Annotated in this window: 57 protein-coding genes, 13 pseudogenes and 1 riboswitch; of the genes and pseudogenes, 40 read left to right on the plus strand and 30 right to left on the minus strand. The window is 68.6% G+C overall.

What is annotated here, in order from left to right; all coding sequences use genetic code 11:
• Positions 1–107: 107 nt before the first annotated feature.
• From GNX96_RS58875 to GNX96_RS58885, 3 genes are read right to left on the minus strand one after another with little or no spacing between them, the layout of a single operon-like run.
• Positions 108–686, minus strand: a complete 579-nt coding sequence (locus GNX96_RS58875) for a BBE domain-containing protein (RefSeq protein WP_279582748.1) — start codon at positions 684–686, stop codon at positions 108–110.
• 7 nt (positions 687–693) lie between these two features.
• Positions 694–849: a hypothetical protein gene (locus tag GNX96_RS58880; protein ID WP_279582749.1), complete on the minus strand. Its 156-nt coding sequence runs from the start codon at positions 847–849 to the stop codon at positions 694–696.
• Positions 850–854: 5 nt separating this feature from the next.
• Positions 855–1,418, minus strand: coding sequence for an FAD-binding oxidoreductase (locus GNX96_RS58885; RefSeq protein WP_279582750.1), 564 nt, complete (start codon positions 1,416–1,418; stop codon positions 855–857).
• A 96-nt stretch (positions 1,419–1,514) separates the two neighbouring features.
• Here GNX96_RS58885 and GNX96_RS40055 point away from each other — a divergent pair, with 96 nt between their 5' ends.
• Complete coding sequence (locus GNX96_RS40055) at positions 1,515–2,438, plus strand: LysR family transcriptional regulator (RefSeq protein WP_163572868.1); 924 nt, start codon at positions 1,515–1,517, stop codon at positions 2,436–2,438.
• Here the strand turns inward: GNX96_RS40055 and GNX96_RS40060 are convergent.
• Positions 2,390–3,099 (minus strand): annotated as a pseudogene (locus GNX96_RS40060) (FadR/GntR family transcriptional regulator). The gene GNX96_RS40055 and the pseudogene GNX96_RS40060 overlap by 49 nt on opposite strands.
• A gap of 239 nt (positions 3,100–3,338) precedes the next feature.
• Between GNX96_RS40060 and GNX96_RS58890 the strand changes: the two are divergent.
• From GNX96_RS58890 to mshC, 6 genes and pseudogenes are all read left to right on the plus strand, one after another.
• A complete protein-coding gene (locus GNX96_RS58890; protein ID WP_279582751.1) occupies positions 3,339–4,232 on the plus strand; it encodes an amidohydrolase family protein in 894 nt (297 codons plus the stop codon).
• 2 nt (positions 4,233–4,234) lie between these two features.
• A pseudogene (locus GNX96_RS58895) lies at positions 4,235–4,982 on the plus strand (amidohydrolase).
• Between the two features lie 67 nt (positions 4,983–5,049).
• Positions 5,050–5,592: a uroporphyrinogen-III synthase gene (locus GNX96_RS40070; protein WP_279582753.1), complete on the plus strand. Its 543-nt coding sequence runs from the start codon at positions 5,050–5,052 to the stop codon at positions 5,590–5,592.
• A complete protein-coding gene (locus tag GNX96_RS58900; protein WP_279582773.1) occupies positions 5,522–5,818 on the plus strand; it encodes a uroporphyrinogen-III synthase in 297 nt (98 codons plus the stop codon). Before GNX96_RS40070 ends, GNX96_RS58900 begins: the two co-directional genes overlap by 71 nt.
• Positions 5,815–6,483 (plus strand): sirohydrochlorin chelatase, encoded by a 669-nt coding sequence (locus GNX96_RS40075; RefSeq protein WP_163572869.1) that lies wholly within the window; start codon positions 5,815–5,817, stop codon positions 6,481–6,483. Before GNX96_RS58900 ends, GNX96_RS40075 begins: the two co-directional genes overlap by 4 nt.
• Positions 6,462–7,741, plus strand: a pseudogene (gene mshC, locus GNX96_RS40080) (cysteine--1-D-myo-inosityl 2-amino-2-deoxy-alpha-D-glucopyranoside ligase). The gene GNX96_RS40075 and the pseudogene mshC overlap by 22 nt, the downstream one beginning before the upstream one ends.
• Positions 7,742–7,744: 3 nt before the next feature.
• Here the strand turns inward: mshC and GNX96_RS40085 are convergent.
• Complete coding sequence (locus GNX96_RS40085) at positions 7,745–8,206, minus strand: T6SS immunity protein Tdi1 domain-containing protein (protein ID WP_163572870.1); 462 nt, start codon at positions 8,204–8,206, stop codon at positions 7,745–7,747.
• 81 nt (positions 8,207–8,287) lie between these two features.
• Positions 8,288–10,024 (minus strand): CDGSH iron-sulfur domain-containing protein, encoded by a 1,737-nt coding sequence (locus GNX96_RS40090; RefSeq protein WP_279582754.1) that lies wholly within the window; start codon positions 10,022–10,024, stop codon positions 8,288–8,290.
• Positions 10,025–10,074: 50 nt separating this feature from the next.
• Between GNX96_RS40090 and GNX96_RS40095 the strand changes: the two genes are divergently transcribed.
• Positions 10,075–10,632, plus strand: coding sequence for a MarR family winged helix-turn-helix transcriptional regulator (locus tag GNX96_RS40095; protein ID WP_163572871.1), 558 nt, complete (start codon positions 10,075–10,077; stop codon positions 10,630–10,632).
• 2 nt (positions 10,633–10,634) lie between these two features.
• On the opposite strand, the gene GNX96_RS40100 is transcribed toward GNX96_RS40095, so the two are convergent.
• Entirely contained in the window at positions 10,635–11,279 is a 645-nt protein-coding gene (locus tag GNX96_RS40100; protein WP_163572872.1) for a class I SAM-dependent methyltransferase, read from the minus strand.
• A 37-nt stretch (positions 11,280–11,316) separates the two neighbouring features.
• Between GNX96_RS40100 and GNX96_RS58905 the strand changes: the two are divergent.
• Both GNX96_RS58905 and GNX96_RS58910 read left to right on the plus strand, forming a co-directional pair.
• Positions 11,317–11,430 (plus strand): annotated as a pseudogene (locus GNX96_RS58905) (MerR family transcriptional regulator); the annotation flags it as partial.
• Positions 11,431–11,503: 73 nt separating this feature from the next.
• Entirely contained in the window at positions 11,504–11,755 is a 252-nt protein-coding gene (locus GNX96_RS58910) for a MerR family transcriptional regulator (RefSeq protein ID WP_279582755.1), read from the plus strand.
• Positions 11,756–11,807: 52 nt separating this feature from the next.
• Here the strand turns inward: GNX96_RS58910 and GNX96_RS40110 are convergent, their stop codons facing one another.
• The 9 genes and pseudogenes from GNX96_RS40110 to GNX96_RS40155 form a co-directional block, all read right to left on the minus strand.
• Positions 11,808–12,371 (minus strand): dihydrofolate reductase family protein, encoded by a 564-nt coding sequence (locus tag GNX96_RS40110; RefSeq protein WP_163572874.1) that lies wholly within the window; start codon positions 12,369–12,371, stop codon positions 11,808–11,810.
• A 4-nt stretch (positions 12,372–12,375) separates the two neighbouring features.
• The gene (locus tag GNX96_RS66115; protein ID WP_390624271.1) at positions 12,376–13,221 is read right to left on the minus strand and encodes a metalloregulator ArsR/SmtB family transcription factor; all 846 of its coding nucleotides are present in this window, start codon (positions 13,219–13,221) and stop codon (positions 12,376–12,378) included.
• Positions 13,222–13,444: 223 nt separating this feature from the next.
• Entirely contained in the window at positions 13,445–13,930 is a 486-nt protein-coding gene (locus GNX96_RS40125; protein WP_279582756.1) for an urease accessory protein UreD, read from the minus strand.
• Positions 13,931–14,149: 219 nt separating this feature from the next.
• Positions 14,150–14,839 carry an urease accessory protein UreG gene (ureG, locus tag GNX96_RS40130; protein WP_163572876.1) on the minus strand — a complete coding sequence of 230 codons (690 nt, stop codon included), beginning with the start codon at positions 14,837–14,839 and terminating at the stop codon, positions 14,150–14,152.
• Entirely contained in the window at positions 14,722–15,492 is a 771-nt protein-coding gene (locus GNX96_RS40135; protein ID WP_279582758.1) for an urease accessory protein UreF, read from the minus strand. Before GNX96_RS40135 ends, ureG begins: the two co-directional genes overlap by 118 nt.
• A 29-nt stretch (positions 15,493–15,521) precedes the next feature.
• Positions 15,522–17,250, minus strand: a pseudogene (locus GNX96_RS40140) (urease subunit alpha).
• Positions 17,247–17,567, minus strand: a complete 321-nt coding sequence (locus GNX96_RS40145) for an urease subunit beta (protein ID WP_163572877.1) — start codon at positions 17,565–17,567, stop codon at positions 17,247–17,249. The pseudogene GNX96_RS40140 and the gene GNX96_RS40145 overlap by 4 nt, the downstream one beginning before the upstream one ends.
• A pseudogene (locus GNX96_RS40150) lies at positions 17,564–17,867 on the minus strand (urease subunit gamma). Before GNX96_RS40150 ends, GNX96_RS40145 begins: the two are co-directional and overlap by 4 nt.
• Positions 17,868–17,910: 43 nt before the next feature.
• Positions 17,911–18,331, minus strand: a pseudogene (locus GNX96_RS40155) (TIGR03668 family PPOX class F420-dependent oxidoreductase).
• Between the two features lie 166 nt (positions 18,332–18,497).
• Between GNX96_RS40155 and GNX96_RS40160 the strand changes: the two are divergent.
• The 11 genes and pseudogenes from GNX96_RS40160 (at position 18,498) to gcvP (ending at position 28,328) form a co-directional block, all read left to right on the plus strand.
• The gene (locus GNX96_RS40160) at positions 18,498–18,980 is read left to right on the plus strand and encodes a CDP-alcohol phosphatidyltransferase family protein (protein WP_390624272.1); all 483 of its coding nucleotides are present in this window, start codon (positions 18,498–18,500) and stop codon (positions 18,978–18,980) included.
• Positions 18,981–19,137: 157 nt separating this feature from the next.
• The gene (locus tag GNX96_RS40165; protein WP_163572878.1) at positions 19,138–19,992 is read left to right on the plus strand and encodes a DUF881 domain-containing protein; all 855 of its coding nucleotides are present in this window, start codon (positions 19,138–19,140) and stop codon (positions 19,990–19,992) included.
• Positions 19,989–20,321 (plus strand): small basic family protein, encoded by a 333-nt coding sequence (locus tag GNX96_RS40170; protein WP_163572879.1) that lies wholly within the window; start codon positions 19,989–19,991, stop codon positions 20,319–20,321. The genes GNX96_RS40165 and GNX96_RS40170 overlap by 4 nt, the downstream gene beginning before the upstream one ends.
• Before the next feature lie 13 nt (positions 20,322–20,334).
• Positions 20,335–21,573, plus strand: coding sequence for a DUF881 domain-containing protein (locus tag GNX96_RS40175; protein WP_163572880.1), 1,239 nt, complete (start codon positions 20,335–20,337; stop codon positions 21,571–21,573).
• A gap of 30 nt (positions 21,574–21,603) precedes the next feature.
• Entirely contained in the window at positions 21,604–21,996 is a 393-nt protein-coding gene (gcvH, locus tag GNX96_RS40180; RefSeq protein WP_163572881.1) for a glycine cleavage system protein GcvH, read from the plus strand.
• A 312-nt stretch (positions 21,997–22,308) separates the two neighbouring features.
• The gene (locus GNX96_RS61790) at positions 22,309–22,764 is read left to right on the plus strand and encodes an FHA domain-containing protein (RefSeq protein ID WP_163572899.1); all 456 of its coding nucleotides are present in this window, start codon (positions 22,309–22,311) and stop codon (positions 22,762–22,764) included.
• A pseudogene (gene ftsR, locus GNX96_RS67475) lies at positions 22,764–23,066 on the plus strand (transcriptional regulator FtsR); the annotation flags it as partial. The gene GNX96_RS61790 and the pseudogene ftsR, both read left to right, overlap by 1 nt.
• Before the next feature lie 197 nt (positions 23,067–23,263).
• The gene (locus GNX96_RS58920) at positions 23,264–23,578 is read left to right on the plus strand and encodes a hypothetical protein (RefSeq protein ID WP_279582760.1); all 315 of its coding nucleotides are present in this window, start codon (positions 23,264–23,266) and stop codon (positions 23,576–23,578) included.
• A 216-nt stretch (positions 23,579–23,794) separates the two neighbouring features.
• Positions 23,795–24,262, plus strand: a complete 468-nt coding sequence (locus tag GNX96_RS40195; protein WP_163572882.1) for a bifunctional nuclease family protein — start codon at positions 23,795–23,797, stop codon at positions 24,260–24,262.
• A 281-nt stretch (positions 24,263–24,543) separates the two neighbouring features.
• Positions 24,544–25,134 (plus strand): MerR family transcriptional regulator, encoded by a 591-nt coding sequence (locus GNX96_RS40200; protein WP_163572883.1) that lies wholly within the window; start codon positions 24,544–24,546, stop codon positions 25,132–25,134.
• A gap of 80 nt (positions 25,135–25,214) precedes the next feature.
• A riboswitch (glycine riboswitch) is annotated at positions 25,215–25,310 on the plus strand.
• Between the two features lie 152 nt (positions 25,311–25,462).
• A pseudogene (gene gcvP, locus GNX96_RS40205) lies at positions 25,463–28,328 on the plus strand (aminomethyl-transferring glycine dehydrogenase).
• A gap of 87 nt (positions 28,329–28,415) precedes the next feature.
• On the opposite strand, the gene GNX96_RS40210 reads toward gcvP, so the two are convergent.
• Together GNX96_RS40210 and GNX96_RS40215 are read right to left on the minus strand one after the other, a co-directional pair.
• A complete protein-coding gene (locus GNX96_RS40210) occupies positions 28,416–28,616 on the minus strand; it encodes a DUF5999 family protein (RefSeq protein WP_163572884.1) in 201 nt (66 codons plus the stop codon).
• Between the two features lie 227 nt (positions 28,617–28,843).
• Positions 28,844–29,437 carry a TetR/AcrR family transcriptional regulator gene (locus GNX96_RS40215; RefSeq protein WP_163572885.1) on the minus strand — a complete coding sequence of 198 codons (594 nt, stop codon included), beginning with the start codon at positions 29,435–29,437 and terminating at the stop codon, positions 28,844–28,846.
• 120 nt (positions 29,438–29,557) lie between these two features.
• Here GNX96_RS40215 and GNX96_RS58925 point away from each other — a divergent pair, with 120 nt between their 5' ends.
• Genes GNX96_RS58925 through GNX96_RS58935 form a run of 3 tightly spaced genes read left to right on the plus strand, consistent with a single transcriptional unit; the run spans position 29,558 to position 30,747 of the window.
• On the plus strand, positions 29,558–30,121 hold the full coding sequence (locus GNX96_RS58925) for an FAD-dependent monooxygenase (protein ID WP_279582761.1): 564 nt from the start codon (positions 29,558–29,560) through the stop codon (positions 30,119–30,121).
• Complete coding sequence (locus tag GNX96_RS58930; protein ID WP_279582775.1) at positions 30,036–30,506, plus strand: Rossmann-fold NAD(P)-binding domain-containing protein; 471 nt, start codon at positions 30,036–30,038, stop codon at positions 30,504–30,506. The genes GNX96_RS58925 and GNX96_RS58930 overlap by 86 nt, the downstream gene beginning before the upstream one ends.
• A 34-nt stretch (positions 30,507–30,540) precedes the next feature.
• A complete protein-coding gene (locus tag GNX96_RS58935) occupies positions 30,541–30,747 on the plus strand; it encodes a hypothetical protein (protein ID WP_279582762.1) in 207 nt (68 codons plus the stop codon).
• A gap of 74 nt (positions 30,748–30,821) precedes the next feature.
• Here the strand turns inward: GNX96_RS58935 and GNX96_RS40225 are convergent, their stop codons facing one another.
• Both GNX96_RS40225 and GNX96_RS40230 read right to left on the minus strand, forming a co-directional pair.
• On the minus strand, positions 30,822–32,036 hold the full coding sequence (locus GNX96_RS40225; protein ID WP_163572886.1) for a VWA domain-containing protein: 1,215 nt from the start codon (positions 32,034–32,036) through the stop codon (positions 30,822–30,824).
• Positions 31,919–32,602: a substrate-binding domain-containing protein gene (locus GNX96_RS40230; protein WP_163572887.1), complete on the minus strand. Its 684-nt coding sequence runs from the start codon at positions 32,600–32,602 to the stop codon at positions 31,919–31,921. Before GNX96_RS40230 ends, GNX96_RS40225 begins: the two co-directional genes overlap by 118 nt.
• 210 nt (positions 32,603–32,812) lie before the next feature.
• On the opposite strand from GNX96_RS40230, the gene GNX96_RS40235 reads away from it, so the two are divergent.
• The 5 genes and pseudogenes from GNX96_RS40235 (at position 32,813) to GNX96_RS40255 (ending at position 36,308) form a co-directional block, all read left to right on the plus strand.
• Complete coding sequence (locus GNX96_RS40235) at positions 32,813–33,373, plus strand: flavin reductase (RefSeq protein ID WP_163572888.1); 561 nt, start codon at positions 32,813–32,815, stop codon at positions 33,371–33,373.
• Positions 33,374–33,518: 145 nt separating this feature from the next.
• A complete protein-coding gene (locus GNX96_RS40240) occupies positions 33,519–33,884 on the plus strand; it encodes a peptide deformylase (protein ID WP_279582763.1) in 366 nt (121 codons plus the stop codon).
• A 346-nt stretch (positions 33,885–34,230) separates the two neighbouring features.
• Positions 34,231–34,813 (plus strand): annotated as a pseudogene (locus GNX96_RS40245) (TerD family protein).
• Between the two features lie 101 nt (positions 34,814–34,914).
• Positions 34,915–35,575, plus strand: a pseudogene (locus GNX96_RS40250) (response regulator).
• Entirely contained in the window at positions 35,556–36,308 is a 753-nt protein-coding gene (locus tag GNX96_RS40255) for a hypothetical protein (RefSeq protein ID WP_163572889.1), read from the plus strand. Before GNX96_RS40250 ends, GNX96_RS40255 begins: the two are co-directional and overlap by 20 nt.
• On the opposite strand, the gene GNX96_RS40260 is transcribed toward GNX96_RS40255, so the two are convergent.
• Positions 36,289–36,813 carry a hypothetical protein gene (locus GNX96_RS40260; protein ID WP_279582764.1) on the minus strand — a complete coding sequence of 175 codons (525 nt, stop codon included), beginning with the start codon at positions 36,811–36,813 and terminating at the stop codon, positions 36,289–36,291. The genes GNX96_RS40255 and GNX96_RS40260 overlap by 20 nt on opposite strands.
• On the opposite strand from GNX96_RS40260, the gene GNX96_RS40265 reads away from it, so the two are divergent.
• The 3 genes from GNX96_RS40265 to GNX96_RS40275 all read left to right on the plus strand — a co-directional run bounded on the left by GNX96_RS40265 (position 36,785) and on the right by GNX96_RS40275 (position 38,476).
• Positions 36,785–37,060: a histidine kinase gene (locus GNX96_RS40265; protein WP_163572891.1), complete on the plus strand. Its 276-nt coding sequence runs from the start codon at positions 36,785–36,787 to the stop codon at positions 37,058–37,060. The genes GNX96_RS40260 and GNX96_RS40265 overlap by 29 nt on opposite strands.
• A gap of 41 nt (positions 37,061–37,101) precedes the next feature.
• Positions 37,102–37,500, plus strand: coding sequence for a sensor histidine kinase (locus tag GNX96_RS40270; RefSeq protein WP_313885912.1), 399 nt, complete (start codon positions 37,102–37,104; stop codon positions 37,498–37,500).
• A gap of 136 nt (positions 37,501–37,636) precedes the next feature.
• On the plus strand, positions 37,637–38,476 hold the full coding sequence (locus GNX96_RS40275; RefSeq protein WP_163572893.1) for a PrsW family intramembrane metalloprotease: 840 nt from the start codon (positions 37,637–37,639) through the stop codon (positions 38,474–38,476).
• Positions 38,477–38,533: 57 nt separating this feature from the next.
• On the opposite strand, the gene GNX96_RS40280 is transcribed toward GNX96_RS40275, so the two are convergent.
• A complete protein-coding gene (locus GNX96_RS40280; protein ID WP_163572894.1) occupies positions 38,534–39,343 on the minus strand; it encodes a cytochrome P450 in 810 nt (269 codons plus the stop codon).
• Between the two features lie 99 nt (positions 39,344–39,442).
• Between GNX96_RS40280 and GNX96_RS58940 the strand changes: the two genes are divergently transcribed.
• Positions 39,443–40,231 carry a MarR family winged helix-turn-helix transcriptional regulator gene (locus tag GNX96_RS58940; protein ID WP_279582765.1) on the plus strand — a complete coding sequence of 263 codons (789 nt, stop codon included), beginning with the start codon at positions 39,443–39,445 and terminating at the stop codon, positions 40,229–40,231.
• On the opposite strand, the gene GNX96_RS58945 is transcribed toward GNX96_RS58940, so the two are convergent.
• From GNX96_RS58945 to GNX96_RS40310, 8 genes and pseudogenes are all read right to left on the minus strand, one after another.
• Positions 40,220–40,555, minus strand: coding sequence for a hypothetical protein (locus GNX96_RS58945; RefSeq protein ID WP_279582776.1), 336 nt, complete (start codon positions 40,553–40,555; stop codon positions 40,220–40,222). The genes GNX96_RS58940 and GNX96_RS58945 overlap by 12 nt on opposite strands.
• A gap of 188 nt (positions 40,556–40,743) precedes the next feature.
• Positions 40,744–41,016 (minus strand): annotated as a pseudogene (locus tag GNX96_RS58950) (aminotransferase class V-fold PLP-dependent enzyme); the annotation flags it as partial.
• Positions 41,017–41,053: 37 nt separating this feature from the next.
• On the minus strand, positions 41,054–41,512 hold the full coding sequence (locus GNX96_RS58955; RefSeq protein ID WP_279582766.1) for an aminotransferase class V-fold PLP-dependent enzyme: 459 nt from the start codon (positions 41,510–41,512) through the stop codon (positions 41,054–41,056).
• Entirely contained in the window at positions 41,433–41,969 is a 537-nt protein-coding gene (locus GNX96_RS58960; RefSeq protein ID WP_279582767.1) for an aminotransferase class V-fold PLP-dependent enzyme, read from the minus strand. The genes GNX96_RS58955 and GNX96_RS58960 overlap by 80 nt, the downstream gene beginning before the upstream one ends.
• A gap of 57 nt (positions 41,970–42,026) precedes the next feature.
• Positions 42,027–43,487 carry a hypothetical protein gene (locus GNX96_RS67480; protein ID WP_163572895.1) on the minus strand — a complete coding sequence of 487 codons (1,461 nt, stop codon included), beginning with the start codon at positions 43,485–43,487 and terminating at the stop codon, positions 42,027–42,029.
• Positions 43,388–44,095: a GTP-binding protein gene (locus GNX96_RS40300; protein ID WP_163572896.1), complete on the minus strand. Its 708-nt coding sequence runs from the start codon at positions 44,093–44,095 to the stop codon at positions 43,388–43,390. Before GNX96_RS40300 ends, GNX96_RS67480 begins: the two co-directional genes overlap by 100 nt.
• 133 nt (positions 44,096–44,228) lie before the next feature.
• Entirely contained in the window at positions 44,229–45,167 is a 939-nt protein-coding gene (locus tag GNX96_RS40305; RefSeq protein WP_163572897.1) for an SDR family oxidoreductase, read from the minus strand.
• 30 nt (positions 45,168–45,197) lie between these two features.
• On the minus strand, positions 45,198–45,836 hold the full coding sequence (locus GNX96_RS40310; protein ID WP_279582768.1) for a TetR/AcrR family transcriptional regulator: 639 nt from the start codon (positions 45,834–45,836) through the stop codon (positions 45,198–45,200).
• A 77-nt stretch (positions 45,837–45,913) separates the two neighbouring features.
• Between GNX96_RS40310 and GNX96_RS40315 the strand changes: the two genes are divergently transcribed.
• The 7 genes and pseudogenes from GNX96_RS40315 to GNX96_RS40335 all read left to right on the plus strand — a co-directional run.
• Positions 45,914–47,437 carry a flavin-containing monooxygenase gene (locus GNX96_RS40315; protein ID WP_279582769.1) on the plus strand — a complete coding sequence of 508 codons (1,524 nt, stop codon included), beginning with the start codon at positions 45,914–45,916 and terminating at the stop codon, positions 47,435–47,437.
• Positions 47,438–47,522: 85 nt separating this feature from the next.
• Positions 47,523–48,611 (plus strand): APC family permease, encoded by a 1,089-nt coding sequence (locus GNX96_RS40320; RefSeq protein ID WP_279582770.1) that lies wholly within the window; start codon positions 47,523–47,525, stop codon positions 48,609–48,611.
• Positions 48,566–48,883, plus strand: a complete 318-nt coding sequence (locus tag GNX96_RS58965) for an APC family permease (protein ID WP_279582771.1) — start codon at positions 48,566–48,568, stop codon at positions 48,881–48,883. The genes GNX96_RS40320 and GNX96_RS58965 overlap by 46 nt, the downstream gene beginning before the upstream one ends.
• A 65-nt stretch (positions 48,884–48,948) precedes the next feature.
• Complete coding sequence (locus tag GNX96_RS58970) at positions 48,949–49,605, plus strand: alpha/beta hydrolase family protein (RefSeq protein ID WP_279582772.1); 657 nt, start codon at positions 48,949–48,951, stop codon at positions 49,603–49,605.
• An 86-nt stretch (positions 49,606–49,691) separates the two neighbouring features.
• Positions 49,692–50,117, plus strand: a complete 426-nt coding sequence (locus GNX96_RS61795; RefSeq protein ID WP_313885910.1) for a carboxylesterase family protein — start codon at positions 49,692–49,694, stop codon at positions 50,115–50,117.
• Positions 50,042–51,193 (plus strand): carboxylesterase/lipase family protein, encoded by a 1,152-nt coding sequence (locus GNX96_RS40330; protein WP_313885911.1) that lies wholly within the window; start codon positions 50,042–50,044, stop codon positions 51,191–51,193. Before GNX96_RS61795 ends, GNX96_RS40330 begins: the two co-directional genes overlap by 76 nt.
• A 4-nt stretch (positions 51,194–51,197) precedes the next feature.
• A pseudogene (locus GNX96_RS40335) lies at positions 51,198–52,216 on the plus strand (APC family permease); the annotation flags it as partial.
• Positions 52,217–52,509: the final 293 nt, after the last annotated feature.

Raw genomic sequence — 52,509 nt, forward strand, 5'->3', positions numbered from 1 at the left:
GGGCAGACTGCGGCTACCGCACGGACCAGAATCGGCGAAAAGCGAGCTAAAACTAAAGGCCAGGTGAGGCCAGATGGCCGCGGTAGCGGGGAAAATCACACTGTGTTTTACGGGATAATGTTGTTGTTGAACCGGAAGAGATTGGCTGGGTCGTAAGTTGCCTTGAGTGCGCTCAATCTTTTGTACGTGTCGGCCGCGAAAGCGGACCGCACCTGGTCCGCGCCGGTCGGGCCGAACATGAAGTTCATCGCATGACCGCTGGCAAACGGTGCCAGAGCAGCGAAAACACCGTCGAGCAGGGCGCGGCTGCCGGGATCGGACACGAGCCGCAGGAAGTACCTGGCGTCGCGGTGACCAATGGCGTTGGGCGCGGAGCCGGCGATCGCGCCACCGAGATGGTTCAGCTGCACGACGGCCGACGCCTTGCCAGCCAGCTCCAGGAGTGCCTGCATCGCTGACTTGTTCAGGCCATTGAGGAAAATCCCGGTGCCGTAATATTCGTGAGGTTGTGGCGGGTCGGTGAAAATGCTGCTGGCCTGGGTAAAGGGCAGGGCGTCGAGGGTGTCCATCAGCATCGGCCCGATCTCCCGCAGCGGAGCGACCAGCCGCTCGGTGGTGGCCTTGTCCGCGATCGAGGCAATCCGGATCTGGGCCACCTCGCGACCACGGACCGGCTCGGGAATCATCGGCAGGTCAGGAAAAAGGCACCACTGCGGCCGACGACGTGATCTCGTTGGGGACGGTGCTCGTCCATTGGTCGTACGCCTGGAAGACCTCGGTCGCGATGCTGGCGTCGAACGAGAGCGTGCCACCGAAAAGGTGACTGACCGGCACCAGCTCGATCTCCATCCCCGTCACACCACACCGAAATTGTTGCCGCCACCGAGCAGCGCCCAGAAGAGGTCGCTCCCGGCGCTGACCTGACGCATCTCGCCATCGGCCGTGACCACCTCGAGGGTGCGTACGTGATCGGCGGCGAGACCGTACGAGCGGACCAGCACGCCAATGCCGCCGCCCAGCGTGTACGACACCGCACCGACGCTCGGCGAACTGCCGGACAGCGGGGCCAGCCCGTGCTCGGCGGCCGCGTCCACCACGGCCTTCCACCGCACCCCGGCCTCGATCCACGCGGTCCCGGCCGCCGGGTCGATCCGGAAGCCGGACATCCGGTGGGTGGTGATGAGAAGCGCGTCCTGGGCGGGGGCGGTCAGGCCGTGCCCGGTCGCTTGGACGGCGATCGGCAGGTCTCTCGCGGCGGCGAAACGAATGGCGGTGCGTACGTCCGAGGCGCTGGTCGCTCCCACGATCACGGCCGGCCGGTGCTGGCCGGCGAGCTGGAAACCGGAACGCTCGGTGTCGTAGCCGGCGTCGCCGGGGACGAAGACCGGGCCTTCGACCAGCACTGACAAGGTATTCACGAGACTGTCCTTTCGGATCGGTTACGTGTTCCAGCCTGGCGCCACTCCAGTCATACGTCCAAGAGCTAGTTCGTCTGCCAACTATCATGTTTGGTTATGGAACTCCGGCAGCTGGAATATCTCGTGGCAGTGGTCGAGGAGGCGAACTTCACCCGAGCGGCGGCCCGCCTGCATGTGGCCCAACCGGGGGTGAGCGCACAGATCAAGCAGCTCGAACGAGAACTCGGCGAGCCGCTGCTGGACCGGTCCGGTCGCCAGGTGCGACCGACCGCGGTCGGCGCCGCGGTGCTGCCGTACGCACGTGCCGCCCTGGCCGCGGTCGCCGGCGTACGGCTGGCCGTCGATGAGCTGACCGGGCTGGTACGCGGCCGGGTGACCGTCGGCACGGTCGCGCCGCTGGTGGCGCCGGTGCTGGATCTGCCAGGGCTGCTGGCCGGGTTTTATCGGCAGCATCCGGACGTGGAGATCAGCCTGTCCGAAGCGAACGCGGTCCAGCTGATCGATGAGCTGCGAACCGGGCAGATCGACCTGGCCTTCATCGCGATGGGCGACGCGACTCCGCCCGGACTCGCGGCCCACGACGTGGTGGACGAGGAGATTGTCGCGGCGGTCCGGCACGGCGACCCGCTGGCCGGCCGGGCCAGCGTGCCGCTGGCCGGTCTGCGGGACCGGGCGCTGATCTGCCTTCCGCGCGGCACGGGCGTACGTACGATCATCGAGGAGGCGTGCGCGACCGCCGGGTTCCGCCCACATGTCGCCTTCGAGGCCAGCATTCCGCCGGTGCTTGCGCAGTTGGCCGCGCACGGGCTCGGGGTGGCCCTGCTGCCGGCGTCCGCGGCCGTTTCCCGGCCGGACGAGTTGCACACCCTGAAAGTGACGCGGCCGACGATGCGCGGCCGGATCGTGCTGGCGTGGACGGCCGACGGTCCGACCAGTCCAGCTGCCCGCGCCCTGCTGGCGTACGCGCGCAGCTATCTCCCGGCGCCGGCCGAGGTCTCAGCGTCGTCAGGATCCAGCTGAACGCGGTGCAGCATGTCGTCGAGAATCTCGTTGGACTCCAGCACCGCGAGGTCGGGGTCGCGTCCTTGATGGCGGCGACGAGCGCCGCATGGTGCACATACTCGATGTCGAGATTCGACTCCAGGGCGGTCGCCACGCTCGCGCGGATGACGTCGGTGAGGCCTAGGTGCAGCTCGGAGAGCAGCGAGTTGTGCGAGCAGCGGACGACCGCGAGGTGGAACTGGGTGTCCGACTCGGTGGCGTCCTCCCAGCGTCGATCGCTCATCGCCGCGTCCCGGCTGTCCAGCAGGGTCGCCAGCTCGGTCGCCTCGGCGTCAGTACGCTGCGTCGCGGCCAGTCGAGCGCCCTCCACCTCCAGGATCCGACGGACCTGGACGACCTCTCGCAGTTGCGTGCCGTAGAGGCGGCGCAGCGCCCCGGAGATCTCGCTGGTGGCGCGTACGAACGTGCCGTTGCCCTGGCGCACGTCCAGCAGGCCGGCATGGGAGAGCGCGCGGACGGCCTCCCGGATGGTGTTGCGGCCGACTCCGAGCGCGGCGACCAGCTCCGGCTCCGGCGGGATCCGCTCGTCCACCGGCCAGCCGCCGGAGACGATCGCCTGCCGCATCTGCTCGATGACCTGGTCCACCAAGCCGGTCCGGCGGGTAGTGGCCAAAGGCACAGTCGCATCCTCTCCCGCCAAACATCCCATGTTTGGCACCTTTGCGGCGGTGACAGACACCCCGGTATGCACCGCGTTGCCCATTGTGGGCTTCACGTTCGCCGCTGCCAACCTCCGGTCTCCCGTCCCCAGCCGGATGCTCGACAGGGGCGAGCAAGCCGGACTGGCCCAAGTGCCTCCTAGCAGGGCTGATGCGACGCGGTCTGGCCGGGTGCGCGCTCACCGTGTAAGGAGACAGGGTGCGCATCGACACGCTCTTCACGAACGGCAGATTCCGTACGCTCGACCCGTCCCGCCCGACGGCGACCAGGCTGGGGGTGGTCGCGGGCCGGGTCCTCGGGTTCGACGAAGAGCTGGACGGCGTCGTACCGGCCACCGTCGTCGACTTGGCCGGCGCGCCGCCGGTGGTGCCCGGCTTCAACGACGCCCATCAGCACCTGTCGATGCGCGGCGCGCGGCTCACCGAGCTGGACCTTCGGGACACCGTGACCGGCAGTCTGGACGCGCTCTACGCGAAGGTGGCCGAGCGGGCCGCCACGCTGCCCGCCGGCGCCTGGATCCGCGGCTCCGGCTACGACCAGAACAAGATCGGCGCGCACCCGACCCGGTCCGCCCTGGACGCGGTGGCCGCCGGGCATCCGGTCTGGCTGGCGCACACCTCCGCGCACATGGGCGTGGTGAACACCGCCGGTTTGGCCGCGATGGGCTTCGAGCCGGGATCGGTGCCCGATGTCGCTGGCGGCACTGTCGTACGCGATGACCAGGGGCTTTCCACTGGACTCCTGACCGAGCAGGCCCAGGGGCTGGTCTACGCGGTGCTCCGGCCAGCTCCCTTCGAGGATTTCGTGGCGGCGATCGGCGCCGGCAGCAGGGTAGCCGCCGCGGAGGGCGTCACCAGCTTCACCGAGCCCGGCGTCGGTTTGGGCCGGGTGGCCGGCAACGGTACGGCCGACGTGGCAGCCTTCCAGGTGGCCCGCCAGCGGGGGCTGCTGCGCCAGCGCGCCACCCTGATGCCGGTCTCCGGTGTGCGCTGCACCCGGCCGGCGCCTTCGAGCCAGGCCACGACTGGTTCGGCCTCGATCTCGGTCTGCGGTCCGGCTTCGGCGACGAGTGGCTCCGGCTGGGACCGGTGAAGGTGTTCTCGGACGGCTCGCTGCTTGGCCGTACGGCCGCGATGCACGAGCCGTTCGAGAGCGAACCCGGCAATGTTGGATTCTTCCAGGATGCACAGGACGACCTGCGGGAATTCATTCTCGCAGCGCACTCGTACGGCTGGCAGGTCGCTACCCACGCGATCGGCGACCGGGCGGTCGGGTTCGTCCTGGACACGTACGAGCAAGCCCAGCGCGCTGCTGCCGCGCCCGGACGCCCGGCACCGGATCGAGCACGCCGGCGTCACCACCGACGAGGACCTGGCCCGGATGGTCGCGCTCGGGGTGATCCCGGTCCCGCAAGGCCGGTTCGTGGGCGAGATTGGCGACGGCATGCTCGCGGCTCTCGGGCCGGCCCGCGCCCGGCACTGCTACCGGCTGCGGTCGTTCCTGGACGCCGGCATCACGTTGCCGGGTAGCTCCGACAGCCCGGTCGTGGACGGTTCGCCGCTGCGCGGCATCCACGACATGGTGAACCGGCGGACCGACAGCGGCGTCCCGTTCGTACCAGCGGAGGCGCTGACCGCCGAACAGGCCCTGCGCGCTTACACACACGGCTCGGCGTACGCGGTCCATGAGGAGCGGGTCAAGGGCACGTTGAGCCGCGGTAAGTTGGCCGACTTCGTCGTCCTGTCCGACGACCTGCTGGCGGTGCCGGCCACCCGGATCCGGGACCTCGGCGTCGGCGCGACCGTCGTCGGGGGCGAGGTCATCTACGACGCCAGTGCCTGAACCGCGGCCGGCGGGACAGCGGCCCGGCAGAATGGGGTCATGTCTCTGACCGGCCGCGCGCGTGGTGGTGACCGCTGAGCGGCGCCGCGAGGAACTCGCCGGGCTGCTGGAGCGGCGCGGTGCCATCGTGTCCGTCACCCCAACGATCCACACCACGAGCTTGGCCGATGATGGTGAGCTGCGGGCGGCCACCGAGCGCTGCGTGGCCGGTGAGCTGGACGATCTGGTGGTGATGACCGGCATCGGGTTTCGTGGCTGGCTGGACGCGGCGGCTGGCTGGGACCTGCGAGAGCGGCTGATCGCGGCGCTCGGGTCGGTGCGCATCCTCGCCCGCGGCCCGAAGGCGAAGGGCGCCATTCGCGGCGCTGGCCTGCATGAGACGTACGCGGCCTCCTCGGAAGCCTCCGAGGAGCTGCTCACGCACCTGCTGGCGGAGCCACTGGACGACCGCCGGATCGGCGTCCAGCTCCATGGCGACCGGATGCCCACCTTTACCGCGAGACTGGCCGAAGCGGGGCGCCTCGATCGTCGAGGTGCCGGTGTACCAGTGGCATCCGCCGACCGACCTCGCGGCGGTCGATGGCCTGGTGGACCGGATCGTCGCCGGTGAGGTGGACGTCGTGACGTTCACCAGCGCACCGGCCGCGGCCTACTTGCTGGAAGCGGCCGGCGAGCGGCGGGACGACCTGGTGAAGGCCTTCCACGAACGGGTGGTGGCGGCCTGCGTGGGACCGATCACCGCGGCTCCGTTGACGGCGCTGGGAGTGCCGACTGTGCAGCCAGAGCGCGGTCGTCTCGGTGCTCTCGTACGCACCCTCGAAGAGCACTTCGCGTGACACTGGTCGCGGTCGCGCATGGCAGCCGCGATCCGCGGGCCGCCGAAAGCACCGCGGCGCTGATCCGGGAGGTACGAGCGCAGCGTCCGGCCGCCGACGTACGGCACGCGTTCCTGGAGCTGGCCGAGCCGTTGCTCGGCGAAGTCCTCAGCCACCTGACCGAGCCGGCGGTGGTGGTCCCGCTGTTGCTCTCCGGCGGCTACCACGTGCATGTCGATCTCCCCGCCACTGCTCGCGAGCACCGATTGGGCACCGCGCTCGGGCCGGATCAGCTGCTCGTGGAGGCACTGGTGGACCGGCTCGCCGAAGCCGGCTGGCGGCCGGGCGACGCGGTGGTGCTGGCGGCCGCGGGCTCCAGAGACCAGCGAGCGGTCGCAGACAGCGTCGCGATGGGCCAACTCGTGTCCGATGCGCTGGGCACGGACGTGACGACCAGCTTTGTCTCGGCCGCGGAGCCCACCATCACCGAGGCGGTGCGCGGGTACGGCCGCCGGCCAGTGGCGGTCGCCACGTATCTGCTCGCGCCCGGGTTCTTCGCGGACCAGGTGATCGCGGCCAGCGAGGGTTTGCCCTGCTCAGCACCCCTGGGCGCGCATCCGGCAGTGGCCCGGCTGGTCTGGAAACGGTACGACGAGGCTCGTGGATGCGCCGCGGCGACAAGTTAACCTCAGTGCATGATTCTTGGTCGGCGATCGCCGTTCCCACCGTGCCCGGATCTGGGGGCGGCCGCTGCGGCTCTATGACACGGCGAGCGACGGGGTGCGCCCCACCGCCCCGAATGGGGGGCCGCCCGGATGTATGTCTGCGGCATCACGCCGTACGACGCGACCCACCTCGGGCACGCGGCGACCTACCTGACCTTCGACCTCGTCAACCGGCTCTGGCGGGACGCCGGCCACCCGGTCGCGTACGTGCAGAACGTCACCGACGTCGACGACCCGCTGCTGGAGCGGGCGCAGCGGGACGGCACCGACTGGGTGGTGCTCGCGATGGCGCAGACCGCGCTGTTCCGCGAGGACATGGAGATGCTCCGGGTGCTGCCGCCGGACCATTTCGTCGGGGCCGTCGAGGCGATCCCGGAGATCGCTGAGTCGGTGGAGAAACTGCTGGCCGACGGTGCCGCGTACACGCTGACCGACGGCACCGGCGACGTGTATTTCGACGTCACCAGGGCGCCCCGGTTCGGGTCGGAGTCCCGCTATGACCGGGCCACCATGCTGCGATATTTCGGCGAGCGCGGGGGAGACCCGGGCCGGGTTGGCAAGCGCAACGAGCTCGACCCGCTGCTCTGGCGGGGCGCCCGGGACAATGAGCCACACTGGCCGTCCCAGCTGGGTGACGGCCGGCCCGGTTGGCACATCGAATGCGCCGCCATCGCACTGCGCTACCTGGGCGGTCCCGCGATCGACGTACAGGGCGGCGGCTCGGATCTGCGGTTCCCGCACCACGAGATGTCCGCCGCGCACGCCGAGGTGTTGACCGGCCAATGGCCTTTCGCGCGGCACTACGTGCACGCCGGGATGATCGGCCTGGACGGCGAGAAGATGTCCAAGTCGAAGGGCAACCTGGTCTTCGTGTCACGGCTGCGGGGCGATGGGGTCGACCCGATGGCCATCCGGCTGGGCCTGATCTCCGATCACTACCGGACGGACCGCTCGTGGACCGCGGACACCCTCCAGCAGGCCGAACGCCGGCTGGCTCGCTGGCGTACGGCGGTGGCGCGGGACGCCGGCGCGCCCGCCGGACCGGTGATCGAGCGGCTCCGCGAGCGGCTGTCCGACGACCTCGACACCCCGGCCGCCCTGGCCGCCCTCGACCGCTGGGCGGACGAGTCGCTGACCGCCGCCGGCGATGACCCCGGCCGCGCCAGCCGCGGTCGCCACCGCCGTCGACGCTCTGCTCGGCATCAGGTTGACTGGCTGACCGTCACGGCTTGATGGTGATGCCGGAGATCCGGGTGCCGGGCGGCAGGTCGTGCAACTGCTCGTGGATCTGGCCGAGGAAGTCCAGCAGGACCTCCAGGGAGACCGCCTCCAGGTTGTCGACGTCGAACCCGCCGCCCAGCACCGGCGAGACCCGGAACCCGTAGACCTCGTCGTGTCCCAGCACAATGCCGGCCTCGTACGCGGCCATCGCGAGACCCGCGAGCAGGTAACGGTCGGCGCCTTCGGGAGTGTCCACCTCGGCCTTGAGCGCGGCCGCGCTGTCCCACCCCAGGGAGAACGTGCCTTCGAGGATGTCCAGCACCCAGATGCCGTCGTCGGCCCGGAAGAACACGTCCCCGAACAGCGACGTGAACAGCGGCTCGCGATCACCTATTCCGACCCAGGCCCATGCTTCCAGAGCACGGGCGAGCACTTCAGCGGGGAAAACCTTGGTCAGATCCACCCGACCCATCTAACTGCCTGCCTGTACGGGCACCCGCCAGGGCCTCGCCCCCCGCGAATGTAACGAAACGCCTCGGTTTCGTTACATTCGCGGGGTGGTCGCCGTCAGGCGGACATGCCTGACTCTGTCCAGCGGCGTAGGACCTGCACCTGTTCCTTGCTCCAGGCTCCGTCGCAGGGCATCGATCCACGGCCCAACTGATCCAGGATCGCCACTCCGTGCTCCTTGACGTCGTCGTACGACCAAAGGTCGAAAGCGAACCTCATCGACTCCCGGTCGCGGGACCGGGAAGAGCGGTTTGATGTGGGTCTGGAAGCTGACCGTCTCGTCATCGCCGGGCAGTACGACCTCAGGAGTCTCCTCGATGGGCGCGAGCGCTGAGGCACGGAACCGCGGCTCCGCGTTGCACACCCACCACCAGCGCGGCATCGGCATGTTGGGTGGTGGATGCGCCTCGGACTGGGAGTTCTCGAAAGCGATCCGGGAACCCCATTCCAAGTACGCCACGAAGGCGGCCCGGAACTCCGCGTCCGCCGGCAGGCCGGCATCCTCGGCGCTTTGCGAAATGAGCTGGACCCACCGGGCGCGTTGTGGTGCGGTCAGGTTTTTCCCCACATGCTGCGAAATCATCCGGGAATAGCCGCCGTGTTCGGTGCTGTAGAACTTGGGTCCGCCGAAGACCTCACCGAGCCATTCGGCGACCCGTTCCGGATGATCGGCCGCCATATTGGCGAAAATCGGTCCCACCAGTGGATCGGACGGCACGTACTTCTCGTAGAAGATCCGGGTCATCCGCAGCAATGCCGGATATCCGCCGGCCCACTGGAAAAGGGAGACCTCGGCGGCTGGATCGATGACCGGATCGTGGAATCCGACGTAATAATGCATTCCCGAGCAGAACGGTTTGTTCTGCGAATGGCCGCAACGGCAGAGGCTGTAGTGCTCCCGGGACACTCCGGTGTTGCGCGGTACGTCGACGCCCTCGTCGTCGACCAGGGGTGTGCCGCCGACGATCCGGTACGGGCCGTCCTCGGTCACCGTGATCGCCGGTTTTCGGGGCTGATCCACCTGTTCCCGAGCTTCCCGGCCGTCGATGGCGAAGCTCAATGCGCCGGACGGGCAGTCTCGTACGGCCCGAACGATCTCGTCCATTCGGCCGCCGCTCGGGGTCACGAAAGGTTCGCCGCCGGCATGAAAAACTCCGGCAAGCCGATCGGTGCAGAGCCCGGAATGCGCGCAGATTCCTCGATTGTCGAAGACCGTGACCTGCTGCCCGACGTACGTGTCGCGCTGGTTCGGCACCCGCTTGGGATCCTTGGTGTCCTGGAAGTCGACGGTGGCGTGCGTACCGTCGCAGTACGGCTTGTCCGCCGACTGGCCGCACCGGCACAGCGCCATCAGCGGGCGGACCGGGAGCGGCTCGCCGAGATGGTTCACCACTTTCTCGGCCGCACTGACCAAATATGGTCCCTTGTGGACGAGTTGGATGCCGGCTGGCCGAGCGGACTGCGCGGCCGCGAGCTCCGGCAGCCGCTCTGGCGGCACCATCGCCTGCAGGGCCGCGGCCGCCTCGACGATCGCGGTCGGCGCTCCCGGCTCAGCCGCCGCCGCGGTAGCGGCCTGCGCGAGTTCCCACATGCCCGCCTCTGGACTGGTGTAGGTCACTTCGTCAGTGGCATCGGTTTCCCCCAGCGGACGAATCACCCGGGTCCGGAGCCGCTCCGGCGCGTCCGGAATGGCCTCGATGGGATGTTTCTCAAGATATTGCAGCAGGCTGAGGGCGGCCCGCGCGATGTCGATCGACAACTTCTCTGGCATCTGACACTCCTGCGCTTTCTTGGCTTCGTCGCACCGTAAAGTACTTTAACGTGCAGGCAAATCAGTTTGGCGAAGAAAACGCGTTCGCCCAGAGCGATCACGTCGACCGGGTGCTGGCCCAGTGGGCGCGGCAGTGGCCGGAGCTGGACACCAGCCCGGTGGCGGTGATCGCCCGAGTCGGACGGGTGCGGGAGTTTTTCGACCGCGGCATGGAAGAGCTGTTTGCCCAGCACGGCCTCACCCGACAGGCATGGGACGTGCTGGCCTGCGTCCGCCGGGCCGGCAGCCCGTACGAGCTGACGCCCTCGGAACTGAGCGCCGCCCTGATGCGTACGTCCGGAGCGGTGACGCACACGCTGCAGCGGCTCGAGTACGACGGGCTGATCGAGCGGGTGGCCAGCGAGACCGACCTGCGCAGCCTGCTCGTACGACTGAGCCCGGCCGGAAAAGCGCTGGTGGATGAGGTCGCGCCGAGGCATGTGGCCAACGAGAAGCGGATGCTTGCCGCGCTCACGGACGACGAACAGACGGCCTTCGCCGACATGCTTCGCCGACTGCTCCTGTCGTTCGAGGAGGCCGACTCGGCTGTCCGGCAACGTCGTCGATGATCTTAAGGAGCCGGGTTGGTGGCGAGTACGCACGCGACCGGCGGGTTGAGGTCAAGCGTTTCGACCCGGAGGTGGGTGAAACCAGCCTGGGTGAGCAGGTTCTGAAGCTCCTGGCTGGCTCGGACTGTGGCGTCGCGGGTGGCGCCGGGACAGCGAGGCTGGCTGACGAGCGCGATCCGTCCGCCCGGTCGGAGCAGCCGGCGCAGCTCGCGAAGTCGCTCCACCGGGTCGGGCCAGAATCCGACGGAGTTGACGGCGAGGATGACATCGAGCGGATCGCTGAAGGCCGGCACCTGCTCCACGGAGGCTTGCGTGAGGTGTACGCGGTTGGCGCGTAGGGCGGCGGAGTTGCGCCGGCCGGCGTGCCGAACCATGGCTTGCGAGTGGTCGATGCCGAAAACGTGACCTTCGGTGGCGCGGCCGGCGAACGCGGCGATGGCGATGCCGGGACCGAAGCCGATTTCAAGGACCCGGTCGGTCGGCCGTACGTCCAGCAACGACACCGCCCAGAGGTTGCGTCGCCGGTTGGAGGGGCGAAGAGCGAACATCCAGCCGTTCGCCCACCCGACGATGCCCCGGGGATGATGGGCCTGGCGTACCAAATATCTGATCGCGCGTTGCTTCAGAGCTGTCCTTGTGGTTGGCATGATCGCCAGTCAAGGACTTCAAGTACGCTTGAAGTCAATGAGTGACCAGCTGACGATCGGTGAGCTGGCGCGCCGTACCGGCGTCGCCACGTCCGCTCTGCGCTATTGGGAGGAGCTGGGCCTGTTGCCGGCGCCGGCCCGGGTCTCGGGCCAACGCCGTTATCCGTCATCGGCGGTGGGGCTGGTCAGGGTGGTTTTGGCGCTCCGCATGTGTCGGCTTCACCTTGCGGGAAATCGAGGGGTTCATCGCGTCTCGCTCACTGGTCGGCGAGGGTTGGCGGGAGCTGTACGAGCGCAAGCTCGGCGAGCTGGATCAACGGATCGCCCAGGCTCAGGTGGCCCGTACGGCGATCGCCCACGGGTTGGCCTGCCCGCACACGGACGTCCTCGAGTGCGCCAACTTCGCCGGCGGAGTCGCGGCGCTCCTCGCGGGATCTTCTCTCGAAGAGGCTCATGCGCGGATCCATTCGCACTGACCTCAGCGCTCCGCCTGTCATGCAAGCGCCGGCGATCGGACGAGGCTGTCGTTCACTGCCCGAGAGTGCGGTAGCGCAGGTGTACGACACCGTTTCGGAATCGGCGCTCATCGAGGAGCTCAAAGTCGGTGCGCATGCCGGTCGGCAGCCCTGGCTTGCCGCCGCCGACGACAACAGGCAAAACGAACAGCTGGCACTCGTCGACCAGCCCGGCCTTGAAAGCCTGCGTCGCGAGGTCGGCACCTCCGATGGTGAGATCGCTGCTGGCCGTGGCCTTCAGCTCAGCCACCGCGGCGGGGTCGAAACGGCGTTCGATTCGGGTGTCGGCTGTTGACACCTCGGCGAGCCTCGTGGAGAACACGACCTTGCTCGCCGCCTGCCAGGCACTCGAGAAGTCGGCCATGAGGTCGGACTGCGCGGCCAGCGCGGCGTCGGTCTCCCAGACGGCCATTGCCTCGTACAGGCGCCGCCCGTAGAGAAACGTGCCCACGGACCGCAGGAGGTCGGTGTGGAACGCGAATACCTCGTCGTCCATGGGGAACCAGTCGAACGCGCCGCGTTCGTCCTCGATGTAGCCGTCAAGCGACACATTCGTCGCGTAAATCAGCTTTGCCATGCCTCTACCTCTCGATGATTAGCAGTAACAGCCTGGCGTCCAGCTTGGTGAACGCCTGGCGCCAGCCCTCCTCGCTGGGGCGCGCCAGATGTTCGGGGAGCCACTGGCGGATCTCCAGTCGCGTCCGTCCGTCTGCCTCGTCGTGGAACTCGACCCGCAGTCTCGTCTCGAACGGCTCGACGCCCTCCTGGAGCCGGCCCTTGACGTGCATGACGCCTTCGAGTAGTTCGCCGTCGGCGACGTCGGTGAGGTCGACGTGGATGTGCACGCGAAGCTCGGGTTGGGCCGCGTTGACCTCCGTCCACCGTTGGAAGCCACCGGGGCGTACGTCGAACTCGATCTCGTCGCGCGGCAGTGAGTTGCCGATCGGGCCCCACCACGCCGCCAAGTGGTCGGGGTCGGTGAAGGCTCGGTAGACGAGTTCCCGCGGCGCGTCGAACACACGCGAGATGACGAGCTGCGGAGTTTCCGTTTCATTCGTGCTCCCTGGGGTCGTCGACCAGCCGGTCCGTTGCCCGTGCGGCGGCCTGCACCGCAGCGAGGTGGGCATCGAGGCGGGTGAGGGACGAGTCCCAGAACCGCCGGTAGCGCTCGATCCAGTCGGCCGCCTCGCGTAGCGGGGCAGCCTCGAGGCGGCTCGCGCGCCACTTGCCCGACCGCGAACGCGAGATGAGCGCGCGGCGCGCTCGAGCACTTTCAGGTGCCGTGACACCGCCGGCATCGAGATCGACAGAGGAGCGGTGAGCTCGGTGACCGTGGCGTCGCGTGCGGCCAACTCGGCGATGATCGCCCGTCGAGTCGGGTCGGACAGCGCCGAGAACACCGCACTGAGCTGATCGGTGCCAGCCATCGCAAGCCCCTTCACTTAACCAACGTGTTAAGCGTATGGAAACCCGAGTGCCGTTGTCAACGGATGAGCCGCCATCCGGACCGACCCCGTCACCTAAACTCAGAGTGATGGACACCGATGCGGCGGACAACCTGCGAGCCGCGCTCGTCGATGACCTGTGGTCGTCAGCTGGCCTTCCCACCTTCGGCCCGGGTACGAGGTCTTTCAGGTCGACTGACGAGCCTCATTTCGCGCAGCGCGCGGCGGTGATGGCGTCCGGCGCGAGGACAGTGAGCAGCGAACCGCCGGCCGCCAGGGGTACCAGCGACCACCAGTCGCCAGACACCGCCTCGACCGGATCGTTTTCTCCACAGCGAAACTCGGTGACCAGCACCCGGCGGCCGGCGACGACGGCCACGCTCGCGTCCAAGACCGGATCGCCGAGCGCGATCTCCTGATGCAGCATCGGCTGGCCGTCCCGACGGACCCGGAGGCTGGTGTCGAGGCGGCCGGAGGCCTCGCCGGCGCGGCCCAGCACCACCGTGTCCGCGAGCCGCAGCCGGGCGTCCCCGGCCAGGTCGGCGACAACCTCGGCCTGGTGGTGCGCCCGAGCCGTCACCACGGTCGGTTCCGGCTGATAGTCGAGCTCGCCGCCGGCTTCGACCTGCAGGCGGAGCCTCGTACGGCTGCACCCTGCGTGCTGCCCAGGCAACGCGACGCTTTGCCGCACCCCCACGTATCCGTAGCCGGGCGCCGGGCCCGACCCGCACAGTCACGGTCAGGTCGTCGCCGCCCAGCGGTGCGGCGCCGGAACCGACCAGATGGACGACGGCCGCTCCAGATTCCGGCCGGCGGCGGGGGAGCAGCGTGATCGGGGCGGCCGACCGCAGGGTGCGCAGGATCGTACGACCGGAAGCATCCAGCTCCGCGTGCACGTACGCCTCGGCCTTCACCCTCTTCGGACCGCCAGTTGCCCGCTGACCCATGCATACACGTCGTCGGCCCCAGGGGTGCGTACGAGCGACTGCGCGATCACCGGGAGCTCGCCGCGCATCCGATGGGCGTCCGAAGTCATCACGTCCAGGTCCGCTCCGACCAGCGGCGCGAGGTCGGTTTTGTTGATGACCAACAGATCCGCGGTGGTCACGCCCGGGCCACCCTTGCGTGGCACCTTGTCACCGCCGGCCACGTCGACGACGAAGATCTGGCTGTCCACCAGCCCCCGGCTGAACACCGCCGTCAGGTTGTCGCCGCCGCTCTCGATCAGGATCAGCCGCAGGCCCGGGAAATGTCGCTCGAGCCGGTCCACCGCGTCCAGGTTCGCGGTGATGTCGTCCCTGATCGCCGTGTGCGGACAGCAGCCGGTCTGCACGGCCTCGATCCGGTCCACCTCCAGAACGCCGGCCCGGCGCAGAAAATCCGCGTCCTCAGTCGTGTAGATGTCGTTCGTCACCACGGCGAGTTCCACCGAGTCGCCGAGCGCCCGGCAGAGCGCCGCCACCAGCGCGGTCTTGCCGCTGCCTACCGGGCCGCCGATGCCGATCCGGTAGGCGCGGCCTCCCGTCGGGCTGGCGTCGTGATGGTCGTGATCGGCCACCGTGGGGTCGAAGTTGATCGGATGGGTGTGGTCAGCTGGCAAAAAGACGCACCTCCGCGCGGTGATGCCGGTGCTGGGCCTCGGCCAGCAGGTCGAGGCCGGGCCCGCCCGGAGCCGGCAGGTCGCCGGGCGCCATGGTCCGGTTTTTTGGCCGCAGTCACCGCGATTTCCTGGATGCGTGGGGAAAGCGCGACCACCGTCGCGTTGACCGCGAACGGATCCAGGCCAAGCAGTCGTACGGCCGCGCTGGCCGGCCCGCTGACCGCCAGGTAAGCGGCCGCGAGGGCGGCGTCTTGTGGCTCGGCGCCGGCGATCCCAGCCAGCGCGCCCAGCACGATCGGGTGATGTGGTTCGGGGGTCGCGGCCAACAGTGCCTCCAGGATCGGCGACGGCCAACCGGCCCGGCCGGCGCGTACGGTCGCACGGCCCTGCGCTCTGGAAGCGGCCCGCTGGGCCGGTGATGGCGTACGCGCATCGTACTCGCCGTCGAGTTCCAGCCATCTGTCCACTGTGGACAAGGCGTCGGATGTTGCCACCGCGGCGAAAGTCGCAGCCAGCGCACCCGCGGTGGCCAGCCGGCCGGTCAGAAATCCGGCAAGGTCTTCGACCGTACGAACCAATCCTCGGGCGGCCGCTTCTTCCAGGCCGCCGGAATGGACGTGTCCGCCACCCGGAAAGCGGGAGTCGGCCAGCACAAGCGCGCGGTCACGTCCATTGTGGACACTCAGAACAGGAAGTAGCGCTGCGCCATCGGCAGCTCGTCGGCCGGCATCGGCTCCACCAGCTCGCCGTCGATGTGGACGGCGAAACTGTCCGGGTCCACGCGTACGTCCGGGCGGGCGTCGTTGAGCACCATGTCCGCCTTGCCGCAGGCCCTGGTGTTCGCCACCGCGACCACCGGGCTGGCGAGTTCGTACCGCTCGGCCACCTTCGCCTCGACCGCCTCCGGCGCGACGAAGTGCAGGCTGCTCGCGGCCGCGACTTTTGGTGCAGCACCGTACATCGGGCGAGCGAAGACCGGCTGCGGAGTCGGAATGGAGGCGTTCGCGTCGCCCATGGCCGCGTACGCGATGAAGCCGCCTTTGAGGACCACGTGCGGCCGGATGCCAAAGAACTTCGGCTCCCACAGGACGAGGTCGGCGAGCTTGCCGACCTCAACGGACCCGATCTCGGCGTCGATGCCGTGCGCGATCGCCGGGTTGTTGGTGTATTTGGCGACATAGCGACGAGCCCGCAGATTGTCGGCCGCGCCATCGCCCGGCAACGACCCGCGACGGCGTTTCATCGCGTGCGCGGTCTGCCACGTACGAATGATCACCTCACCGATCCGGCCCATCGCCTGTGAATCCGAACTGATCATGGAGATCGCGCCGAGGTCGTGCAGGATGTCCTCGGCCGCGATGGTGGTCGGCCGGATCCGGCTCTCGGCGAAGGCCAGGTCCTCTGGAACCGACGGGTTCAGATGGTGGCAGACGATCAGCATGTCCAGATGTTCGTCGATCGTGTTCACCGTGTGCGGCCGGGTCGGGTTCGTCGACGACGGCAGGATATTTGGCAGTGACACCACCGAAATGATGTCCGGCGCGTGCCCGCCGCCGGCGCCTTCGGTGTGGTACGCGTTGATGGACCGGCCGCCGATCGCGTCCACAGTGGACTCGACGAAACCGGCCTCGTTCAAGGTGTCGGTGTGGATGGCGACCGACCTGTACGTACGCCCGACTCGTCCGCCACCGTCAGACAGGCGTCGATCGCGGCCGGCGTGGTGCCCCAGTCCTCGTGCAGCTTGAAACCGCCGGCACCGGCCCGCAACTGCTCCCGCAAAGCGTCCTTGCGGACGGTGTTTCCCTTGCCCAGCAACAGGACATTGACCGGCTGGTCGTCCATCGCGGCCAGCATCCGGCGCAAGTTCCACGCGCCCGGCGTGACAGTGGTCGCCTTCGTACCCTCCGCCGGCCCGGTGCCGCCGCCGATCAGCGTCGTCAGGCCGGCGGCCAGCGCGGTGTCGGTCAGCTGCGGACAAATGAAGTGCACGTGGCAGTCGATGCCGCCGGCGGTGAGGATCTTTCCGTTGCCAGCCAGCACTTCGGTGCTCGGACCGATCACCAACGCCGGATCGACGCCGTCCATGATGTCCGGGTTCCCGGCCTTCCCGATCCCGACGATCCGGCCGTCCCTTACCCCGATGTCGGCCTTCACCACGCCCCCCAATGATCGAGGATGACCGCACCAGTGATCACCAGGTCAGGCGCGCCCTCGGCGCGGGTCGCCAGGCCCTGGCCCATCGACTCGCGGATCACCTTGCCGCCTCCGAACAGCACCTCGTCGCCGGACCCGGCCAGGCCCTGGCTCGCGTCCCGGGTGACCTCGATCAGCAGGTTCGTGTCGGCCAGCCGGATGCGGTCTCCGGTGGTCGGCCCGAACAGCTCGGCATAGCGGTCCCGGCTGATCGTCATCGGCCCTCGTCCAGGTCGGCTATCGCGTTTACTTGCAGCCCGGGCACCTGACGCGCACCGGTGAACGGTACGAGCCGTACCTCACGTTCGATGCCCGGCTCGAACCGTACGGACGTGCCGGCCGGCACATCCAGCCGATGCCCCCAGGCCGCTTCACGGTCGAAATCCAGCGCGCTGTTGGTCACCGCGAAGTGAAAGTGCGACCCGACCTGCACCGGCCGGTCGCCGCGGTTCACCACCTCGAGCGTCGTCACCCGCTGCCGGCCCGGGTTCAGCTCGACCGGCGCCTCGCCGGTCAGGACCTCGCCGGGGATCACGGGATCGGGTTGTGCACGGTCACCAGCTTCGTCCCGTCCACGAACGTCGCCTCCACCTGCACCGCGTCGATCATCTCCGGAACCCCGTCCATGACCTCGCGCCTACTCAGCACGGTCCGGCCGGACTCCACCAGCTCGACGACCGTACGGCCATCCCCGGGCGCCCTCCAGCACGTGATCGGTGATGAGCGCCACGGCTTCCGGGTAGTTCAGCGTCAGCCCACGCTCGTACCGCTTCCTGGCCACGTCCGCGGCCAGGTGAATGAGCAGCTTGTCGCGCTCCTGCGGGCTCAAATGCACTGAACAGTCCTATCACCAGGTCGTTTCGGCAGGGTTACGCACCTCACGCCGGGGCGTACGACCAACCGCTCCAGGTCCGCACCTGAGCGGCGATCAGCGGTCCGGCCGGCGGGTGCTCCACGTACTGCTCGTAACTTCGCCTGCAGGAGCGCCAGGACGTCGGCGGCGACCTCATCCCGTACGACCGCACGACAGTCGGCCCGCGCCCACCACAGTCGAGTCCAGTCGTCCTCGTACACGTCCACCAGGAAAGACACCTGATCATTGGCGGCGATGTTGGCCAGCCGGCGCAGCGAACGAGTCGACTTGGGCTTGTGATCGACCGTCACATAAATGAGGTCAGTGGGGGAGACCGCGAACGTCACTGGTACGACCAACGGCCGCCCGCCGGCGTCGACAGTGGCCAGCCTGGCGACCCTCGCGGCGGTGAAGCGGTGCCGGGACTCGGCGGCGGTCAGGCGCATTCGCCCACCGTAGGCGCCCTGCGGCGGGGACCGCGCCGGTGCCGGCGGTAGGCTGGGCACGTGGTCGGCAACTCGGTCTTCACCGTGCCCAACCTGCTTAGTTTCATCCGGCTGCTCGGCATCCCGTTTTTTCCTCTATCTGGTGCTGGTTCCCAGCGAGCATCAGGTGACGGACCTGATTGCTATTGGCGTCCTGGTGGCGAGCGGGATCTCGGACTATCTGGACGGCTATCTGGCCAGGAAGTGGAACCAGGTCAGCCGGATCGGGCAGCTCCTCGATCCGCTGGCGGACGCGCTCTACATCATCTCCACGGTGTTCGCGCTCACCTACCGGGAGATCATCCCGCTCTGGCTGGCGATCCTGCTGGTGGCCCGGGAGGGACTGCTCTTCCCGCTGCTGCCGGTGCTGCGCCACCATGGGTACGGCGTGCTGCCGGTGCACTTCCTCGGCAAGGCCGCCACCTTCGTGCTGATGTACGGCTTCCCGCTGCTGCTGTTGTCCGCCCAGCCTGGTGCCGCCGGCGCGGTGGCCGGCCCGATAGCGTGGGCGTTCACGATCTGGGGGGCGTGCCTCTACTACTGGGCTTTCGGCCTCTACGTGGTGCAGACGGTGACGGTGGTCCGGCAGGCCAGGAGGGTGCACGGGTGATGGCGGGGCCGACCGGGAACCGCGCGGCGGAAGTGGCCGTGGACGCGGGAGCGTTTCTCGCCGGGCGCCGCGATGCTCACCGACCTGCTCAACAACCACCTCGACGGCGGCTATTCGGCGGCCGCGAGGCGTCGCGCCGAGGTAGGCCCACCGACTGGTGCGCAGCTCAAACCGGCGCCGGGCGGCCAGCGTGCTGGCCGCGATCGTCGTCGGGTTGGTGCTGGTCACCGCGTACAACGAGACGGTGGCGAACGCGCCGCAGACGACTCGTACGCGACAGGGCCTGCTCAGCGACATCCGCCAGGGCACCGCCTCCACCCAGCAGCTCGACCGGCAGGCCCAGGCGTTGCGCCAGCAGGTCAGCGCGGACCGCAGCTCCCGGCTGTCCACCGACAACACGGGCGCCGCGGTGGCCGCGCGGCTCAAACAGCTCGAGTTGACGACCGGCCTGGCCGCCGCGACGGGGCCGGGCGTGATCGTCAGCGTCGCCGACGGCCCGACACCGAAGAACCCGACGCCTGGCGCGCCGACGCTGTGGCGGGTGCAGGACACCGACCTGCAGGGCGTGGTAAACGCGCTCTGGGCACTCGGAGCCGAAGCGATCTCGGTGAACGGGGAGCGACTGTCGCCGTTGTCCACCATCCGATCCGCGGGCGGCGCGATCCTGGTCGACTTCGAGCCGGTCAGCAGTCCGTACGAGGTGAAGGCCATCGGTGACCCGAAAGCACTGCCGACGGCGTACGCGCAGAGCCTGTCGGCGGTGCAGCTGCGGGCGTACAACAAGGACTACGGCATCAAGCTGACGATCACCGCGGCGGATTCGATGGCGCTGCCGGCCGCCGCCACCCCGAACCTGCGGTTCGCCAAGCCGCCGGGCAGCACCCTGAGCGGGCCAGCGAGCCCTCAACCCAGCGACGCCAGCTCCGGGTCTGGTACCAGTGAGACCACTGGGACTCCGAAGCCGCATCCGAGCAAGCCCGTAGGCTCCCGGTCAGGAGGTGGCGACAGGTGATTGCCGCGATTGGTCTGGTGATCGGCATCGTGCTCGGGGTGGTTCTGCATCCCACCGTGCCGGCGCCGCTCCAGCCGTACTTGCCGATCGCGGTGGTGGCCGCGCTGGACGCGGTCTTCGGCGGCATCCGGGCCCGGCTGGACGGCATCTTCGACGACAAGGTCTTCGTGGTGTCCTTCGTGTCGAATGTGCTGGTCGCGGCGCTCATCGTCTACCTCGGCGACAAGCTCGGGGTGGGCGGCCAGCTCTCCACTGGCGTGGTGGTCGTGCTGGGGATCCGCATCTTCGGCAACGCGGCGGCGATCCGCCGGCACCTGTTCCGGGCGTGAGGACACCGCGACGATGACCGACCCCGCATCCGGCACCCCAGAGCCCGGGAAAGCAGACGGGACCGCTGTCCCCGACAAGCCCGTCGCGCCCGACGAACCCACCATGCGGATCGACCTGCCCACCAGCAGCCATCTCAGCGGCTATCACGAGGCACGGCCGGAGCTGCCGCGGGAATCCGTCGATCCAGACCTGACCGAGCGCATCGACCTGCCGGCCGCGGCGCAGGTGTCACCGGCCAGGCCTACGGCCGCCCCGGTCTCGCCGGCGAGCACCGCGGAGCGTACGACGACCGACAGCGATCTCACCGAGCGGATCGCGCTGCCTGTCGACGCTGCGCAAACAGCCACCGAAACAGCCGCAGAGCCTGCGAAAGAGGAATCCCAGCCGGCGGCCAGTACGCAGACAGTGGCGCCTACCGACGAGCCGACCGAGCTGTTGGACGCGCCCAAGCGGGCCGGCGCGCCCGCGTCCGCGAGAGAGCGGCTCAGCCGGTTGCGGCGATCACGCGCGGGTGCCGTCATCGGCGTGCTGGCCGCCTTGCTCGGCTTCGGCATCGTCGTACAGGCCCACAGCACCGAGACCAACACCGCGCTGCCGGCCGCCCGCCAGGAGGACCTGGTGCGGATCCTGGACGACCTGGACGCCCAGCAGGACCGGCTGCGTGGCGAGATCGGACAACTGCAGACCACCCGTACGCAGCTGTCGTCCGGCACGGCCGGCAGCGACGCGGCGCTGGCCGAGGCCCGCCGGCGCACCCAGACCCTGGGCCTGCTGGCCGGAACCGTCCCGGCCACCGGCCCTGGCCTGCTCATCACCATCACCGATCCGCGCGGCCTACTGTCCGCCGAGGTGGTCCTAGACGCGGTCGAAGAGCTGCGCGGCGCCGGGGCTGAGGCAATGCAGATCAACGGCACCGGAGGCCAGTCCGTACGGATCGTGGTGTCGACGTACTTCCTGAACGGCCAGGGCACCATCAACGTGTCCGGAAAGACCCTGTCCGCGCCGTACCAACTGCTGGTGATCGGCGACTCGGCCACCCTGGACGCGGCCCTGCGGATCCCCGGTGGGGTGGTCGACACGGTGACCCAGCAGGGTGCGAAGATCGCCATCGAGCAGCGCGGGTCGGTTACCGTCTCCGCGTTGCGGCCCGCCACCAGCCCTCAGTACGCTCGCCCAACGTCATATAGGGTCGGCGGCACAAGTCGGCGGCATGACTGGGTGATGGTGCCGGTACGACTGAACTTGATGTGACTTGACTGATGGATCGCTGAGGGGAGCGCGGTGAGCACGTCCGCTGACACGCCGGAAGAACTGCGGTATACGTCCGAGCACGAGTGGGTGGCGGCGAGCGCCGACTGGAAGGTCGGCATCACCGCGTACGCGCAGGATTCGCTGGGTGACATCGTCTTCGTGCAGCTGCCCGAGGTCGGCGCGACTGTGCAGGCCGGTGACTCGATCGGCGAGATCGAGTCCACCAAGAGCGTGTCGGAGCTGTACGCGCCGATCGCCGGCACTGTGGCGGCTCGCAACGACGCACTTGACGAGCAGCCGGAACTGATCAACACCGACCCATACGGGCAGGGCTGGATCCTGCAGATCACCCCGTCCGATCCGGCCGCCGGTGACAGCCTGCTGGACGCGGCCGCGTACCAGCAGCTCATCGAGTCAAAGTGATCCCTGCGTTTGAACCCCGATCGGGGCGATGGCTACGCTCGGTGCCGGTCGGGCCGACCGCGCTGCGTGGTCCCCGGCCACTGGCATAACGCGGTATAACTGCGAAATCGCAGCTGTGGAATTCTGGAAACACGACCGACGCTCGAATCGGGGAGGCGATCGTCTTGACGGGCACCGCTCAGTCGGCTCCGCGGGACGCTTGGCACCGACCGCAGGGTTGGTGACCCGATGAGCGATGACGACAAGCAGGAAGAGGGGCCCGGTGACCGTGAGGGCGATCGTGGCAAGCGACAAGATGGGCCTGGTGACCCGATGAGCGATCGTGCCGAGCGCGACCTTTCCTCGACCCAGATTTTCGGCGCCATCGAGGATGTGCCGGACGCCGAAGCGGTCGAGTCGACCGGTGACCTGGGCGCCCGGCTCGCCGAGCAGTTGCCGCCCGGATCGGCTCTGCTGGTCGTGCGCCGCGGCCCGAACGCGGGCAGCCGCTTCCTTTTGGACACCGACCGTCACGTCGCCACCGCCGGCCGGCATCCGGAGAGCGACATCTTCCTGGATGACGTGACGGTGTCCCGGCGGCACGCCGAGTTCCGGCGCGAGCAGGGCACTTTCAGCGTCCGCGACGTGGGCAGTCTGAACGGGACGTACGTGAACCGTGAGCGGGTCGAGCAGGCCACCCTGGCCAACTCCGACGAGGTGCAGATCGGCAAGTTCCGGCTGATCTTCCTGCTCGGACCGGCGAGCGGGGCGACGGAGGGGATCGGCTAATGAACCGGCCCGGGGCCGCTGCGTCAGCCGCGTCAGCGGACCAGCCCCGGCCGTCGATGAGCATCGGCGAGGTGCTGGAACGGCTTCGCTCGGAGTTCCCCGACATCACCATCTCCAAGCTGCGTTACCTGGAGTCCGAGGGGCTGGTCGAGCCGGAGCGTACGGCCGCCGGCTACCGGAAGTACACGCACGCCGACCTCGCGCGGCTGCGGTACGTGTTGCTGGCCCAGCGCGACTACTACATGCCGCTGAAGGTGATCCGCGAACAGTTGGACGCCCTCGACCGCGGCGAGCAGCCGGCTGGGCCAGGCCCCGGCACGCGGTGGTGCTGCGGGTGCCGCGCGCGTTGTCGGCGGTCGACCAGATGGCGAGGCCGGCCGGCCCGACCCGGGAGCCGGACCCCGGCCGGGACCGGGACGATCAGGCCTGGTCGGCCGCACCTGGGGAGCTGCGGATGTCGCGTACCGAGCTGCGGGAAGCCGCTGGGCTGTCCGAGGAGATGCTCAAGGAGTTGGAGCAGTTCGGGCTGATCTCGGTCCGCAACGGCTACTACGACGACGACACCCTGATGATCGCCCGGACGATCGTGGAGATGACCGGGTACGGCCTGGAGCCCCGGCACCTGCGAGCGTTCGCCACCTCGGCGCAACGCGAGGTGGGCCTGTTCGAACAGGTCGTCAGGCCGATGGGCCAGCAGCGTGGCGCCGAGTCCCGAGGGCGGGCCGAAGAGACTCTTCGCGAGCTTGCGGCGCTGTCCATCCGACTGCACGCGGCGTTGGTCCAGACCGCACTCAGGGCGACCTTCGGACCCTGACCCGATGAGCAGATTTGTCACCGTGGACAAAGCAAAATCTCTGCACAGTGCCGCGGCTGCGGCGGGCCTCGCGCATTCCGCCGCGGCCAACACGTGGTTACGGTACGCATCGGTGCCACAGGCGTGTAGGTTCGAAGATGGCAGCATGATGATGGCCGCCGACGATCGGTGTGCCCAAGAAGGCCTGCGGCCGTACGCGTCAGACGGAGGCGACTGGTGAACGAGTTGCACGTAGTCGGCGTGCGGGTGGAACTTCCGAACAACACGCCGATTCTGCTGCTCAAGGAGACCAGTGGCGAGCGGTATCTGCCGATTTGGATCGGCGCCGTGGAAGCCACCGCGATCGCCTTCGAACAGCAGGGCGTCAAGCTCTCCCGACCGCTGACCCACGACCTGTTGCGCGATGTCCTGGTGGCCCTGGACTCGCCGCTGCAGCGGGTGGAGATCACCGAGGTCAAGGAGAACATCTTCTACGCGGACCTGGTGTTGCGCGACAACATCCGGGTGAGCGCGCGGCCCTCGGATGCGATCGCGCTGGCGCTGCGGGTCAGCGCGCCGATCTCGTGTGCCGCCGAGGTGCTGGACTCGGCCGGGATCATCATCCCGGATGAGCAGGAGGACGAGGTGGAGAAGTTCCGGGAGTTCCTGGACAACATCTCCCCGGATGACTTCGCCGGCTCATAGGGCGTAGTCTCAAAAGCCGCTAATCGGTCACCCTGGACGAGATTCAGGGTGAAGTTGAGGTAGAGACTTCGACACGCCGAGGCCGTGCGTTGACCCGGCGTGTCCCGCCTCATACGGTCAGGGGAGTCGAAGAGCTTCGGCACTTCGGGCGCTTCGCTCCGGGATTGGCTCGGGGCAAGGCACGGTCCCCCACCAGCGGAGGTCGTCAGTGGACGAGCAGGGCAGCACGGGCGGATCGGGATCGACCGTCAGACGCCCGCCCGGGATGGACTTCCGGACCAGTGCCGGTCAGCGCCGGCCCGGTAGATGACGGGCAAGGGGTGCTGTTCGTCGCGGAGCCCGCCGACACCTCCGACAAGGAGCAGATCGGCTATCGCGGCCCGACCGCCTGCTCGGCCGCCCACATCACGTACCGACAGCTCGACTACTGGGCCCGCACCGGCTTGGTGCAGCCGAGCATCCGATCGGCCGCCGGCTCTGGATCCCAGCGTTTGTACGGCTTCCGAGACATCCTGGTCCTCAAGATCGTCAAGCGCCTCCTGGACGCCGGCGTCTCGTTGCAGAACATTCGGCTCGCGGTCGACCAGCTGCGCTCGCGCGGAACCGGTGACCTCGCCAAGATCACCCTGATCTCGGACGGCACCACCGTGTACGAGTGCCGCTCACCCGAAGAGGTCGTCGACCTCCTGCAGGGCGGCCAAGGCGTCTTCGGCATCGCCGTCTCCGGCGCCTTCCGCGAAGTCGAGGGCGAGCTCGCCCACCTGCCCGGCGAACGCGCCGACGGCGGCGTCGAGGTCGAGCCCGCTGTGCCTGATGAGCTTTCGCGCGCGGCGCGCCCGCCGCATCGGCTAGCCGGGCGCGGGGCTTACTGACGTTCGCGACGGTGAGCATGTGACGTGCGTGTGGCCAGCACGCGACGGCGAGGTGGCGCTGGTAGCGTTGCGCTTGTTGCCGACCCCATGCGGGAGAGTCCTCGAACAGCCAGTTCGGGGCGCCGAAGGAGCAATTCTCCCCGGAACCTCTCAGGCCAACGGACCGTGTGGGTGAGACACCTCTGGAAAGCAGGCGCCTCGCGCGTCTCACCGACGGTGCAAGTCCGTGCGCGTACGGGCGAAGCTCTCAGGTCTCCATGACAGAGGGGGAGGAAGGCCCGCGGGCCAGCAAGACCGCTGCCCGCCCGTCCCACCTCCGGAGTCGACGATGACCGACCGCCCCACTCTCGACGACCTGTCCGCGGGCGTTCCGTTCGCCAACCGGCACATCGGCCTCGCTGCTGTGGATCAGGCCAAGATGCTGTCCACTCTCGGGTACGCGTCGGTGGACGCGCTGCTGTCCGCGGCCGTGCCGGCCAGCATCTGGCTGGACGAGGCGTTGAACCTGCCGGCCGCCGGCACCGAGGCCGGCGTCACCGCTGAGCTGCGGGAGTACGCGGCGCGGAACCGGCCGATGGCGCAGATGATCGGCCTCGGCTACTACGACACCGTGACACCGCCGGTGATCCGCCGGAACGTGCTGGAAAACCCGTCCTGGTACACGGCGTACACGCCGTACCAGCCGGAGATCAGCCAAGGTCGCCTCGAGGCGCTGCTGACCTTCCAGACCATGATCGAGGACCTGACCGGGCTTCCCATCGCGAACGCCAGCCTGCTGGACGAGTCGACCGCGGCGGCCGAGGCGATGACGCTGTGCCGGCGCGCCTCGAAGGCACCCAAAGAGGCGGCTTTCCTTGTCGACAAAGGCCGCAGACGCGGGCAGTGGTCGGCACTCGCGCTGACGGCCTTGGCATCTCGGTGGTGGACGCCGACCTGAGCCAGGGCCTGCCGGACGGCCATTTCTTCGGTGTCCTCCTGCAGTATCCGGGCGCCTCCGGGGTCGTCCGCGACTTCGAGGCCATCACGGCCACAGCGCACGAGCGTGGCGCGTTGGTGGCGATGGCCGCCGACCTGCTCGGGCTGACGCTGCTGCGGTCGCCGGGGGAGACCGGCGCGGACATAGCGGTCGGTACGTCCCAGCGGTTCGGGGTGCCACTGATGTACGGCGGCCCGCACGCCGGCTACATGTCTGTGCGGGACGGTCTGCAGCGGATGCTGCCTGGCCGGCTGGTCGGAGTGAGCAAGGACGTGGATGGCGGCCCCGCCTACCGGCTCGCGTTGCAGACCCGTGAGCAGCACATTCGCCGGGAAAAGGCGACCAGCAACATTTGCACGGCCCAGGTCCTGCTGGCGGTGATCGCCGCGCGTTCTACGCGACCTGGCACGGACCGGAGGGGCTGCGGCTGATCGCCGAGCGCACCCACCGGTACGCGGCGGTCCTCGCGGCCGGACTGCGGGCCGCCGGGTTCACCGTCGTTCACGAGTCCTTCTTCGACACCATCCAGGTGCGTACGCCCGAGGCCGCCCGGATCGTGGCCGCGGCGGCCGACCGGGGCATCAACCTGCGACTCGCCGGCGACGACCTCATCGGCATCGCCTGCGACGAGACGACCACCGCCGACCGGCTCCGGGAGGTGTGGGCGGCGTTCGGAGTGTCCGATGTGGACATCGAGGCGCTGGACACCGCGACCGCGGACGGCCTGCCAGAGCACCTGCTGCGCACGTCGTCGTACCTGCGGCACGACGTTTTCCACCAGCACCGCTCGGAAACGTCGATGATGCGCTACCTGCGGGGACTCGCCGCCAAGGACTACGGCCTCGACCGTGGCATGATCCCGCTCGGTTCCTGCACGATGAAGTTGAACGCGGCGGCGCCGAGATGGAGCCGATCAGTTGGCCGGAGTTCGCCGGCATCCACCCGTTCGTGCCGCCGGAGCAGGCCCGCGGGTACGCGGCGCTGATCGACGACCTGGAAACGTGGCTGGCGGAGGCGACCGGGTACGACGCGGTCAGCCTGCAACCAAACGCCGGCGCCCAAGGTGAGTTGGCTGGTCTGCTGGCGATTCGCGCGTACCATGACGCCAACGGCGGCACCCATCGCGATGTGTGCCTGATCCCGTCCTCCGCGCACGGAACCAACGCGGCGAGTGCGGTGATGGCCGGCATGAAGGTCGTGGTGGTCCGCTGCGACGATGACGGCAACGTCGACCTGGACCACCTTCGTACGACGTTGGACCAGCACCGGGACGATGTCGCGGCGCTGATGATCACCTACCCGTCGACCCACGGCGTGTACGAGGCGACCGTCGCGGACGTGTGTGCGGCGGTGCACGATGCCGGCGGGCAGGTGTACGTCGACGGAGCGCGAACCTGAACGCGTTGCTCGGGGTGGCCAAGCCCGGCCGGTTCGGCGGCGACGTCTCGCACCTGAACCTGCATAAGACCTTCTGCATCCCGCACGGCGGCGGCGGTCCCGGCGTCGGTCCGGTGGCGGCCCGCGAGCACCTGGCGCCGTATCTGCCGGGCCACCCGATCGAGCCGCGGCCGGGTGCCGACACGGTCGGTCCGGTGGCGGCGGCACCGTACGGGTCGGCGGGCATTTTGCCGATTTCCTGGGCCTATTTGCGGCTGATGGGCCCGGACGGCCTGCGCAACGCGACCGGCAGCGCGGTGCTCGCGGCCAACTACCTGGCCCGCCGGCTCTCCGCGCACTACCCGGTGCTCTACACCGGCGCGGGCGGGCTGGTGGCGCACGAGTGCATCCTGGACCTGCGGCCGATCACGAAGACGACCGGCGTGACCGTGGACGACGTGGCGAAGCGGCTGATCGACTACGGCTTCCACGCGCCGACGATGTCGTTCCCGGTGCCGGCACGCTGATGGTGGAGCCCACCGAGTCGGAGAACCTGGGCGAGCTGGATCGGTTCGTGGCGGCGATGATCGCGATCCGTGCGGAGATCGACCGGGTCGGCGCGGGCCACTGGCCGGCGGACGACAACCCGCTGGGGAACGCGCCACACACGGCCGCGACGCTGGCTGAGGACTGGACCCACCCGTACGACCGGCAGCGAGCGGTCTTCCCGCCCGGGGTCACCGCGGCGACGAAGTACTGGCCGCCGGTGCGCCGGATCGATGGTGCCTACGGAGATCGAAACCTGGTTTGCTCATGCCCGCCGCCGGAGGACTTCGCCTAGCTCGGTAGCACTAGCCAAAGCGGCGGCCGGTCGACTGCCTGTCCTGCTTTGGGGACAGGCGATCGACGGGTACGGCGTGGTGCTCGGTCAGGCCGCGGAGTGCATCGCCGGGCGGGGGCACGGGGCAATCGCGCTTCCGTCCGGCAGGATCTCACCGCAGTCAGCGAACAGGATCACGCCGTTGCACAGAAGACTCCTCCAGCCCTGCTCGGGATGCGCGGCGACAACGTGGGCCGCGTCGTGGTCCGAAGCCTGAGCGTCGGGGCAGGTGGGTTGGTGCAAACACATGGTGTGTCTCCGCTGGCGAGTATTCCGGTGTGTGGTTGTGCTCACATTATGATCCCACGCTGCAAGCCCTTGCAGGCGACTTCGGCACACCCTGTGGATAAAAATTTCGCGATTGGGCATCTAAACGTTATCTGCCGCCCATCCGGCCTACCAGCGGTGACAGATCCATAACAGGTTGCACGGGGTCGGACCAGCAGTTGCGCTCCCGGGCAACTGATTCGTTCCCCTCATGCGCGTGGCGAGTTCGTGATATGCGCCGCGAGAGCGACCAGGCCGTCCGCGATGTCCTGTTCGGACGGCGCGTTCTCCGGGTCGATCAACCACTGCATCAACAACCCGGACATCAGAGCCAGCTGGATGCTGCCGACCGTACGCGCGGTCTGCCCGTCCAGTGTCTCCTCCGGAACGCCGAGCAACTTGGACGCGAAGCCGGTGCGGCTCATCTGCATACCCATCTGAACCAGCTCCTTGATCTTCGGGGTGTGCTCGGCCTGGACACCGGCCTCGATGGTCGCCAGCCAGAGCTCCCGACTGCGGCCGAAGGACGCGATCGCTTCTCGCCAGAACGCCTCGTACCGCTCACGGGGGCTCGCGTCCGGATCGACGCCGGCCGCGGTGGCCTTCTCGACCTCGTCGCCCCATTCCTCCATGGCCAGCATGAACGCCTCGGTCAGCAGCGCGTCGCGGGATCCGAAGTGGTATCCGATGGCCGCGTGGTTGACGCCGGCGGCGGTGGCGATGTCCCGCACTGTCGTACGAGCCCACCCTCTGTCTTTGAGGCACGCCAGCGCACCGGCGAGCAAATCTTCTCTGTTTCCCATGCTCAGGAGCCTACCCGATGTTTGCTCCAAATGGTTTATCCAAATGGATTGACCAGATGGATGAACGTCTTGTACGGTTACCCCCAGCACCGAAAACCACCACCTCCTCAAGGAGTAGTCATGAACCGTTCCGTCCTGATCTCCGGCGCTGGCATCGGCGGCCCCACCCTCGCGTTCTGGCTGGCCCGGTACGGCTACGCCGTCACCGTCGTCGAGCAGGCCTCCCAGCTGCGGGCCAGCGGCTCCGCGGTCGACTTCCGCGGCGACCAGCTGGCCCTGCTGGAGCGGATGGGGATCCTCGACGACCTGCGTGCCTGCGAGAGCCACATGGGCGACCTGAAGATCGTCGACGGCACCGGCAAGCACGTCTCAACGCTGCCGGCGATGCTCTTCAGCGGTGAGCTGGAGATCGACCGCGGCGACCTCGCGCAGATCCTCTACCACCACACCAAGGACCACACCGAATACGTCTTCGGTGACCGGATCACCGCACTGACCCAGCACGAGCACGGCGTGGACGTGACCTTCGAGCGGTCGGCACCGCGGACGTTCGGGCTGGGTCATCGGCGCGGACGGGCTGCACTCGGCGGTACGCCGGCTGGCGTTCGGCGACGAGGCGCAGTTCAAGACCGACCTCGGCTACTACGCGGCCTCGTTCTCGGTCCCGAACACCTTCGGCCTTGACCACAGTGGCTGGATCTACAACGAGCCGAACCGCTACGTGAACCTCAGTAGTGGCCGGGACACCCGCCGGGCGATCGCCACCTTCGTGTTCGGCACCGAGCCGGTCGCGTACAACCGGCGCGACCCTCAGCAGCAGATGCGGATCGTGGCCGAGCACTACAGCGGGGCCGGCTGGATGGTTCCGCAGCTGCTGGCGGCGATGGGCAACGCGACCGACCTCTACTTCGACTCGCTCAGCCAGATCAAGCTGGAGAGCTGGTCCCGTGGCCGGGTGGCCGTGCTGGGTGACGCCGCCTGGTCCGCCGGCCCCGGCGGTAACGGCACCGGTCACGCGATGCTCGGCGCGTACACGCTGGCCGGCGAGCTGGCCGCGGCCCGGCGGTGACTTCCAGGCGGGATTCGCCCGCTACGAGGAGATCATGCGGCCGATCATGGACAAGTCCCAGAAGTTCGCGGCCGGCGCCGGCAAGTTCCTGGTGCCGCCCACCGACGGCAAGATCCGCTCGCGCAACCGCACGTACCGGATCCTGTCCTCGAAGCTGATGACCGGCGTCTTCACCAAGATGGCGAAGAAGAACGCTGACACCGGCGACCTGAAGGACTACTCGGTCTCGGCCGCCGCATGACCTTCAGGAGTTCGACGTTTCCGCCGCGGGCAGGTTGCCAGCGGCGGAAACGTCGTGCCGCCAGAGGATTGCTGTTAGGTGCTGCTGCCGAACAGAGCGGTCAGCAACACCGTGTCGATGGAGTTGGGATCCAGCGAGGTGTATTCGCGGCCACCGGTCGCGGTCGAGATGTCCTTCAACGCAGTCGAGTCCGCGTCCCGGCCGTACGCGATGGTGATGATCTCGACCGGCCGCGAGGAGTCCGCGACGACCGACCGCAGTTGGGTCAGCAGCTGGGACTTGGTGAGGTCGCTGGTGGTCGCCTCGTTCTTGCCGTCGGTCAGCAGCAGCACCAGGTTGACGCGGTTCGGCTGGTACGCGGCCTGGGCGGCTTTGTAAGCGGCCAGCGCGGTGTTGTAGAGACCCGTCCCACCCTTGGCGGTGAGGCCTTTCAGAGCGGTGGTGACCGCCGCCCGGCGGGTGTCGCCGCCGACGCTGGCGGTGATCGGGCCGATCGGTACGAGCTCCTTGTAATCGGTGCTGTCCGTACGTTGCGTGGAGAACTCCCAGAGCCCGAGCTCGCTCTGGTCGTTGAAGAGGCCGACCGCGTGCTGCTCGCCGCCTGTTCGGCGAGCTGGAGCTTGCTGCCCTGCCCGCCGGGCGCGTTGTCCGCCATCGAGCCGGACGCGTCGACCACCGCCAGCGCGTTGACGTTCGTTCGTCGCAGCGCCGTCCAGGTGACCACGGTCCGGGTGATCGAGTCCGGCAGCAACGCCATCCCGGGCGGACACCGCGATCTTGGGCTGAAAGCCGCGGGCCTCGGTCAGCTGCGGGCTGGCGGACCGGTCTGGCCCGCGAAAGGCCGCGTCGGCGTACGCCTTGTGGCCGACCGGGCCCTGCACGAAGCTCAGGAACGCGGCGGCAATCTGCTTCTGCTTCGCACCCACCCAGGGCGCGTTCAGGACCAGATAGGGAAAGTCCGCGTCAGCCGTGCCGCTCTTGGGGTAGACCGCGACCAACGGGACCTGCGGGCTGGTCTGGTTGTAGTCCGAGACGTCCCGCTCCAGCGCCGGAAACGCTGACACGTATTGCAGCGCCTTGCCCTGCGTGTCGGCCATCTGCAGCGCACCGAACATCGAGTCGCTGTCCGGGGTGTAGCGGGTGACCTCCTTGGCGAGGTCGCTGGTGTGGTTCAGCTCGTCCTGGCTGATCTGCTCGTCGTCGTTGTAGTCGGTGATCGCGAGCAGTGCCTCCAGCCCGGCGGTCGACTTGGTCGGGGGTCGGTCATGCCGATCTGGAAGTTGCCCCACTCCGGGTGCTTGAAGTCTTTCCAGCTGTGGCTGCCGGTGAAGGTGGTGACCAGGCTGCGCCAGTCGATCGGCGCGTTTGGCCAGCCCAGCGACAGCGCCATCGGCCGGGGCATCGCGATGACCACCGGCGACCGGGCGATGCTCGGCTGCAGAGTGGGAAACATCGAGTACGCCTCGGGGCGGGCCTGCGCGACCCGGATCCAGGTCGAGGAGTCCGGCGCCCACACGTCCGGGCGAGGGCCGTCCCGCTTGGGATCCCAGGTCGGACTGAGCGTGCCAGCCACGTCCCCGGACTTGGTGGAGGCCACCGAGACGGCCGCGCAAGAACCACCGATCTCCGGGTTCTTCTGGGTCCACTGCTGGGCCAGCGACGACAGGATCTTGGCGTGGTCCGGGTCCGCGACCACGCTTAACGTGGTCGGCGCACCCTTGCAGCCCTGTTGGGCCAGCCACGCGTACCCGGCGGTGACTCCGGACAGCAAAAGGACGGCTACCGCGGAGATGACGATCCACGGAGCGATGGCCAACCGATAACGGCGAGCCTTGCGGCGGCGGTGCGATTGCACCGAGGAGGCCTGGCGGCGTCCGGGCATACAGCCTCGCCGGACTAACGCGGGAGCGGTGGGAAGGTGCTCACGTTGGCGGAGTGTACGCCGTGCGGTTGCGCCCTTTACTGGCCGCACAGGGTCAATCGGGACGGCCGACGCGAGACCGAGACAGGCTGGCAGCGGGCCGTCACAGGGTGCAGTTGAGCGGACAGGCTCTACGTTGAATGGGTGAACGAGTCACCCGAACCCGGCGCCGCCATCCACCCGGAGCATCCCTTCGCCGCGCCGGCGGACGCCCGGGACCCGGCTCGCCAGCTGCGTGGGCGGCTGGTCGCGCCGGTGACGGTGTGGACCGCCGGTAGCGGTTCGGCGGCGGCCGGCCTGACGGTGTCGTCGATGCTGATGGCCGGCGGCGAGCCGCCGACGACGGTGTGCGGGCTGCTGGACCCGGACAGTGATTTGGCCGAGGCGGTCGGCGACAGCGGGCAGGCGGTGATCAACGTGCTGCGGTGGCCGCACCGTACGATTGCCGATGTCTTCGCCGGGCTCCATCCGTCTCCGGGTGGGCCGTTCCGGACCGGGGAGTGGTCCGCTGGGCCGGTCGGGCCGGTGCTGGCCGACGCGGCGGCGGTCGCGATCGTCACTGTGGTGGAGCAGCGGCCGATGGGCTGGAGCTCGCTGGTCACCGCGACCGTGGACGACATCCAGCTGCTGGACAGCGACGACGACGATCTGCTGGCGTACGTACGCGGTCGTTATCGAACGATCACGGCGGTCCGCGGTGGTTGAGCCCTGGGAAAGAAGGACGAGAGAGTGACAGTACGGCCGATCCGGCTGCTCGGGGACCCGGTGTTGCGGACTCCGGCGGACCCGGTGACCTCTTTCGACGCGAACCTGCGGCGGCTGATCGACGACCTGCTGGAGGACGACCGACATGGACGGCCGGGCCGGGGTGGCCGCGCCGCAGATCGGGGTGTCGCTGCGGGTGTTCTCGTACAGCGTCGACGGCGACCTCGGATATGTGGTCAACCCGCGACTGGTCCGGACCGAAGGCCTCCAGGACGGCGACGAGGGCTGCCTGTCGCTGCCGGGCCTCTGGTTCCCGACCGAACGGGGCAGCGAGGCCACCGTCACCGGCGTGGACGCGGACGGGAAGCCGATCACTGTGGAAGGCGACGGCCTGATGGCCCGATGCCTGCAACACGAGACCGATCACCTGGACGGCATCGTCTACATCGACCGTCTCAAGGGTCGTACGCGCAAGTCAGCACTCCGGGCGATCCGCGAGGCCGCCGAGTAAAAATCGCTTTACTGACTGGATGGCGAGCAGGTCGGATCCGACCCCGCGCGCGGGACCGTCGCGGTGGCGCCGGGTAATCCGGTCGATCGTACGAAATGCGGGTGCGGACCAGTCGAACCGACCCTCGCGCAGGTGCCCGAACGGGCAGCCCATAGGGCTTGACGGTCCAGCCCAGCGAGGCGTGTCCTGCTGTCGTGCACTAGCGTCAGGGCCGGCCGGTGTGGGGGCGCGGCTGGTGACGGTGCGTACGGTTGTCAGCCCCTTCTCAGCTTCGGCCGGTAGCATCCACGGATCTGACCATCCGGTAAAGCGCCGGTAAAAAGAGGAACGAAGGGGACACGTAGTCATGGCCGTTAGCCTGTCCAAGGGCGGGAACGTCTCGCTGACCAAGGAAGCCGGCGGCACCCTGACCGCCGTCATCGTCGGCCTGGGTTGGGACCTGCGCACCACCACCGGTGACGCCTTCGACCTCGACGCCAGCGCCATCGCGCTGGGCGCCGACGCCAAGGTCGTTTCCGACAAGCACTTCATCTTCTTCAACAACAAGACAGCCCAGCCCCGACGGCACCATCGAGCACACCGGTGACAACACCACCGGTGAGGGCGAGGGCGACGACGAGTCGATCAAGGTCAACCTGGCCGGCCTGCCGGCCGAGATCGAGAAGATCGTCTTCCCGGTGTCGGTCTACGACGCGGAAGCCCGCAAGCAGAACTTCGGCCAGGTCCGGAACGCCTTCATCCGGGTGGTGAACCAGGCGGACAACGCCGAGATCGCCCGCTATGACCTCACCGAGGACGCCTCCACCGAGACCGCGTTGGTCTTTGGTGAGCTCTACCGGGCCGGTGCCGAGTGGAAGTTCCGGGCAGTCGGCCAGGGCTACCAGTCCGGCCTGTCCGGCATCGCGAAGGACTTCGGCGTCAACGTCTAGTCTTTCTCTCAGCACGTACGAATGGCCCGGCCCACCTCGGTGAGCCGGGCCATTCGCTGTGCCAGGATTTGGGCACTGGGCGGACCCGGACCAAGGAGCAGATCGTGCGTGTTGTGGTGGCCGACGACCAGGCCGTCGTACGCGCCGGGCTGCGAACCGTCCTGAACGCCGCGCCCGACATCGAGGTCGTGGGAGAGGCTGCGGACGGCGTGCAAGCCGCGAAGCTAGCCGGGAAACTGCGGCCGGATGTCGTGCTCATGGACGTGCGAATGCCAGGCACGGACGGCATCGAAGGGACGCGCCTGATTCTGGCGCTCGGCGATCCGGCCATCCGCGTCCTCGTCGTGACCACATTTGACCTGGACCGGCATGTCTATGACGCGCTGCGCGCTGGCGCGTCCGGCTTCATCCTGAAGGATGTGGAGCCCGAAGACCTGCAGACCGCGGTCCGTACGGTGCACGCCGGGCACTCGTTGTTCTCGCCGTCCGTGACCAGGCGCCTGGTCGGCTCGTTCGTACCGACCGACCTCGGTCCAGACAGCGGCCCTGCCGGCACGCTCACCGCCCGCGAGCGCGAGGTTCTCGGCCTGGTCGCGACCGGAATGTCCAACGCCGAGATTGCCAACTGGCTGTTCCTGAGCGAGACGACGGTCAAGACACACGTCTCCCGGCTGCTGGGCAAGCTGGCGCTGCGGGGACCGCGTCCAGCTGGTCATCTTCGCCTACGAGAACGGCCTGCTGAGTGGCGAGAACGGCGGCTGACGCTTTACCCGGGACGCGGGCCGGCGACGGGGCGCTGGCCGCGGTCGTCCTGCTGCTCGGCCTGATCGACGTAGCGGCCTCGGTCGACCCGTCGCTACCGGGCCTTCCTGGCCTGTTCGACGGCACGGCCGCGATCGCCGCCGGAGTGGTGACCACGTCCGCGCAGGCTGGGACCGTGCTGTTCCGACGTCGATGGCCACGGCGCGCGTACGCGCTGCTGGCGCTGGTCGCGGCTGTGCAGTTCGTCGCGATCGGGGCCTACCCGACTTATGCGTGGGCCGTGCTCGCGTTCGCGGTCGCGCGGGCGCCGGGCCGTGCGTTGGGCTGGCTCGCCGGTCCGCTTCTGGCGGCGGTCGTCGCTGGTGCGGCGCTGGTCCCGATCGCTCCCGGCGACCTGCTGACCCGCGCGGCAACCGCGGTCGCGCTTGCCCTCACGCTCGCCGTGTTCGTGCTCGTCGGCGCCCTCGCGGGGCGTTTCGCGAGGGCCGCGGCCGGACGAGCGGACTGGGAGCGGGCAGCACCGCGACCAGGCTCGGCGAACCGCGGCGCTGACGGCCGAACGGGCCCGGATCGCCGAGGAAATCGGCAGCGGTGTGCTCACTGGCCTTCGCCGGCTGGTCGAGCAGTGCGAGCGGCTCGCGGATGCCGCGGACGACGACTTGCGCCGGCTGAGCGCGCAGGCTCGGGCCGTGCTGGCCGCCATGCGTCGCGTCTTAGGCATTCTGCGTGCTGACCCCGAAAGCAGGCCAGTCGAGGAGTCCGCGGACCGCTGGCGGGTGCCGCTTCCCGACCGGGCCGGGCTGGTCGCGTTGGCCGCGTTCGTGGTGCCGGCGGTCCTGCTGGGTACGCTGCCGATCCCGCACCTGGGCGTACCGTCGCTGGACCATTTGCTCGCGCTGCTCGACCTGCCGCTGCGATCGCCACTCGCGCTGCTGGCTGTGGCTGTGCAGTTCGCCGTCATCGGTTGGTGGCGAACCGCGCCGCTGCCCGCACTGCTGGTCTGGGCCACGGGCGCGTTGGCCGCCGGAGCCCTGAACGCCACGAACCTGGTGGCACTGGCCGGCTGGCTCGTCCTGGTGTGCGGCGCGGCCTCGTACGAGCGTGTCCTGCGATCGGCGGTGGTCGTCGCGATCGATCACCGCGCCGGTCGACCTGGCCTGGTTTCCGCTCGGCGGTACCCCCAGCGCGGTCCTCGCGTACGTCGGCGTCGTGCCGCTCTGGCTAGCCGGCGTACTCATCCGACGGCACCGGCTGCAGGTCGAGCGCGACCAGCACGAACGGGCCGAGGCGCGGGATCGGGAGGCGGTCGCCCAGGAGCGGCTGCGGGTCGCCCGCGACCTGCACGATGTCGTCGCCCATCACGTCTCCGCGGTCGCCGTGCAGGCCGGCGCGGCGCGGATGGCGCCCGATCCGGACGGGCGAGCCGAGGCATTGGCGCACATCGCCGACTCCGTCGGCGGATCGCGCAAGCGCTGCCCGAGCTGACTGGCCTGACGCCTGAGCAGCACGGCGTCACGTTGGATGAGGTGGGCCTGGACCAGCTGCTCGATCCGATCCGGTCCGCCGGCCTGCCGGTCGAGGCGGAGGTCGTCGGCAAGCCGGCGGCGATCCCGGGCGACGCCGAGCTGTTCGCGCAGCGGATCATCACGGAGGCGCTCACGAACGCCCTGCGCTACGCTGGACCGTCGCCCACCCGGGTACGCGTGGAACACACTGCTGGAACGGTGTCTGTGCAGGTCAGCGACGATGGTCCAGGCGCCGGGCAGCGGTTGGCCGGTGGCGGCGCCGGGCTCGGGATCGTGGGCATGCGGGAGCGGGCCGAACTGTTGGGCGGCAGTCTGCGTGCCGGTGTCGAAGGCGCTGGCTGGACGGTCCGCGCCGACCTCCCGCGTCCGGCCGTCCTCCCTGCGAAGGACCCGGCTTAGGCGCCGATGTGGGTCGTCGCGCCGACGACGCGGCGAGCAAGCTGCTGACCGTAGCGTCCGATGCATGCCAATCAGTGAGAATCAGCAGGTCAAACCCATAATTTCGGGACGCGGTAGGCGCCTTGCGATCATCGGCGTGGTCGCGTCCGTACTGTGCTGGCTGGCCGCGGTCGGCTGGGTCTGGCCGCAGGTCGGACCGATCGGTGTGTTGTCCGGCATCGTGCTCTCGGGAGTCGAGCTCACCGGCGTCCTCGCCGCCTTCGGCTGGGTCAGCCGATGGGCGCGGGAGCCCCGGCGCTGGCTGCTGGCGGCCCTGCTCTGGGGCGCCGGTTTCGGCGCGCTCGCGTCCATCCCGATCGAGTCCGGCGCGCAGTGGATGGTCAGGATGACTCTCGGCCAAGCGGCCGCCGACACGGCGTATCCGCTGCTCATCGCGCCGCTGACCGAGGAAGGACTGAAAGGCCTGTTCCTGGTCGGGCTGCTGATGTTCTGCCGGCGCCGCATCACCGACCTGGTCGACTGCATCACGTACGTCGGAGTGGCCGCCGTCGGCTTCGCGGCCACCGAGAACATCCTCTATCTCGGCGGGCCGGTCGGAAAGTTCCTGGCCGGACCGATGACCGCGGCGACGGTCGGGCCCTTGGTCATTCCGCTCGTCCTGCGGATGGTCTTTCTGCCGTTCATCCATCCACTGTTCACCAGCCTGGTTGCGGTCGGCGTCACGATCGCCATTACCCGCCGGAACCCGGTGGCGCGGATTTCGTGGGTGGTGCTGGGCTATCTGGCGGCCAGTCTGTGTCACGGAGTGTGGGACTGGACGGCCCTGACCAAACAGACCGCCGCACTCACGGTGCCGCTCTACCTGTGCCTCATGGTCCCGTTGTTCGTGACAATGGTCGTGGTTGTCGTCATCGCCCGGCGTCGGCAGGCCAAAACCCTCGCGGCGGAGCTGCCCCCGCTCGTCGAGACCGCCTAGATTCCAGCACGTACGAGCGGCCCGCCCGGTTCGGCGAGCCAGGCCATCGTCGTGCGGCTACCAGCGAACGGGAAGTGCCTCGAGCAGCCGGTCGCCGAACATGTTGGTACGCCATCGCAGGTCGCCGAGGTCGACCGCCAGCTGGAGTCCGGGCAGTCGCGTGGACAGCGCGGTGAAGGCGACCTGCAGCTGCATCCGGGCCAGCGCCGCGCCGAGGCAGTGGTGGATGCCGTGGCCGAAGGCGAGGTGCTGCCGGCCCGTACGGTCAAGGTCGAAGCTGCCCGGGTCGGCGAACTGGCCGGGGTCGTGGTTGGCGGCCTGCAGCGACGGCACGATCATGTCGCCGGCCTGAATGGCCGTACCGGCGATCTCCAGGTCGGCTGCCGCGTACCGGGGCAACTCGGCCGCGCCGGACTGGAAGCGCAGCACCTCCTCGACCGCCGCCGGCACCTTGTCCGGGTGATCGCGCAGCAGGGCCAGCCGGCCGTCCTCGATCAGCTTGATGGTGCCGATGGACAGCGCGTTGGCGGTGCCGAGGTAGCCGGCCAGCAGCAGGATCAGCCCCATCATCTCCAGCTCGTGCTGGCTGAGCCGCCCGGTGTCCTCGTCTCGAACCGCGATCAGGTCGCTGAGCACGTCCTCGGTAGGTGCCCTGCGCTTGCGATCGACCAGGTCGCTGAAGTAGCCCATCAGCTGCCCGTACACCTCGCCAGCGCCGGCCGCCTCGAAATCGGCGAGCGTGATGAGCTTGTCCGACCACGTCCGGAAGGTCGCCAGCTCGTCGTCCGGCACCCCGAGCAGGGCGCCGATCACGCTGCCGGGTAGCGGAAACGCGAACGATTCCCGGAGGTCGGTGGGGGAATCCATCTCGTCAAGGAGCTGGTGGGCCAGCCGTACGGTTCGCGGCCGTAGCTCCTCGACCCGGCGGACGGTGAAGGCCTTCGCGACCAGCCGGCGCAGTCGAGTGTGTGCGGGCGGGTCCTGGAACAGGGTGCCGTTCTCGGTGCCGGCCGGCGCGCCGGGGATCCGACGCTCATCCGCGGGTCGGCGAGCACGGACCGTACGTCGTCATATCTCGTGACCAGCCAGGCCGGCGCTCCCTGGCTGGTGGTGACGCGGCTGACCGGCGCCTGCTCGCGAAGTTTCGCGAACTCGGCTGGCGGCTCGACGGGGTTGGCGGTCGGGAACGGGTACGAAGGCGCGGACACGGTTCCTCCTGGGGCGGCTGTTGGGCGTACGCGTCGCTACGATGACTGCGGAGGCAGCAACATAGTGAATGATATACACAATGAAGAAGCATCCGAAGAGTCGGTCAGCCCGGAAGCGGCACTCGGCCGCGTCATGGAGCTGTCGTTCCTGATGGCGGCCGACATGGACGCGGGTCAGGCGAAGCTGGGGCTGACCCGGGCGAGGGCCACGATCATGTGGCAGCTGCACCACAGCGGCCCGACCACACAGCGGGCGTTGAGTGACGCGTTGAAGGTGACCCCGCGCAACATCACCGGGCTGGTGGACGCTCTCGAGGGGGGCAACTTCGTCGTACGGACCCCACATCCGACCGACCGTCGCGCGATCCTGGTGAAGCTGACGGATCACGGCGCCCAAACCGCCGCCTCGATGGAAACGGGCTGGCACGAGTTCGCCGGTCAGCTCTTCGGGCACCTGTCCGGTGCCGAGCTGGAGGCATTCCTCGGGACCCTCGACGGCGTGCTGGAGCGCCTGCGTACGGTCGTCGCCCGCTCTTTAGGGGCGTAGGCAGCTGGCTGGTAGTTCGAACCAGCGCAGATGTTCGAAGTCCTCGGAGAGACTGCCGGTGGGGAGATCGCAGTCCGGCTCACCGGCCGCATCAAGGATGCTGCGGGCATCCTCGAGATAACCCCCGAGCGCTGACTCGGGCGCGCTGCGGCGCTGGGCTGGATACCGCAGCGCCCCTGACTCGTCGTAGTGCAGCATCGACAGCCGCAACGGCGGGTCGACCGGTCCGTTCCGGTGCCGCCAAAGGCCGGTCTCCGGATCGAAGAGGTAGTCCGGCAGCAGCAGCCGCCAACCGTCGCTCGCGACCAGGTGGACGGCCTGCACGATGTAGTCGAAGACGACGTCCGAGATGAAGTAGTTGAAGTTGACCCGTACCCAACCGGGTTTGATGCCCTCGCAGCCAATGGTGATCTCCCGCTCGAACTCGTGAGATCGGGCCAGGTCGATGCCGAGCAGCCGGTGACCGTACGGGCCGGCGCAGCAGAGCAGCCGCCGCGGGACTGGATGCCGAAAAGGTCGTTCAGCAGCGCGACCACGAAGTTGTGGTGGACGAACCGGCCGCTCGGGCGCTCCACGATGAACGAGACGATGGACAGCCGCTCCGCCTCGGTGTTGCCGAGGATCTCCAGGCTCGGGTTCTGCTGCCAGGACGCCACCGCGCGGCGCAGGAAGTCGTCCTCGTGGGCGCGGATGAGTTTGGTCCCGACCGCCTGTTTGAGGCCGAATACCAGGCCGGCCCTGATCGATTCGACGATCGCCGGTGTGCCGCCCTCCTCGCGCTGCACTGCACTGGGTCGTCGAGATAGCGGTGTTCCTGCGGGTTCACGTACGCCACCGTGCCGCCGCCAGGCACGTCCGGCACGCGGTTGCGCAGCAGTTCCTTGCGTACGACCAGAACTCCGGGAGTGCCCGGCCCGCCGATGAACTTGTGCGGCGAGATGAACACGGCGTCTTTGCGCGCGCGGCCGGGTGGGTGGGGCAGCACGGATACATCTCGATCTCGATGTAGGGCGCGGCGGCCGCGAAGTCCCAGAAGGACAGCGCGCCGTGCCGGTGCAGGATGTCGGCGACCGCGCAGGTGTTCGACACGATGCCGGTGACGTTGCTGGCGGCCGAGAACGACCCGATCTTGAGCGGCCGCTCGGCATAGCGGGACAGCTCGGCGTCCAGGTGCTCGAGGTCGATGTGGCCGTCGCTGTCCTCACGGATCTGTACGACGTCCGCGATCGACTCCCGCCAGGGCAGCTCGTTGGAGTGGTGTTCGAACGGCCCGATGAACAACCGGCCGTTCCTGCGGCGGAATCTGGTCGATCAGGTGATAGCGGTCGTCCAGCTCGGCCGGGATCCGCAGCCCCAGCACGCCGATCAGCTTGTCGATCGCCGCCGTCGACCCGGAGCCGCAGAACATCACCACGGTCTCCCCGTCGCCGCCCACCGCGTCCGCGATGACCTGCCGGGCATCCTCGCGCAGTCGGGTGGTCTGCAACCCGGTGCCGGAGGACTCGGTGTGGGTGTTGGCGTACCGCGGCAACACTTCGTCGCGGATGAAGTCCTCGACGAAACCCAGTGCCCGCCCCGACGCGGTGTAGTCGGCGTACGTGACCCGGCGTGGCCCGTACGGGCCGTCCATGACCTCGTCGTCGCCGATCACCGCCGCCCGGATCCGCTCCAGGACAGCGGCCGGGTCCGGTGCGGTCGCGTTGCCGGTGTCCCCAGTGTCCCTGCCCCCAGTTCCCATGCCGACAGCATCGCACGTACGCCTGGCACCGCGGATCGGCTCGGGAATCCGGGTGCCTCAGGTCACCGCCTTCCCCGTACTTACCGCATCGACGCGATGCGTGCGTTTGGCGCACGCATCGCGTCGATGCGGTCTGGCTAGACCCGTCGTACGACATGCAGCAGATACTCCTTGCGGTTGAGTGGGTTGTGGTCCGAGCGGGACCGACGCGGGACCTGACCACTGACCGGCTGGTATCGCTCGAACGCGCTTTCCAGGACGCCCTCGCCGCGGGTCAGGGCGGGCAGTTGTTGCTGCAGCTCGTGCACCTGGGCAGCGGGGATCTCGCCCTCCAGTACGCCCGACTGGCCGACCGCCGCCGGCAGTCTCGGGACGCGCGCGGAGCCGGGCGAGAGCTGGCAGGATCGGTCCGACGGTGTCGGCCGGCAGCTCGAGCCGGAACGAGTGCATCGGCTCGTACACCGTGCTGCTGGCGTTTTCCAGCGCGGTCAGCAGAACCAACGGAGTCAGATTGCGGAAATCACCTGCGGTGCTGGACATGGACTTGTCGAAGGTGCCGTGCGAATGGCTTTGCCGTGCCAAATAGCCGGAGTGGGTCATGGTCACCATGCAGTCGGTGACCTGCCATCCGTACAGCCCCTGTAGCAGCGTTTTGTGCACGGTCTCCTCGACGGCCTTGAAAAACGAGTAGGGCATCGAGCCGAGCTCGACTCCCAGTCGAAAGCTCACACCGCCGCCGATCGGGGCGGGGTCGACCCGGAGTCCGACGGTGGCCAGGAATGGATTGGCTTCCTTGTTGATAAACTCGACGGCTCCGCCACTGCCGGCGGGTCGCTCGATACAAATCGTGGTGGTTTCCTGGAAAGCCACCTCGATGCCGTAGTCGCTGGCCAGCGTCGCCTGAATGACCTCCTTCTCTGCACCTCGCCGTAGAGCGAGACGAAGATTTCCTGCCGGAGATCGTCCTGTCGCAGGTCGATCAGCGGATCCTGTTCGGCCAGCTGGGCGAGCGCAACATGTAGTGCGCCTTTCTTTCTGGGCCCGACGGCTGGGAACCACCACCGTTTCCAAGGTCGGCGGCGCGAAATAGTGCTCAGAGGTCGTACGCGTGTCCCCAACCGAATCCCCGATCCGGATCTCCGTAGGGCCCCAGAGTTTGCCGATCTGCCCGGCCGCCACCCGGCCGGTGGGGATCAACGACCCGCCATCGAAAACGCTGACCGCGGTGACCTTTCCCGCTCGCTGAGGGCCAAATCGCATCTTGTCCCGGGTGCGTACCACCCCGGAGAACATCCGGACGTATGCGACCTTCTCGCCGGCGGTCCCGCGTTCGACCTTGAAAACCGTGCCGGACACCGGCCCGCAGGTGTTACTTTCGGCCGCTGGCAACAACTTCTTGATGCCTTCGGCGAGGTCAGTCACACCAGAACCGGTGATGGCGGAGCCGAAAAACACCGGATGCACCAGCGCCCGCTGGGTCTGTGCCGCCAGTGCGCGGTGCAGACTGTCGTACGACACCGCCTTTTCGTCGTTGATATAGGCAGCAAGAAGTCTTCGTCGTGGTCCGCGAGCACCTCGACCACCTGGGACCGAAAATCAGCGTCTTCGGCGGTGTACGGCTGGAAGTCGGCAGCCGCCGTACCGATGCACCGTACCGATCCCATCGGCACCACAGAAGGTGCCAGTTTCGTCGCGATGGCCAGCAAAGTGTCGTCGTACGCGGCACCTCGGCGGTCTACTTTGTTGACGAAGATGAGCGTCGGTATCCGCAGCCGCCGCAGCGTACGCATCAGCACCCGCGTCTGCGCCTGGACGCCCTCAACGGCCGAGATCACCAGCACCGCGCCGTCGAGCACGCTCAAGACCCGCTCCACCTCGGCGATGAAATCCGGGTGCCCGGGAGTGTCGATCAGGTTAACCGTGACGTCGTCGATGGCGAAGGACACCACCGCCGACTTGATCGTGATCCCGCGCTGGCGTTCCAGCGCGAGCGAGTCGGTCTGGGTGTTGCCGTCGTCGACGCGGCCGATCTCGTCGATGACGCCGGCGGCATAGAGCAACCGCTCGGTCAGGCTGGTCTTACCAGCGTCAATGTGTGCCAGAATCCCCAAGTTCAGCGTGCTCACTACGCGTCATGTCCTCTAGATAGGTGTCAGTTCCTTTCTGGGTGGACACAACGGCAGGACGCATTCCGCTCTCCTTGGATAGATCAGCTGTTGCCGGGGAGTGAACCAGAGCCCTCCCCGGACCACAACCGAATTAGGACTTGGCGGCCGCGCGGGTACGCCCGTTGCGGCTCGCCGCCGGGGTGGCGGGCTTGGGTTCGGCGCCGAGCCCGGCGCTGCTGCGACCGAACGAGCGGCCGAGCTTGGCCATCTCCCGCTCGATCTGCGGCACCAGCTTGCGGGCCTGCGCCATGATCGGCGCGGCGCCGATCGGGCCGAGGGTGATCGGCCTGAGCTTCTCGATCAAGCCGACCGCGCGCGGCACGTACACCCGGCGGCGGCGACGCTCGATGCCATCCACGATCGCCAGCGCGCATGCGTCGACCGAGGTGGTCACGTTCAACGGCCACGGCAGCTTCTTCAGTGTCTCGTTGAAAGTGGGGAAGTCCTCTTTTTGGTCGCGGACCATGTCGGTGTCGATCCAGCTGGGGTGCACGGTGCCGACGCCAACGTGCCGATAGGCCAGTTCGAACCGCAGCGCGTTGCCGAACTGCTCGACGCCGGCCTTGGACGCGCAGTACGCGGCCATGCCCGGCATCACGGTGAAGGCGGCGGCCGACGAGATCAACGTGAAATAGCCGCGCCGGGCGGTCACCATCGGCAGGGTGGCCTTGACCGTACGGATCACGCCGATCAGGTTCACGTCGATGGTCCGTACGATCGCGTCCACCGGGTTCACCGCGACGGTGCCGTTGTTGGCGACACCCGCGTTCGCGACCACCACGTCGATGCCGCCGAAGTCGCGTACGACGTCGATGGCCATTTTCTCCATCTCCGCCTGGTTGGTCACGTCGGCGGCGTACCAGGCGTGCTCAGGGCCGAGTTCTTCGGCGAGCCGGGTGAGCAGGTCCGGCTCCAGGCCGACCAGCGCGACCCGGGCACCCCGCTCGGCGGCGAGTCGGGCGGTGGCCGCGCCGATGCCGCGGGCGGCGCCGGTGATCAAGACGGTCTTGCCGACCAAGGGACTGGTCATTGCGGGTCCTTCCGATGAGGTGAAGGGGTTCTAAGACGGCCAACGGGCGCCGTCGCGGATCCCGGAGATGCCGAACCAGACGAGTTCGGCCAGGGACCGGGCGACGGTCTCGGGGGACAGTTCGGGGTCGTGCCGACGGCGGACCGCGAGCCGCTCGCAGGCGCCGATGATGGCTTGTGCGTACGTGCCAATGACCTCCTCGGGTACGCCCGGCATGCCAGCGGCCAGCACAGCGGCGGTGTAGTCGGCTTGCTGTTGTCGTACGCGCTCGAGCTCCTCGGCGGCCGGGGCACTGGCCAGCGAGCCCTCGGCCACCAACATCGCCCAAGCGCGTTCGTGTGACTCGATGAAGTCGAAGAACACTCGGAAACCGGTGAGCAGGATGTCTTCTGGCGTACCAACCTGGGCCTGGGCCTGGACGGTCAGCCGGAGCAGCTCGGAGCGGGCCCGGGCGATGCAGGCGACCGCCAGCCCGTCTTTGGAGCCGAAGTGGTCGTAGAGCACCGGTTTGGTCACGCCAGCCTGCTCGGCGATCTCCTCCATCGTCACCGCGACAAAGCCGCGCTCGCCAAAGATCTGCTCGGCCACGTCGAGAAGCTGCTGCTCGCGATCGGCGCGGCGCATCCGGCGGCGCGGGCTGGGGGCGGTGGTTCCCGGCTGTGCTGACATCACGTTGCGTACTTTACACATAGTAGGTTACCGTCGGTAGGAAGTAGCTGGCCCATCCTCTGAGAGGACACCTGACCGTGACTCAGACACAGCGCGAGACCAGCGCGGCGGCGACCGAGACAGGGCCGCGCCGGGTGCGGGTGGCGATCGTCGGCAGCGGCTTCTCCGGCATGGGCGTGGCGATCAAGCTGCGCGAGGCGGGCATCGACGACTTCGTCATCCTGGAGCGGGGTGCGGACTTCGGCGGCACCTGGCGGGACAACACCTATCCGGGCGCGGCCTGCGATGTGCCGTCACTGCTCTATTCGTTCTCGTTCGCACCCAATCCGGACTGGAGCCACGCTTTCTCACCGCAGCCGGAGATTTTCGCGTACCTGCGGCGATGCGGCCAGCGGTACGGGCTCTACCGATTCGCCCGGTTCGACCACGAGGTGCGTGGTGCGGCCTGGGACGAGACGAGCCGGCTCTGGCGGATCGACACCTCGCAGGGGCAGTACGAGGCGAGGGTGATGATCAGCGCGGTCGGCCCGCTGTCCGAGCCGTCCCTGCCGGACATCCCGGGAATCGAGAGTTTCCAAGGAAAACTGTTCCACTCGGCGCGCTGGGACCATGAGCACGACCTGACCGGCGACCGGGTCGCGGTGATCGGGACCGGCGCGTCGTCCATCCAGTTCGTCCCGCAAATCGTCGACAAGGTGGGAAAACTGCACCTCTTCCAGCGCACCGCGCCGTGGATCATCGGGCGCTCCGAGCGCCGGCTCTCGGCGGTCGAACACAGGACGTACCAGACGTTTCCGCTGGCCCAGAAAGCGGTTCGAGCCGGCATTTACTGGAGCCGTGAGCTTTTCGTACTGGGGTTCGCGAAAAACCCGAAGCTGATGAAGGTCGCCGAGCGGCTGTCTCGCCGGCACCTGGTCAAGCAGGTGCCGGACCGGGCGCTGCGGAAGAAGCTGACCCCGTCGTACACGATGGGCTGCAAGCGCATTTTGTTGTCGAACAACTACTACCCGGCGCTGAGCCGTCCGAACGTGGACGTGGTTACCGACCGGATCGTGGAAATCCGGCCGCATTCGGTGGTCACCGCGGATGGCACCGAACGGGAGATCGACACCCTCATCCTGGGCACCGGATTCCATGTCACCGACATGCCGATGGCGCAGTGGATCACCGGCCGTGACGGTGTTCTGCTTGCGGACGCCTGGAAAGATGGCGTGCAGGCGTACAAAGGCACGTCCGTGAACGGTTTCCCGAACATGTTCATGATGATCGGGCCGAACACCGGCCTCGGGCACAACTCGATGGTCTACATGATCGAGTCGCAGCTGAACTACGTCCTGGACGCGATCAAGTACGTCAGCCGGCCAGGAGTGTCCGATGTGGACGTGAATCCGGCCGCTGAGTCGCAGTTCAACGTGGACGTACAGAAAATGCTGGAGGGCACTGTCTGGACAACTGGCGGGTGCGTCAGTTGGTACCTGGACGACAACGGCAAGAACACCACGGTGTGGCCGACGTTCACCGCTGTTTTCCGGCAGCAGACGCGGCATTTCGATTCGCAGGCGTACGAGGTGCGCTCGACGCCCGCGCTGGTGGACGCCTGACCGACCGGTTCCGGCCGCCGCGGGTGTGACAAACCTGCCCGGAACAGGACCTAAGATCCCCTGATCACCGGACCAGGGGAGTGCTGTGGCAGCGGACGAGAAGGCCGATGGCCTGCAGGCGCGGGCGTTGCGGCCGTGGAACGTGCTGGCGATCGCACTCTCGGCGATCTCGCCGACCACGTCGGTGTTCCTGGTGTACGGCTCGGGGCTGTCCGCCGCTGGCACCGGGATCGTCTGGGCTTTCCTGATCGGCGGCGTGATCGCGCTCGGCATGGCGCTCTGCTATGCGGAGGTCGGGTCGGTCTTCCCGTCGGCCGGTGGCGCGTACACGATCGTCCGGCGAGCGCTTGGGCCGGTGTGGGGCGGTATGACCGGCATCCTGTTTTTGGTGCTGGGCCTCACGTCTACCGCCTCGATCCTGGTGGCGGCGGCGACTTATCTGTCGTCACTGATCCCTGGCGGGCTGCCGGTCGGCTGGGTCGCGCTGGCGATGATGGTGCTGGTCACCGCACTGTCGGTGGGCCGGATCAGCCCGGCGAGCTGGGTCGCGGCAGCGATGCTCGGCCTGGAACTCGCGGTCATTCTGGTCTTCACCGGCTTCGCGTTCGTACACGCCGCACCGGCCAACCACCCGTTCACCGCACCCGTCATTGCCGGCGACGGGGGAGCGCTCGGCGCGGTCGGCCTGGCTGGGCTGCTGGCCGCGGTCGTACCGGCCCTGTTCGCCTTCAACGGGTACGACTGGCCGCTCTACTTCGCCGAGGAGTCGACAGGCACCCGTCGTACGCTCCCGCGAGCGGTCGTCCTGGGTGCCGGAATCGCCGTGGTGGTGGAAATCCTGGCCGTGGTGGCGGCGACGTACGCGATCGGCGATGTGGCCAAGACGGCCGCCGACGAGTCGCCGCTCTCCCTGATCGCCCACCAGGTGATGGGCCCAGTTGGCGCGACCGTACTGATCGCCGGGGTGGTGGTGGCGATGTTCGACACCGGCCTCGCGGCGAACCTGGGCTATGCCCGGATCTACTACTCGACCGCCCGCGACGGTCTGCTGCCCGGTCCGATCGGCCGGTTCTTCGGACCGTGTCGCCGCGGTCGAAGGTGCCCGTACGCGCCTTCGCGTTCCTGTTCGTGGGCAACGCGATCCTCTGCGTCTACAGCAGCCTTAACGACCTGATCACGTTCACCGGCGTGGTCATCGTGACGATCTACCTGCTGGTGGCCGTCTCCGCGATCGTCTGCCGGATCCGCGACCGCAGCCTGGCCCGCGCGTTCAGGATGCCGCTCTGGCCGTTGCCCCCACTGATCGCCATCGCCGGTGTCGTTATCGCGCTGACGCAACAAAAGCCGCTGAACCTGGCGATCGCCCTCGGCCTCGCCCTGGTCTCGCTCATCGGCTACTTTCTCGTACGCCGTCGCCTCCCCGTTCGCCTGCCCTCCTCGAACTAGTGTCCTGGGTTCCGCGCCGGAGCCGCCGTGCCAAATCACCGAGAGGCCACTAGCGTCTGTGCATTGTGGACGTAACTGAGCCGACCGAGATCGAGACCCCCCGTCCGGCATCGCCGGCGTGCACTGGCAGGCCGCCGCGTGGTGCGGCCGGCCTGCTGGTGCTCGGCCACGGCGCCGGCGGCGGGGTGGACGCGCGGGACATCGTCGCGGTCGCCAAGGGCGCGGTGGAGTCCGGATTCGCGGTCGCGCGGCTCACCCAGCCGTACCGGATGGCCGGCCGGAAGGCACCCGCGCCGGCGGCCCAACTGGACGCGGCGATGGCCGCCGTGGTGGCCGAGCTGGTACGAAAGCACCGGACGCTACGCGGGAAGCCGCTGATCCTCGGTGGCCGGTCCAGCGGCGCCCGGGTGGCCTGCCGGACGGCCGCGAGCGTCGGCGCCGCCGGGGTTCTCGCGCTCGCGTTTCCGTTGCATCCGCCGGGAAAGCCGGAGAAGTCGCGAGCCGAGGAGCTGCTCGGCGTGGACGTACCGGTGCTGGTCGTACAGGGGGAGCGGGACCCCTTTGGCGCACCCGACGAGTTCCGCGCGCTGAAGCTGCCGTCGACCGTACGGCTGCATGTCGCCGCAGCGGCCGACCATGGCCTCAAGGTGCCCAAAGCGCATCCGCCAGCGCTCCCGGATGTGGTCACCACGGCCACCGCTTGGCTCGCAGCGCGGCTCTGAAAACGGCCAGGAGAAACGTCACTCCCGCGACGGTTCGAAACCGGGTTAGTGTTTGCAGGACAGGCAAAGAGATTCGAGGAGGCGGCATGGATCCGGTTGTCACGGTACGACAGGGAAAACTGCGTGGCCGGTCGCACGACGGCGTGAGCGCGTTCCTGGGGATCCCGTACGCGGCACCGCCCGTTGGTCCGGCTCGTTTCCAGCTCCCCACCCCAGTGGCCAGCTGGGACGGCGTCCGCGACGCGCTGGCTTTCGGCCCGACACCACCCAAACCCGTGCTGCCGGCCAGCCCGCTCACCGGCCTGATGCTGGACCCGGTCATCGAAGGTGACGGCTGTCTCAATCTCAACGTATGGACTCCGGACCCAGGCGGGTCCGGGTTGCCGGTGATGGTCTGGATCCACGGTGGCGCGCATTCCGGGTCGGCTCGTCCGCGGTGCCCTCGTACGACGGGACCGCGTTCGCCCGCGACGGGATCGTCCTGGTCAGCATCAACTACCGGCTCGGGGTAGTCGGTTTTCCGGTGTTGCCGGACGCGCCGGCCAACCTCGGCCTACGCGACCAACTGGCCGCGCTCGCCTGGGTGCAGGACAACATCGCCGCGTTCGGCGGCGATCCCAGCCAGGTGACCATCTTCGGCGAGTCCGCTGGCGGCATGAGCGTGGCCAGCCTGGTGGCCGCGAAAGCCAGTGCCGGCCTGTTCCAGCGGGCGATCGCGCAGTCCGGGTCCGGGCAGATCGGGGCATCGCTGGAGGACGGCGCGAAAATCGCGGCCGAACTGGCCACCAAGCTCGGCGTCGAACCGACCGCCGCCGCGTTCGCCGAGGTCGACACCACTGCGCTGTTCGCGGCCCAGCAAGAGATCGCGCTCGAGTCCGCGGCTGACCCGAACCCGCAGCGCTGGGGTCGGTCGATCGTGGCCGCGGCGATGCCGTTCATCCCGACCATCGACGGCGATCTGCTCTCCGACCTGCCCGTCAACGCGATCGCCGGTGGTGCCGGCCGGGACGTGGACATGATGGTCGGCACGGTGACCGAGGAGATGCGGTTCTTCCTGGTCCCGACCGGCATACTCCCGGCGGTCACCCCGGAAGCCGTCGCCGGCTACCTCCGGGGCCGCGGCTGGGACGAAAGCATCGGCCAGACGTACGCGGCGGCGAACCGACCGGACGGGTCGTCTGGTGACGTTTTGAGCGCGATCATGACCGACACCTACTTCCGAGTGCCCACCCTCCGGCTCGCCGAAGCCCGCGCGGCAATCGGCCGGCCCGCGCACGTCTACGAGTTCGGCTGGCGGACGCCGGTTCTGGAGCTCGGCGCGTGCCACGCGATCGAGCTTGGCTTCGTTTTCGACACGCTGGACACTCCGGACCTGCCCGCCGCGCAGTCCCTGACCGGCGCCGACGCACCGCAGGCGTTGGCCGGCCGTACGCATGCGGCCTGGGTCGCTTTCGGCAGGACCGGCGACCCTGGCTGGCAGCCGTACACGCCCGATGGCCGCTCGGTGATGGTCTTCGACGACCCGACCACAGAGGTCGTCGACGACCCGCGTGGCGACGAGCGCAAGGCCTGGGACGGCCTGGTCTGAGTCGGTGACTCCCGCCCTCGCGCGCCGGCTGGGCACCGGCGACGCGGTCGTCATCGGGCTCGGCTCGGCTCGATGATCGGTGCGGGGGTCTTCGCCGCCTTCCCGCCGGCCGCCCGCGCAGCCGGCAGCTGGCTGTTGCTCGGCCTCCTGTTCGCGGCGGTGGTGGCGTACTGCAACGCCGTCTCGTCCGCCCAGTTGGCCGCGGCCTACCCGGTTTCCGGCGGTACGTACGTCTACGGCCGCGAACGGCTCGGCGACGGCTGGGGCTTTGCGGCCGGGTGGAGCTTCGTGATCGGCAAGACGGCCTCCTGCGCCGCGATGGCGCTGACTTTCGCCTCGTACGCGATCACCGGGCCGGGCCGTGGTGGGCGCAGCGGCTGCTCGCGGTCGCCGCTGTGCTGGCGTTGACCGCCTTGAACTACCGGGGTGTCCGCAAGACCGCGGTGGTGACCCGCCTCCTGGTCGCCGGCACGCTGACCGCGCTGGCCGTCGCGGTCGGCGCGATCCTGCTCGGCGACCCGCTCTCGGTCCACTGGCAAGGGCCTCCCACCAGCGTTTACGGCGTCCTACAGGCAGCAGGGCTGCTGTTCTTCGCCTTCGCCGGCTACGCCCGGATCGCCACGATGGGGGAGGAAGTGCGGGACCCGGCCCGGACGATCCCGCGGGCCATCCCGATCGCGCTGTTCGTCACCGTCGCCGTCTATTTCGTGGTGGGTGGCACGGTTCTGGTCGCGCTCGGTCGGCAGTCTCGGCGCGCTGCTGGCGCTGATCGCCGGCGTCGGGCGTACCTCCCTCGCGATGGCGCGCAACGGCGACCTGCCGCGCTGGCTGTCGGCGGTCCACGGGCGCTTCCAGGTGCCACACCGCGCCGAGATCGCGCTGGCAGCTGTCGTATGCACTCTCGTGATGACCGTTGACCTGCGCGGAGTTATCGGGTTCTCGTCGTTCGGGGTGCTCATCTACTACGCCATCGCGAACGCGTCGGCTTACACCGCATCGGCGTTGGCCCCGCGTGCTGAACGTGCTTGGCTCATCGCGGATCGGCGTTGGCCACCCTGCGATTGCGGTCGGATCGGCGGTGGCTATCGGGCTGGGCGCGCGGTATCTCGTCGGCGCTGACCCTTCAGCGGCGGATCGCGGCCTGCCGTACGCGATCGCGTCAGCAGGCCGAGGCCATCCAGGACCGCTCGAGGCCGAAGGCGAGCCCCTTGTCCTGCCCCGGGTCGCAGTCAGCGTACCTAGGGATGGAACTCGCCGCCGTGATCCGCGCGAGCCTCTGACGGACGCTAGACACTTACAAAACCGAGCGTTTTCCC

The organism is Fodinicola feengrottensis (assembly GCF_010993775.1).
Classification (GTDB): domain Bacteria; phylum Actinomycetota; class Actinomycetes; order Mycobacteriales; family HKI-0501; genus Fodinicola; species Fodinicola feengrottensis.

What these genes read in the sequence shown, in the direction of transcription:
- GNX96_RS58925 (WP_279582761.1), top strand. Translation starts at nt 29,558, where the DNA reads ATGAACCGTTCCGTCCTGATCTCCGGCGCTGGCATCGGCGGCCCCACC.
- GNX96_RS66115 (WP_390624271.1), bottom strand. Translation starts at nt 13,221, where the DNA reads ATGGCTGGCACCGATCAGCTCAGTGCGGTGTTCTCGGCGCTGTCCGAC.
- GNX96_RS40110 (WP_163572874.1), bottom strand. Translation starts at nt 12,371, where the DNA reads ATGGCAAAGCTGATTTACGCGACGAATGTGTCGCTTGACGGCTACATC.
- GNX96_RS40055 (WP_163572868.1), top strand. Translation starts at nt 1,515, where the DNA reads ATGGAACTCCGGCAGCTGGAATATCTCGTGGCAGTGGTCGAGGAGGCG.
- GNX96_RS58920 (WP_279582760.1), top strand. Translation starts at nt 23,264, where the DNA reads ATGCTCAAGGAGTTGGAGCAGTTCGGGCTGATCTCGGTCCGCAACGGC.
- GNX96_RS40240 (WP_279582763.1), top strand. Translation starts at nt 33,519, where the DNA reads ATGGACGGCCGGGCCGGGGTGGCCGCGCCGCAGATCGGGGTGTCGCTG.
- GNX96_RS40280 (WP_163572894.1), bottom strand. Translation starts at nt 39,343, where the DNA reads ATGGATTCCCCCACCGACCTCCGGGAATCGTTCGCGTTTCCGCTACCC.
- GNX96_RS58935 (WP_279582762.1), top strand. Translation starts at nt 30,541, where the DNA reads ATGCGGCCGATCATGGACAAGTCCCAGAAGTTCGCGGCCGGCGCCGGC.
- GNX96_RS61790 (WP_163572899.1), top strand. Translation starts at nt 22,309, where the DNA reads ATGAGCGATCGTGCCGAGCGCGACCTTTCCTCGACCCAGATTTTCGGC.
- GNX96_RS40305 (WP_163572897.1), bottom strand. Translation starts at nt 45,167, where the DNA reads ATGACCAGTCCCTTGGTCGGCAAGACCGTCTTGATCACCGGCGCCGCC.
- GNX96_RS58875 (WP_279582748.1), bottom strand. Translation starts at nt 686, where the DNA reads ATGATTCCCGAGCCGGTCCGTGGTCGCGAGGTGGCCCAGATCCGGATT.
- GNX96_RS58960 (WP_279582767.1), bottom strand. Translation starts at nt 41,969, where the DNA reads ATGGGAACTGGGGGCAGGGACACTGGGGACACCGGCAACGCGACCGCA.
- GNX96_RS40260 (WP_279582764.1), bottom strand. Translation starts at nt 36,813, where the DNA reads ATGAGTACGCCGGCTAGCCAGAGCGGCACGACGCCGACGTACGCGAGG.
- GNX96_RS61795 (WP_313885910.1), top strand. Translation starts at nt 49,692, where the DNA reads ATGGATCCGGTTGTCACGGTACGACAGGGAAAACTGCGTGGCCGGTCG.
- GNX96_RS40100 (WP_163572872.1), bottom strand. Translation starts at nt 11,279, where the DNA reads ATGCCAACCACAAGGACAGCTCTGAAGCAACGCGCGATCAGATATTTG.
- GNX96_RS58880 (WP_279582749.1), bottom strand. Translation starts at nt 849, where the DNA reads ATGGAGATCGAGCTGGTGCCGGTCAGTCACCTTTTCGGTGGCACGCTC.
- GNX96_RS40090 (WP_279582754.1), bottom strand. Translation starts at nt 10,024, where the DNA reads ATGCCAGAGAAGTTGTCGATCGACATCGCGCGGGCCGCCCTCAGCCTG.
- GNX96_RS40310 (WP_279582768.1), bottom strand. Translation starts at nt 45,836, where the DNA reads ATGTCAGCACAGCCGGGAACCACCGCCCCCAGCCCGCGCCGCCGGATG.
- GNX96_RS40175 (WP_163572880.1), top strand. Translation starts at nt 20,335, where the DNA reads ATGACCGACCCCGCATCCGGCACCCCAGAGCCCGGGAAAGCAGACGGG.
- GNX96_RS40210 (WP_163572884.1), bottom strand. Translation starts at nt 28,616, where the DNA reads ATGTGTTTGCACCAACCCACCTGCCCCGACGCTCAGGCTTCGGACCAC.
- GNX96_RS40215 (WP_163572885.1), bottom strand. Translation starts at nt 29,437, where the DNA reads ATGGGAAACAGAGAAGATTTGCTCGCCGGTGCGCTGGCGTGCCTCAAA.